Annotated in this window: 39 protein-coding genes, 1 tRNA gene and 1 pseudogene (2 of these 41 only partly in view); 26 read left to right on the top strand and 15 right to left on the bottom strand. The window is 72.1% G+C overall.

The genetic code is table 11. The features are described from left to right. The 10 genes from ACIREO_RS04060 to ACIREO_RS04015 all read left to right on the top strand — a co-directional run. Nucleotides 1-688, top strand: the 3' portion of a protein-coding gene (locus tag ACIREO_RS04060) for a glutamate ABC transporter substrate-binding protein (protein ID WP_404104697.1). 353 nt of this gene lie to the left of the window's left edge; 688 of the gene's 1,041 nt are visible here — the last part of the coding sequence; the start codon falls outside the window, past its left edge; the stop codon is at nt 686-688. A 47-nt stretch (nt 689-735) separates the two neighbouring features. Beyond that, nucleotides 736-2,076: a hypothetical protein gene (locus tag ACIREO_RS04055; protein WP_404104694.1), complete on the top strand. Its 1,341-nt coding sequence runs from the start codon at nt 736-738 to the stop codon at nt 2,074-2,076. Further along, nucleotides 2,073-4,811 (top strand): tetratricopeptide repeat protein, encoded by a 2,739-nt coding sequence (locus ACIREO_RS04050; RefSeq protein WP_404104691.1) that lies wholly within the window; start codon nt 2,073-2,075, stop codon nt 4,809-4,811. The genes ACIREO_RS04055 and ACIREO_RS04050 overlap by 4 nt, the downstream gene beginning before the upstream one ends. Before the next feature lie 2 nt (nt 4,812-4,813). Further along, entirely contained in the window at nt 4,814-6,163 is a 1,350-nt protein-coding gene (locus tag ACIREO_RS04045; protein WP_404105726.1) for a PP2C family serine/threonine-protein phosphatase, read from the top strand. Nucleotides 6,164-6,313: 150 nt separating this feature from the next. Continuing rightward, nucleotides 6,314-7,675, top strand: coding sequence for a VWA domain-containing protein (locus ACIREO_RS04040; protein ID WP_404104689.1), 1,362 nt, complete (start codon nt 6,314-6,316; stop codon nt 7,673-7,675). A gap of 112 nt (nt 7,676-7,787) precedes the next feature. Further along, entirely contained in the window at nt 7,788-9,296 is a 1,509-nt protein-coding gene (locus ACIREO_RS04035) for an FHA domain-containing protein (RefSeq protein ID WP_404104687.1), read from the top strand. 72 nt (nt 9,297-9,368) lie between these two features. Next, the gene (locus tag ACIREO_RS04030) at nt 9,369-9,773 is read left to right on the top strand and encodes a globin (RefSeq protein ID WP_404104684.1); all 405 of its coding nucleotides are present in this window, start codon (nt 9,369-9,371) and stop codon (nt 9,771-9,773) included. Nucleotides 9,774-9,922: 149 nt separating this feature from the next. Next, nucleotides 9,923-13,252 (top strand): FtsX-like permease family protein, encoded by a 3,330-nt coding sequence (locus ACIREO_RS04025; RefSeq protein ID WP_404104682.1) that lies wholly within the window; start codon nt 9,923-9,925, stop codon nt 13,250-13,252. A 1-nt stretch (nt 13,253) separates the two neighbouring features. After that, the gene (locus ACIREO_RS04020) at nt 13,254-16,025 is read left to right on the top strand and encodes an FtsX-like permease family protein (protein ID WP_404104680.1); all 2,772 of its coding nucleotides are present in this window, start codon (nt 13,254-13,256) and stop codon (nt 16,023-16,025) included. Beyond that, complete coding sequence (locus ACIREO_RS04015; protein ID WP_404104677.1) at nt 16,022-16,978, top strand: ATP-binding cassette domain-containing protein; 957 nt, start codon at nt 16,022-16,024, stop codon at nt 16,976-16,978. Before ACIREO_RS04020 ends, ACIREO_RS04015 begins: the two co-directional genes overlap by 4 nt. Before the next feature lie 16 nt (nt 16,979-16,994). Here the strand turns inward: ACIREO_RS04015 and ACIREO_RS04010 are convergent, their stop codons facing one another. The 7 genes from ACIREO_RS04010 to ACIREO_RS03980 all read right to left on the bottom strand — a co-directional run bounded on the left by ACIREO_RS04010 (nt 16,995) and on the right by ACIREO_RS03980 (nt 25,975). Beyond that, the gene (locus ACIREO_RS04010) at nt 16,995-17,708 is read right to left on the bottom strand and encodes a hypothetical protein (RefSeq protein WP_404104674.1); all 714 of its coding nucleotides are present in this window, start codon (nt 17,706-17,708) and stop codon (nt 16,995-16,997) included. Beyond that, nucleotides 17,705-18,127, bottom strand: coding sequence for an acyl-CoA thioesterase (locus ACIREO_RS04005; protein ID WP_404104671.1), 423 nt, complete (start codon nt 18,125-18,127; stop codon nt 17,705-17,707). Before ACIREO_RS04005 ends, ACIREO_RS04010 begins: the two co-directional genes overlap by 4 nt. A 5-nt stretch (nt 18,128-18,132) precedes the next feature. Further along, the gene (gene ettA / locus ACIREO_RS04000; protein WP_404104668.1) at nt 18,133-19,797 is read right to left on the bottom strand and encodes an energy-dependent translational throttle protein EttA; all 1,665 of its coding nucleotides are present in this window, start codon (nt 19,795-19,797) and stop codon (nt 18,133-18,135) included. A gap of 237 nt (nt 19,798-20,034) precedes the next feature. Further along, nucleotides 20,035-21,420, bottom strand: a complete 1,386-nt coding sequence (locus ACIREO_RS03995) for an LAETG motif-containing sortase-dependent surface protein (RefSeq protein ID WP_404104665.1) — start codon at nt 21,418-21,420, stop codon at nt 20,035-20,037. 332 nt (nt 21,421-21,752) lie between these two features. Beyond that, complete coding sequence (locus ACIREO_RS03990; protein WP_404104663.1) at nt 21,753-22,178, bottom strand: single-stranded DNA-binding protein; 426 nt, start codon at nt 22,176-22,178, stop codon at nt 21,753-21,755. Nucleotides 22,179-22,331: 153 nt separating this feature from the next. After that, nucleotides 22,332-24,338 carry a GTPase gene (locus tag ACIREO_RS03985; protein WP_404104661.1) on the bottom strand — a complete coding sequence of 669 codons (2,007 nt, stop codon included), beginning with the start codon at nt 24,336-24,338 and terminating at the stop codon, nt 22,332-22,334. After that, nucleotides 24,335-25,975, bottom strand: coding sequence for an ATP-binding protein (locus tag ACIREO_RS03980; protein ID WP_404104659.1), 1,641 nt, complete (start codon nt 25,973-25,975; stop codon nt 24,335-24,337). The genes ACIREO_RS03985 and ACIREO_RS03980 overlap by 4 nt, the downstream gene beginning before the upstream one ends. Before the next feature lie 340 nt (nt 25,976-26,315). Between ACIREO_RS03980 and ACIREO_RS03975 the strand changes: the two genes are divergently transcribed. Next, a tRNA-Arg gene (locus tag ACIREO_RS03975) sits at nt 26,316-26,388 on the top strand. Nucleotides 26,389-26,590: 202 nt separating this feature from the next. On the opposite strand, the gene ACIREO_RS03970 is transcribed toward ACIREO_RS03975, so the two are convergent. Further along, entirely contained in the window at nt 26,591-26,737 is a 147-nt protein-coding gene (locus tag ACIREO_RS03970; protein ID WP_404104656.1) for an integrase, read from the bottom strand. Between the two features lie 157 nt (nt 26,738-26,894). On the opposite strand from ACIREO_RS03970, the gene ACIREO_RS03965 reads away from it, so the two are divergent. The 3 genes from ACIREO_RS03965 (at nt 26,895) to ACIREO_RS03955 (ending at nt 28,887) form a co-directional block, all read left to right on the top strand. Beyond that, nucleotides 26,895-27,164, top strand: a complete 270-nt coding sequence (locus ACIREO_RS03965; protein ID WP_404104654.1) for a prevent-host-death protein — start codon at nt 26,895-26,897, stop codon at nt 27,162-27,164. Then, nucleotides 27,154-27,612 carry a type II toxin-antitoxin system VapC family toxin gene (locus ACIREO_RS03960; RefSeq protein WP_404104651.1) on the top strand — a complete coding sequence of 153 codons (459 nt, stop codon included), beginning with the start codon at nt 27,154-27,156 and terminating at the stop codon, nt 27,610-27,612. The genes ACIREO_RS03965 and ACIREO_RS03960 overlap by 11 nt, the downstream gene beginning before the upstream one ends. A gap of 441 nt (nt 27,613-28,053) precedes the next feature. After that, nucleotides 28,054-28,887 carry a PIG-L family deacetylase gene (locus ACIREO_RS03955; protein ID WP_404104648.1) on the top strand — a complete coding sequence of 278 codons (834 nt, stop codon included), beginning with the start codon at nt 28,054-28,056 and terminating at the stop codon, nt 28,885-28,887. A 60-nt stretch (nt 28,888-28,947) separates the two neighbouring features. Here ACIREO_RS03955 and ACIREO_RS03950 read toward each other — a convergent pair. Further along, nucleotides 28,948-29,199 (bottom strand): annotated as a pseudogene (locus ACIREO_RS03950) (NADPH-dependent oxidoreductase); the annotation flags it as partial. Nucleotides 29,200-29,299: 100 nt separating this feature from the next. On the opposite strand from ACIREO_RS03950, the gene ACIREO_RS03945 reads away from it, so the two are divergent. Continuing rightward, a complete protein-coding gene (locus tag ACIREO_RS03945; protein ID WP_404104646.1) occupies nt 29,300-30,574 on the top strand; it encodes a phosphoribosyltransferase family protein in 1,275 nt (424 codons plus the stop codon). Between the two features lie 18 nt (nt 30,575-30,592). Here ACIREO_RS03945 and ACIREO_RS03940 read toward each other — a convergent pair whose 3' ends face one another. Further along, nucleotides 30,593-33,679 carry a glycosyl hydrolase gene (locus tag ACIREO_RS03940; RefSeq protein ID WP_404104643.1) on the bottom strand — a complete coding sequence of 1,029 codons (3,087 nt, stop codon included), beginning with the start codon at nt 33,677-33,679 and terminating at the stop codon, nt 30,593-30,595. Nucleotides 33,680-34,060: 381 nt separating this feature from the next. Here ACIREO_RS03940 and ACIREO_RS03935 point away from each other — a divergent pair, with 381 nt between their 5' ends. The 9 genes from ACIREO_RS03935 (at nt 34,061) to ACIREO_RS03895 (ending at nt 49,403) form a co-directional block, all read left to right on the top strand. After that, complete coding sequence (locus ACIREO_RS03935; protein ID WP_404104640.1) at nt 34,061-36,670, top strand: beta-L-arabinofuranosidase domain-containing protein; 2,610 nt, start codon at nt 34,061-34,063, stop codon at nt 36,668-36,670. A 35-nt stretch (nt 36,671-36,705) separates the two neighbouring features. Further along, the gene (locus ACIREO_RS03930) at nt 36,706-40,110 is read left to right on the top strand and encodes a glycosyl hydrolase (protein WP_404104638.1); all 3,405 of its coding nucleotides are present in this window, start codon (nt 36,706-36,708) and stop codon (nt 40,108-40,110) included. Between the two features lie 32 nt (nt 40,111-40,142). Next, entirely contained in the window at nt 40,143-43,421 is a 3,279-nt protein-coding gene (locus ACIREO_RS03925; protein ID WP_404104636.1) for a family 78 glycoside hydrolase catalytic domain, read from the top strand. A 95-nt stretch (nt 43,422-43,516) separates the two neighbouring features. Continuing rightward, entirely contained in the window at nt 43,517-44,080 is a 564-nt protein-coding gene (locus ACIREO_RS03920) for a GNAT family N-acetyltransferase (protein ID WP_404104633.1), read from the top strand. A gap of 243 nt (nt 44,081-44,323) precedes the next feature. After that, nucleotides 44,324-45,847 (top strand): sugar ABC transporter ATP-binding protein, encoded by a 1,524-nt coding sequence (locus tag ACIREO_RS03915; protein WP_404104630.1) that lies wholly within the window; start codon nt 44,324-44,326, stop codon nt 45,845-45,847. Beyond that, the gene (locus ACIREO_RS03910) at nt 45,844-46,896 is read left to right on the top strand and encodes an ABC transporter permease (protein ID WP_404104627.1); all 1,053 of its coding nucleotides are present in this window, start codon (nt 45,844-45,846) and stop codon (nt 46,894-46,896) included. Before ACIREO_RS03915 ends, ACIREO_RS03910 begins: the two co-directional genes overlap by 4 nt. Then, the gene (locus ACIREO_RS03905; RefSeq protein ID WP_404104625.1) at nt 46,880-47,935 is read left to right on the top strand and encodes an ABC transporter permease; all 1,056 of its coding nucleotides are present in this window, start codon (nt 46,880-46,882) and stop codon (nt 47,933-47,935) included. The genes ACIREO_RS03910 and ACIREO_RS03905 overlap by 17 nt, the downstream gene beginning before the upstream one ends. A gap of 47 nt (nt 47,936-47,982) precedes the next feature. Further along, nucleotides 47,983-49,068 (top strand): rhamnose ABC transporter substrate-binding protein, encoded by a 1,086-nt coding sequence (gene rhaS / locus ACIREO_RS03900; protein ID WP_404104622.1) that lies wholly within the window; start codon nt 47,983-47,985, stop codon nt 49,066-49,068. A 20-nt stretch (nt 49,069-49,088) separates the two neighbouring features. Beyond that, nucleotides 49,089-49,403, top strand: coding sequence for an L-rhamnose mutarotase (locus ACIREO_RS03895; protein WP_404104619.1), 315 nt, complete (start codon nt 49,089-49,091; stop codon nt 49,401-49,403). Between the two features lie 63 nt (nt 49,404-49,466). Here the strand turns inward: ACIREO_RS03895 and ACIREO_RS03890 are convergent, their stop codons facing one another. The 5 genes from ACIREO_RS03890 to ACIREO_RS03870 all read right to left on the bottom strand — a co-directional run bounded on the left by ACIREO_RS03890 (nt 49,467) and on the right by ACIREO_RS03870 (nt 57,094). Further along, complete coding sequence (locus tag ACIREO_RS03890; protein WP_404104616.1) at nt 49,467-50,657, bottom strand: hypothetical protein; 1,191 nt, start codon at nt 50,655-50,657, stop codon at nt 49,467-49,469. A gap of 61 nt (nt 50,658-50,718) precedes the next feature. Next, on the bottom strand, nt 50,719-51,675 hold the full coding sequence (locus ACIREO_RS03885; protein ID WP_404104614.1) for an STM4015 family protein: 957 nt from the start codon (nt 51,673-51,675) through the stop codon (nt 50,719-50,721). Nucleotides 51,676-51,786: 111 nt separating this feature from the next. Beyond that, nucleotides 51,787-53,358 (bottom strand): von Willebrand factor type A domain-containing protein, encoded by a 1,572-nt coding sequence (locus ACIREO_RS03880; RefSeq protein WP_404105723.1) that lies wholly within the window; start codon nt 53,356-53,358, stop codon nt 51,787-51,789. Nucleotides 53,359-53,474: 116 nt separating this feature from the next. Then, on the bottom strand, nt 53,475-54,365 hold the full coding sequence (locus tag ACIREO_RS03875) for an ABC transporter permease (protein ID WP_404104611.1): 891 nt from the start codon (nt 54,363-54,365) through the stop codon (nt 53,475-53,477). Continuing rightward, complete coding sequence (locus tag ACIREO_RS03870) at nt 54,362-57,094, bottom strand: alpha/beta fold hydrolase (RefSeq protein ID WP_404104609.1); 2,733 nt, start codon at nt 57,092-57,094, stop codon at nt 54,362-54,364. The genes ACIREO_RS03875 and ACIREO_RS03870 overlap by 4 nt, the downstream gene beginning before the upstream one ends. A 132-nt stretch (nt 57,095-57,226) precedes the next feature. Between ACIREO_RS03870 and ACIREO_RS03865 the strand changes: the two genes are divergently transcribed. Next, entirely contained in the window at nt 57,227-57,427 is a 201-nt protein-coding gene (locus tag ACIREO_RS03865) for a hypothetical protein (RefSeq protein WP_404104606.1), read from the top strand. Nucleotides 57,428-57,516: 89 nt separating this feature from the next. After that, a protein-coding gene (locus ACIREO_RS03860) for a hypothetical protein (RefSeq protein ID WP_404104603.1) crosses the window boundary here: on the top strand, nt 57,517-57,671 show its 5' end (the start). 400 nt of this gene lie beyond the right edge of the window; only the first 155 of its 555 coding nucleotides appear in the window; its start codon is at nt 57,517-57,519; its stop codon lies off the right edge, out of view.

The raw sequence follows: 57,671 nt of genomic DNA, 5'->3' as shown, positions 1-57,671 counted from the left end.
CGACCTCGTGCGGGCCATCGCCGAGAACATCCTGGGCGACCGCGACGCGGTGATCTTCCGTGCCATTCCCACCAACCAGCGCATCGCCGCGCTGGAGAGCGACAAGGTCGACGTCGTCGTCCGCACGATGACGATCAACTGCAAGCGCGCCGAGCAGGTCGCGTTCTCCACGGCCTACTTCCAGGCCGGCCAGCAGGTCCTGGCGCCCAAGGAGTCCACGATCAGCGGTTACGACGAGTCGCTCAAGGGCAAGCGGGTCTGCACGGCGGAGGGTTCGACGGCGTACGACGCGCTGGACGAGAAGTCCTTCGGCGCGATCTTCAAGGACGAGCACGACGGCACCGAGCTGGACGAGGACCAGCTGACCGTCCCCAACCAGCTGGACTGCCTGGTGCGGCTACAGCTCGGCGAGGTCGACGCGGTGGTCACGGACAACGCCCTGGCGGCCGGGCAGGCGGCCCAGGACCCGGCGGTGGAGCTCAAGGGCGACGCGCCGTTCACCACCGAGTACTACGGCGTCGCCGCGAAGCTCGGCGCCGACGACCTGGTCGCCCGGGTCAACCAGGTGCTGGTCGAATACCGCCGGGGCGGTGCGCAGAGCCCCTGGATGAAGTCGTACCGCGCCTGGCTCGCGGAGGGGCTGCCCGGCATCGAGGGCCCCCCGGCACCCAAATACCGTAGCAACTGAACCTGTCCGGGCCTTCCGGCCCGGCGGCACGAACGGAGAGGTGATCGATGGGCGTGGCGGGATCCTTCTCCGGCTTCGCGGGGAGGCCCCCCGGCCCGGTCATGGACCGGGACGAGGCGGACCGTGCGCTGGCCCGGCTCGGTGCGGAGCACGAGGCCATCGAGACCTCGCTCCTCGCCCTGCAGGACCATGCCGGCCGCCGGCTCCTGGAGGGCGCCGACCTGACCGGCGTCACCAAGGAGCGCTGGGCCGCCGCCGAGCAGTCGATCACCCTGCTGTGGGGGTACTTCGACGCCTACGCGGGGACACTCGCCAGGGCCCGGGAGATCCGGGCCGTGCGCCGCTACCCCGGCAGGGACGACCTGACGGCCCTGACCGACATCCTGCGCGGCGACAGCGTGACCGTCGCGAACCCCGGAGCGGTCAGCCAGGGCGCGGCCACCGGCGGTCCGGCCAGACTCTCCGAGCGGTTCACGCTGGAGGAGCTGGTGTCCCGGATGAACGACCTGTACGCCCGTTCGCTGGACATGGTCGTCGCCGCGGACTCCGTGTGGTCGGCGCTGCCCGCCCGGATAGACCTGCTCGCCGCGGAGCTGCGCCGCACACGCTCGCTGGCGCACTCCGTCGGCGTACGCCCCGGGGAGCATCCCGCCGGGGACGACCTGGAGTCGATCACCCAGGAGCTGACCACGCTGCGGGTGCAGGTGATCTCCGACCCGCTGGCCTTCTGGCTGCCCGGGCCGGGCAGCGCCGCGCCCGGCGGCGGACGCCCCGACACCGCGCGCTACGACCGGGCGGCCCGCGCCCTGGAGGACGTACGGCGGGAGACCGAGGCGGTGCTCGCGGTCCGGCAGGACGCCGAACAGCGCCTGGTCCAGCTGCGTGACGTCCTGTCCCGCGCGGACCGTACGCTCTCGGAGGCCCGCTCCGCGCGTGGCGAGGTGCTGGCGAAGATCGCCGCATCGGAGGTGCCCGCCGTCAGCGGCCCGCCGACCGCTCTGCAGGAGCGGCTGGCCGTCGCCTCCGGCTACCGCAGGCACGCCCAGTGGAACCGGCTGTCGCCGCTGCTGGACTCGCTGGAGCGGGAGGCCGAGGACGAGCTGCTGCGCGCCAGGGAGTCGCTGACGTCCGTGACGGCACCGCTCGCGGTCCGTGCGGAGCTGCGCGGCAGGCTGGACGCCTACAAGGCGAAGGTGGCCCGGCACGGCCTGGCCGAGGACCCGCTCCTGATCGAGCGGTACGACGCGGCCCGCCGGATGCTGTGGAGCGCACCGTGCGATCTGCGTGTCGCCGAACAGGCGGTCCTGCGCTACCAGCGGGCCGCCACCGATCTGCTGACACCGCACCGTCCGGGCGAGTACGACGGACGGCAGGGGGAGACATCATGAGTGCGGAGTGCCAGCGCCCCACGTGCGAGGGCAGCTACGAGGACATGGGCAGCGGCGAGCTGTACTGCGACACCTGCGGCCTCGCGCCGGTCGTGTCGCCGACGGGCATGGTGAGTTCACCGCCCACCGGCATCGCGGGCGGCGGCAGGGCGGCCGGCGGCCGGGGAAGCAGCAGCACCTCGCAGCGGACGGGTTCGCAGGCGTCAGCTCGCGTCTCGTCCCACTCGTCGACATCCCGGCGTTCGGTGTCCGGGCGGCTCTCCCGCTCCTTGTCCGGAAGCTCCACGTCCCGCTCGGTGTCGGTGCGCTCCTCGGGCGTCTCGACGGGTTCCTCCTCAGGGCGCGGCAGGCTGGGCGCGGGCCTGGTGCTCGTCCCCGACGTGCCGCGGCCCGACCCGCGCACCGCGGTGATGGAGAACCCCGAGGTCCCCGAGCGGAAGCGGTTCTGCTCACGCTCCGACTGCGGTGCGCCGGTGGGCCGGTCCCGTGGGGAGCGGCCGGGCCGCACCGAAGGGTTCTGCACCAAGTGCGGTCACCCGTACTCCTTCGTGCCCAAGCTGAACAGCGGCGACATCGTGCACGGGCAGTACGAGGTGGCGGGCTGCCTGGCGCACGGCGGGCTCGGCTGGGTCTATCTCGCGGTGGACAGGGCGGTCTCCGACCGCTGGGTGGTCCTCAAGGGCCTGCTGGACACCGGCGACCAGGACGCCATGGCGGCGGCCATCTCCGAGCGGCGCTTCCTCGCGGAGATCGAGCACTCCAACATCGTCCGCATCTACAACTTCGTGGAACACCTGGATCAGCGCACCGGTTCGCTCGACGGCTACATCGTGATGGAGTACGTCGGCGGGAAGTCGCTCAAGGAGATCGCCAACGAGCGCCGCACACCGGTCGGGAAGCGGGATCCGCTGCCGGTGGAGCAGGCCTGCGCGTACGGGATCGAGGCGCTGGAGGCCCTCGGCCACCTGCACAGCCGCAACGTCCTGTACTGCGACTTCAAGGTCGACAACGCGATCCAGACCGAGGACCAGCTCAAGCTCATCGACATGGGCGCGGTGCGCAGGATGGACGACGACGAGTCGGCCATCTACGGCACCGTCGGCTACCAGGCGCCCGAGGTGGCCGAGACGGGCCCGTCCGTCGCCTCCGACCTCTACACGGTCGCGCGCACGCTCGCGGTGCTGACCTTCGACTTCCAGGGGTACACGAACGTCTTCGTGGACTCGCTCCCCGACCCGGACAACATCGAGGTGTTCCGGAGATACGAGTCGTTCTACCGGCTGCTCGTGCGGGCCACCGACCCGGATCCGGCCCGCCGGTTCTCCTCGGCCTCGGAGATGGCGGAGCAGCTGACGGGTGTGCTGCGGGAGGTGGTCGCCCTACAGACGGGGCGTCCGCGCCCGGCGCTCTCGACCCTGTTCGGTACGGAAATGCGTGTGACGGACACGGCGTTGTTCGCGGAGCTGACCGGCGACGTGTCGCGGCTCGGCGTCCGGACGGGCCCGTCCGGCGGCACGGGACGCTTCGGACGCCGGCGGGGGGCTCCGGCCACGCTCCCCTCGCCTCCGGCGTTCGCCCCCGCCGTCGCTCTCGCTCCGCAGGCCGCGCCGCCCGGCGCCGGACCGCTGCACGCCCCCGACACCCATGTCCGGGGCAGCACCGGCGGCGCGGGGGCGTACCCGCAGCCGCAGGCGCCCGTTCCGGCACCTCGCACGGCGGCCCAGGCCCCCGTGGCACCCCCGGCCGTGGCACCCCCGGCCGTGTACGCGGGCGGCGGGCCCCGGCTCGCCGCGTTCGACGCGCGGGCGACGTCACTGGCGCTGCCGGTGCCCCGGGTCGACCCGAACGACCCCAACGCCGGGTTCCTCGCAGGAGTGATGGCTTCGGCGCCCGCGGAGCTGATCTCGGCACTGCACTCGGTGCCCGCCGCCTCGCTGGAGACCCGGCTGCGGGAGCTGCGCGCCCGCCTGGAGATGGGTGAACTCAACTCCGCGGTGCGGGCGCTGACTGCGGTGGAGACCCAGCACCAGGACGACTGGCGGGTCGTCTGGTACCGCGGCATCACCTCGCTGGTGACCGGTGACAACGAGGACGCGGCGCTCTCCTTCGACGCGGTCTACGACGCGTTCCCGGGTGAGCCCGCGCCGAAGCTCGCGCTGGGTGTCTGCGCGGAGGTGCTGGGGCAACTGGACAACGCCGCGGAGTACTACCGCCTGGTGTGGGCGACGGACCCGAGCTTCGTCAGCTCGGCGTTCGGTCTGGCCCGGGTGCAGATCGCCGCAGGCGACCGGCCCGCGGCGGTGCGCACCCTGGAGTCCGTGCCCGAGTCGTCGATCCACTACACGGCGGCCCGGGTCGCAGCGGTGCGGGCCAGGCTCCGTGAGCGGGCCGCTCACGAGCCGCTGATCGACGATCTGTCCGCCGCCGCGGCCCAGGTGACCGCGCTGCGGGGCTACGGGCTGGACGCGGTGAGACGTGAACAGTTGTCGACCGAGGTACTGGGTACGGCACTTGACTGGGTACTCTCCGGTAGTCCCACGGCTCAGCCGGTGGCTCAGCCCTCTCCCGCAGCCGCGGGTCCGAGGACGGTGCTCGGCAGCGAGCTGGACGAGCGGGGCCTCAGGTTCGGCCTCGAACGCTCGTACCGCATGCTCGCCCGGCTCGCGCAGCGGGGCGACGAGAGGATCGAACTGGTGGAGCGGGCCAACCGTTTCCGCCCCCGGACCTGGGTGTGAAGATGTCAGAGAGCCACCAGCAGGCCTCCTTGCCGGGGTGCCCCAGCTGCGAGGAACCGCTGGAGCCGGGCGACCTGTTCTGCGGTGCGTGCGGGTACGACCTCTCGGCCGTACCCGCGCCGCCCGGCGACCGTCCGACGGTCGCCATCACGGTGCCCGGGCCCGCCGCCGACGGTCAGGTGGAATGGCCTCGGGCCCCGGAGACGGACAGTTCCGATCTGCCCGCGCCCACGCACCGCCCGGCCGACCTCCCGGGTGTCGACTCGGGCGGCAAGCCGCTGCCGGACGTGGACGGGGCGGCGGTCCGCTTCGACGAGCCGGACGCTTTGGAGGGCGCCCCCCGGGGTGATACGGGCACGGGCGACTTCGAGCTGGCCGCCCCGGACCCCCGTACCGCCGAGCACGCCGCCGCCGGTGGAGCGGTGGCCGGCGGCAAGGTCTGCGTGGCCTGCCGCTCGGGTCATGTGGACACCGACGGCTACTGCGAGAACTGCGGCCATGCCCAGCCCCGCGAGCGCGACCACATGGAGCAGGAGCTCGGCTCGGTGGCCGCGGTCAGCGACCGGGGTCTGCGCCACCACCGCAACGAGGACGCGTTCGCGGTGTCCTGCACCGCCCTGCCGGACGGCTCACCGGCGGTCGTCGCCATCGTGTGCGACGGCGTCTCGTCGGCGAGCCGCCCCGACGAGGCGTCGGCCGCGGCGGCGAGCGCCGCCAACGAGTCGCTGCTGGAGTCGCTGCCGCGCGGTACGCATGCGCAGCAGGCGATGCACGAGGCGATCCTGGCCGCGTCCGAGGCCGTCAACGCCCTGGCCCAGGAACCCGGTCAGGCGCTGGAGCACGATCAGCACCGTCATCAGAACGCTCCGGCCTGCACCCTGGTCGGCGCGATCATGGCGGGCGGTCTGCTGGTCGTCGGCTGGGTCGGCGACAGCCGTGTCTACTGGGTACCCGAGGACCGCTCCCACCCGCCGGCCCGGCTCACCGAGGACGACTCCTGGGCCGCGCAGATGGTGGCGACCGGCCTGATGAGCGAGGCGGAGGCGTACGCCGACGAGCGCGCCCACGCCATCACGGGCTGGCTCGGCGCGGACGCGTACGAACTGGAGCCGCACACCGCGTCGTTCAAGCCCGACCGGCCCGGCCTGGTGGTGGTGTGCACCGACGGTCTGTGGAACTACGCGGAGGCGGCGGCGGAGATGGCCTCGGCCATGCCGCCCGACGCGTACGAACGGCCGTTGCACGGAGCCCAGGTGCTGGTCGGTCACGCGCTCGACGGCGGGGGCCACGACAACGTAACAGTGGCGCTGCTGCCGTTCGCCGTGACGGCACCAGGGGCAGGATCGGCCTGAGCCGGGACCGGTCCGCCGGCGTCCGGCCGGCGTCCCACCCTGTCCTCGCGCCTTCCCGCCCCGCGCCCCCTGCCCGCGTCCTACGCCCCTGAACTCTGTCCGCACATCTGTCTTCGTCCGACATACGTGGAGCATCGAGGAGCCGATCAGATGGCCAACTTCTCCAAGTCCAGCGTGCCCCAGTTCTCCGTCGAGGTGTACCAGAACGAATACCTGCCCGAGGGCGGTCGCGACGTCAACGCGATCGTCACCGTCACGTCCACGGGAGGGGGAACCACCGGCGGCGTGCCGCTGACCGCCGGTGTCCCGGCATCCGCGCGCCTCCCCGGCCGGACGCCGGACGCCGCCGTCGTTCTCATGGTCGACTGCTCGGGATCGATGGACTACCCGCCGACGAAGATGCGCAACGCGCGTGACGCGACGGCGGCGGCTGTCGACACCCTTCGTGACGGCACACTGTTCGCCGTGATCGCGGGAACGCACGTGGCCAAGGACGTGTACCCGGGCAACGGGCAGCTGGCGACGGCCGACCCGGGGACCAAGGCCCAGGCGAAGGAGTCCCTGCGCCGGCTGAGCGCGGGCGGGGGCACCGCGATCGGGACCTGGCTGCAGCTGGCCGACCGGCTGCTGGGGGCCGCCGAGGTCGACATCCGGCACGGCATCCTCCTCACCGACGGACGCAACGAGCACGAGGCGCCGGAGGATCTGCGGGCCGCGCTGGAGTCCTGTGCGGGCCGGTTCACGTGTGACGCGAGGGGTGTCGGCACCGACTGGGAGGTGAAAGAGGTCACAGCGATCGCCTCCGCACTGCTCGGCACGGCGGACATCGTCGCCGATCCGGCAGGCCTCTCCGCGGACTTCACCCGGATGATGGAGAACACGATGGGCAAGGAGGTCGCGGACGTGGCGCTGCGCCTCTGGACACCCGTCGGAGTGGAGATCGTCTTCGTCAAGCAGGTGGCACCCACGGTCGCCGAACTGAGCGGCCGCCGCACCGAGGCGGGTCCCCGCGCCGGTGACTATCCGACCGGCTCCTGGGGCGACGAGTCCCGTGACTACCACGTGTGCGTCCGGGTTCCGGAGGCCGGGATCGGCCAGGAGATGCTGGCGGCCCGGGTCTCGCTGATCCTTCCGCCCCCGTCCGGCGGCGGTGCCCCGCAGACCCTTTCCCAGGGTCTCGTACGGGCCGTGTGGACGGACGACATGGTCGCGTCCACCTCGATCAACCCTCAGGTGGCGCACTACACAGGACAGGCGGAACTGGCACAAGTCATCCAACAGGGACTGGATGCGCGTAAATCGGGAGACTCCGACGGCGCGACGGCCAAGCTGGGCCGCGCGGTGCAGCTCGCTTCGGCCTCCGGAAACGCGGATACCGCGAAACTGCTTTCGAAGGTGGTCGACGTCGTCGACGCGGCGACCGGTACTGTGCGACTGAAAGCGAGGGTCGCGGAAGCGGACGAGATGACACTCGAAACGCGCTCGACCAAGACAGTTCGCGTCAAGAAATAGCGACGCGGACGACAGTCACTCAACCGTACGGAGAGCCGCCCCGGCCGACCGTACGGCGCACCGACAAGCATGGCGGCCTCCGGGCCGGACGAGGAGAGGGGGAAGCGCCGACATGCCGACATGCCCGAACGGACACCAGTCGGGTTCCGAGGACTGGTGCGAGGTCTGCGGACACCGCATGGCCGGGACGGGCGCGCCCACGGGCGCGGTCCCGCCGCCGCCTCCCCCGCCGCCCGCGCCCGGTTACGGCTACCCGCCGCAGGGTCTCGGCACCGGGGGGCCGACCGCACAGGCCGAGCTCTGCCCGCAGTGCCGCACCCCGCGTGAGGCGATGGCGCCGTACTGCGAGGAGTGCCGTTGGAACTTCCTCACGAACACGGCGACGTCGTACACCCCGCTGGCCCCGCAGGGCGGCGCGAGCGGTCCGGCGCCCGGTCTGAACCTGCCGCCCGGTTTCCAGGCACAGCAGGGCCCGCCGCAGCAGGGCCCGCCCCCGCAGCAGCGTGACTCCTTCGAGTACCAGGGCTCCCGGCCCTCGCAGATGAACCGGCCGGCCGAGCCGCTCTCGCCGGAGCAGGGTGGGATGCCGGGTCCGCCGCCGCCCCCGCCCTCCTTCCAGCAGGGGCCGCCGCCTCCGCCGTCGTTCCAGCAGCAGTCGCCGTCGCCGTTCGAGTCGCAGGGGCAGCAGAGCCCGGGCCCTCAGGGTCCCGGTCCACAGGGGGCTGGTTCACAGGGGCCTGGTTCACAGGGCCCCGGCCCGCACGGCGCCGGCCAGCAGGGACCCGGTCAGCAGGGTTCTCCTTCGCCGTTCGAGCCGCAGAGCCCGCCGTCGCCGTTCGAGCCGCAGGGCCGGCCGGGGCAGCAGGTCCCAGGCCAGCAGGGCCCCGGCCCCCAGGGCCAGAACCCGCAGGGTCCCGGCCAGCAGGGCGGCCCGCCGTCCCCGTTCGAGCCCCAGCGGCAGGGTCCGCCTCCCCCGCCGTCGTTCCAGCAGCAGTCCGCGCCGCCCGCGCCTCAGCGGCCGCAGGCGCCGGGCGGTGGGGACGACGACTGGATGCTGCCGCCGCCCTCGCGGCAGCAACAGCATCCGCAGACCTTCCAGCAGGGCCCGCAGACGCCCCATGCACCTCTGGCACCTCAGTCGCCGCAGGCGCCCCAGCCCCCGCAGCAGCAGTTCCCCGGCCAGGGCCCCGCACAGGGCGGCCGGGACCAGGGGCCGGTCAGCTGGACGGCCGTCATCGGCCCGGACCGGGACTACTTCCTGGCGATGATGCACCGTAGCGGCCCCGAGGCGACCGGGCTCAACCTGCCCGCGTACTCCCCGGAGCAGCACCTCCCGCTCACCGGCAGCCAGATCACCATCGGGCGGCGCCGGCACAGCACCGGCGAGTCCCCCGACATCGATCTCGCCGTGCCGCCGGAGGACCCGGGTGTCTCGCACCAGCACGCGGTGCTGGTGCAGCAGCCGGACGGCAACTGGGCCGTCGTCGACCAGAACTCCACCAACGGCACCACGCTGAACGGCGCCGAGGACCCGATCCAGCCCTATGTCCCCGTCCCGCTCCAGGACGGTGACCAGGTGCACGTGGGGGCCTGGACGACGATCACGGTCCGCCGCGACTGAACGACGAAGCCGGCCGAGGACAGGAGTCCTAGGACTCCTGTCCTCGGCCGGTGTGTCTGCGACGATGGACGGGTGACAGAGATTCCGCGCGACACGCTTCAGGAGCAGACCTTCTACGAGCAGGTCGGCGGCGAGGAGACCTTCCGGCGCCTGGTCCACCGCTTCTACCAGGGCGTCGCTGACGACCCGCTGCTGCGCCCGATGTACCCGGAGGCGGATCTGGGTCCCGCCGAGGAACGGTTCACGCTGTTCCTGATGCAGTACTGGGGCGGGCCGCGCACCTACAGCGACCAGCGGGGGCATCCCCGGCTGCGGATGCGGCACGCCCCGTTCCAGGTGGACAGGGCGGCTCACGACGCATGGCTCGGCCACATGCGGGTGGCGCTGGACGAGCTCGGTCTTCCCCCCGAGCAGGAGCGGCAGTTGTGGGACTACCTCACCTACGCCGCCGCCTCGATGGTCAACACCGAGGGCTGAACCATGTGCGGAATCCGGTACTCCACAGCCGCATAACGGTCACGATCCCATCAAGGTGCACCCGCAAGCGGTTTCCAGGAGCCCGTGCACTCTGAAAGCATCCGGTACACGCCGGGGGGCGTACGGCTGCTGAGGGTTCGGGGGATCAGGTGACGGGGTTCGTCCTTCTGCGGGTGCGCGCGCACCGGCTCCTGCTCGCCGCCGCCGTCCTCGCCGTGCTGCTCACCACCTGTGTGCTGGCCGCGCTCACCGCGTTCTCGGGTTCCATAGGTGACGCCGCCCTGCGGCACACGCTCACCCACCGGTCCGCCGCGCAGGCCTCCCTCTTCGTCTCCGCCGATGTGGACCGCGAGCAGCGGGACGAGGCCGACGCCGCGGTACGCCGGGCGGCCCGCGAGACCTTCGACGGACTGCCGGTGACCGTACGGAAGCTGGAGAGTTCCGGGTCGTACGCGCTGCCGCGCGGCCCCCAGGCGTCCGCGGCGCAGCGCGACGAGCCAGATCTGACGCATCTCGCCTCGCTCGACCGCAGCCGGATCCGTCTCACCGCGGGGCGCATGCCGGATGCCGGGGCGGGCGACGCGAAGGAACGAGTGCAGGTCGCGCTGCCCCGCGCCGCAGCCGAGGCGCTGAAGCTGAAGCCGGGCTCCCGTCTCACCCTCACCGACCGGCTGAAGGAGACGCCGCTGCCGGTCGAGATCACCGGCCTGTACGAGGCGTCCGAGCTGGACGACCCGTACTGGCAGCTGGACCCGCTCGGCGGGCGCGGTGCCCGCAAGGTCGTCTTCACGACGTACGGCCCTCTGCTGGCCGATCCCGCCGTGCTCGGCTCCGGCAGGGTCAGCGCCGGTCCGGTGTCCTGGCTGGCCGCCGCGGACTTCCGTGCGGTGACCACCGGCCGTACGGAGGCGCTGCACCGGGCGTCGACGGACGGGCCCAAGGCGCTGGCCGCCTCACCGGTCTTCGGGGACGGTGCCACCGTGCGGACCTCGCTGCCGACCGTCATCGGCCAGATCGAGCGGGCGCTGCTGGTGTCCCGCTCCACCATCATGATCGTCGCCGTGCAGCTGGTGCTGCTCGCCGGGTACGCCCTGCTGCTCGTGGCCAGGCTGCTGAGCAGCGAGCGTGGCGGCGAGACCGAACTGCTGCGGGCACGGGGCGGGTCCAGGGGGCGGATCGCTTCGCTGGCAGCGATGGAGGCGCTGCTGCTCGCGGTGCCCGCCGCCGTCGTCGCGCCGCTGCTCGCCGGTCCGCTGACCCGGCTGCTCGCGGACCGGAGCGAGCTCGGCCGGATCGGGCTGCGGCTCGACGGCGGTGCGGACGGCACGGTCTGGCTGGTGGCCGGCGGCGCCGCGCTGGCGTGTGCGCTCGCCGTGGTCGCGCCCGCACTCGCGGCGGGAGCGGGAGGGGGCCGTGGCGTCCGGGCCGCAGCGCTGCCCGGACCGGTGCGAGCGGGCGCCGACATCGGGCTGCTGCTGATCGCCGGGGTGGCGTACTGGCAGCTGGACCGGCAGACCGGGGCCGGCAACGGTGCGCTCAGCGGCGACCGGGAGGGCGACCTGGGCATCGATCCGCTGCTGGTCGCCGCGCCCGCGCTGGCCCTGCTCGCCGGCACCGTCCTGACCCTGCGTCTGCTGCCGCCCGCCGCACGGCTCGCGGAGCGCCGCGCGGCCGGCGGCCGGGGGCTCTCCGCGGCCCTGGCGGGCTGGCAGTTCAGCCGCCGGCCGCTGCGGGGCGCGGGCCCGGTGCTGCTGCTGGTCCTGTCGGTCGCGATGGGCATGCTGGCCATCGGCCAGAGCGCCTCCTGGGACCGTTCGCAGGGTGACCAGGCGGACTTCAGGTCGGGCGCGTCGGTGCGCATGGTGGGCACGCTGTCGGGCGACCCGGCGAAGGCCGCCCCGTACACGGATCTGCCGGGTGTGCGGGAGGCGGCTCCGGCCTTCCGTACGACAGCCGATCTCTCAGGCGGCAGGACGGCCGAGATCCTCGCCCTGGACACCGCGCACGCGGACGACGGGATGCTGATGCGGAAGGATCTCTCCGGGGCGTCCTCGCGCGAGCTGTTCGACGCGATCGCACCGCCGAGGACGGCACGGGCCGGGGTCGTCCTGCCGAAGGGCAGCGAACGGGCGCTGTTCGATGTGCGGATCCGTGACGCCTCGGCATCCGGCGGGAGGTCACCGTCCGGTTCGACGGTGCTGGTCAGCGTGTTGCTGGAGGACCGTTACGGCATCGGGTACCGGATCGGGGCGGGCACCGTGGCCGTCGACGGCCACGCACACGGTCTGTCGTTCCCCGTCTCCGGCGCCGGCGAGCTGGCGGTGACCGGCTTCGAGCTGGACGGTGATGTGCCCGCCGTCCGCTCCGAGAAGCGTCTGGTCTCCGTGACGGGGCTCCGGTCCCTCGCCGGCGACGGCAGCGAGCAGCGGGCACCGGCTGCCGACGGTGTCCGCTGGCAGGCCGCGGCGACACTGTCCGACGGGGGCGAGAGCCGCCCGGGTGGGAAGGTTCAGGAGGTGACCGGCTCGGGTGCCGCCCCGTCCTTCCGGTACGACAGCGGGGCCCTCCCACCGGACGATTCGTTCTGGGGCAGCGGCGCCTCGGTCGGCACCCTCCGGATCACCGCGGCCCGTCCCGCCGCCCCCGCGCTGAAGGCGGTGGCCACCGACGCGTACCTGACGTACGCGGGAGCGGAGCCCGGTCAGGAGATCGACCTGACGCTGGCGGGCAACACGGTCCGGGTGAAGCTGGTGAAGTCGGTGCGGCAGCTCCCGACCACCGGCCCGGGGGCGTCCGCCGGTGTGCCCGAGGGCGCCTCGGAGGAGTCGTCCACGAAGGCGGGCGGGGGCCTGCTGCTGGACCTGAGGGCGGTGTCGGAGGTCCTCGCCCACCGTGCGGGTGCCGCGCTCGCGCCCACCGAGTGGTGGCTGAGCACGGCACCCGGGGAAGGTCCGAAGGTGGCTGCGGAGCTGCGCGGGCTGCCCGGCACCGACCCTGCCCAGGTGCGGGTGCGTGACGAGGTGGCGCGGGAACTGGCGGACGACCCGCTGGGGGCGGGCCCGCAGTCCGCGCTGCTGGCGGTCGCCGTGGTGGCCGCCGCACTGGCGGCGGTCGGGTTCGCCGTCGGTCTGGTGGGCTCGCAGCGCGAACGGGCCGCCGAATTCGCCGTGTTGCGCGCGCTGGGCGCGCCCCGCCGCCGGCTTGCCCGGATGGCGGCCGCCGAACAGGGCGTCCTGATCACCCTGGCCCTGCTGATCGGGCTCGCCCTCGGGGCGGTGCTGACCAGGGCCGTCGTGCCGCTCGTCGTGCTGACCGGGCAGGCCGCCAGGCCCGTGCCCGACGTGCTGGTGCTGCTGCCGGCCGGACAGGTCGCGGTCCTGCTCGCCTCGGTCGCCGCGCTGCCGCTGCTGACGGTCGCCGCGATCACACTGCGCCGCGCCGATCCTGCGGTGTCGCTGCGCCACCAGGGGGACAACTGACATGAAGGCCACCAAGATCCCGGCTGCCTGCGCCCCTTGGGTGCGTACGCGGCTGCGCACCGCCCCCGGTGTCTCAGCCTCCCTCGCGGTGCTGGTGTTCCTGACCGCCTTTCTCGCCGCCGCGTTCCCGCGGTCCGTGGACGCGTACGAGACGAAGGCGCTGCGCCACGACGTCGCGACCGCGTCACCGGGGCAGAGCGTGCTCGAGGTGACCACGCCAGCGCCGTCGCTCGCCGTGCCGCGCCCGGCGCGTGAGCAGGTCCTGCGGGAGGAGGCGCGGGCCGACGTCGACCGGGCGCTGGTGAAGGCTCTTCCCGACCCCGTACGGGCCGATCTGCCGCTCTCCTCCTACGGGGTGCACACCACGAAGCCGATCGTCGCGGAGGAGCCCTGGCTGCCCCGCCCCAACGCCAGACCTCCCCAGCTGCACTACGCCGCCCCGTCGGCGCTCGGCGAGCACAGCAGGCTGGCCGAAGGCCGCTGGCCCGTCGCGCGCGGCGAGGTGACCGCCACCACCCCCGAGGTGGAGGCCGCCGTCACCGAGCAGACCGCGGCGGAGCTGAAGATGAAGCCGGGTTCCACGATCACGGTGCCCACCCAGGCCGGGAAGCCGCTGACCGTACGCATCACGGGCCTGGTGACCCCGTCGCATCCGGAGAGCGGCTACTGGTCGGTCGACCCCCTCTACCGCGCCCCGTCCCTGATGCAGGACCCGGGCTCCCGGCCGCCGGTCCTCTACTGGACGGCGACGCTGTTCCTGGCTCCCGACGCCGCGCCGGCGCTGCTCGACACGATGGGCGAGCCCGAGCTGTACTGGCGCCTCTCCCCGGACCCCTCCGGGCTCACCACGGCCGACGCCCCCCGGCTGCGGGACGCCGTCTCCTCGCTGGAGAACGGCCCGGGGGTGCCGAAGCTGCGTGCCCTGGTGGGGCCCAACACGACGCTCACCACGGACCTGGACGCGATCCTCGACTCCTATGCGGCGATGCGCACCGCCATCGGCCCCGTGGTCACCGTCGCCGCCGTGGGGATCGGCGCGGTGGCCGCCGTCGTCCTGCTGATGACGGGCGGGCTGATCGGCGCCCGCCGCCACCATGAGCTGGCCCTGCTGCGCTCCCGGGGCGCCTCGCTGCGGGGCATCGGCGGGCGGCTGCTCGCCGAGACCGCGGTGGCCGTGCTGCCCGCCGCGGCGCTCGGACTGCTGCTGGCCGTGCTCCTCGTCGGCGAGGCACGGTTCCTGCCCGCCGCGGTGGGTGCCTGCGCCGTCGCCGCGCTCGTCTGCGTGGTGCTGCCGCTCCGTACCGCCCTGCACCACCGCAGGCCGCTGCTGCACGGCGCCCGCGACGACATGGTGGACGCCAGGCCCAGCCGGCGCCGTACGGTGGCCGAACTGACCCTGCTCGTCCTGGCGGTCGGCGCGGTCGCGGCACTGCGCCGCCGTGGTACGTCGACGGGCTCGGGCGCCGATCTGCTGGTCAGTGCGGCGCCGGTACTGGTCGGGCTGATCGCCGCGCTCGTTCTCGTACGGCTGTACCCGCTGCCTCTGCGGCTGGCGGCCCGCCCGGTGGCGCGGCTGCGCGGGGCGGTCGGCTTCCTGTCGCTGGCCCGCGCGGGGCGGGCCTCGTCGAGCGGCACTCTGCCCCTGCTGGCCCTGCTGATCGCGCTGACCACCGCCGCGTTCGGCGGCTCGGTGCTCGCGGGGGTCGCGGACGCCCGCGACGAGGCGGCGCTGCGGGCCGTCGGAGCGGACGCCCGGATCAGCGCGGAGGGCGGTCTTTCGCCGCTCTCCGACGGTTTCGTCCGGAAGGTGCGCGGGGTGCACGGCGTCGAGGACGTCACGGCCGTACGCGTCGAGTACGCGACCCCACTGGCGGCCGGCCTGGACGTCAGGTCGGACACGAAGCGCGCGACCCTGATGGGCGTCGACCCCGAGTCGTACGCGCGCCTGGCGCGCGGCACCGGGCTGCCGGCCGTGCCCGTGGCCGCGCTGAGGAGCGGACCGGGGCAGGACAAGGCGCTTCCCGCGATCGTCTCCCCCGGGCTCGCGAAGCGGCTCGGGGAGCAGCCGCACACCATCAGGTCGCAGGCGGGGGACATCAGTGTGCGGGCCGCCGGGGTGCTCACGCGTACCTCCGCGGTGAACGACTCGGAGTTCCTGATCGTCGACGCGAAGGGGCTCGCCCAGCCTGACCCCACGACGCTGCTGGTCACCGGTGCCTCGCTCGACGGGCGGAAACTGCTGGCCGCCGCGCGCGCAGAGGGGCCGGAGTTCAGGACGCTGCTGCGGTCGGCCGAGCGCGAGCGGTTCGTGGACACCCCGATGCAGTCGGGTGCCGAAGGGATCTACGGGGCGGCTGTCGGGGCGGGCGCCGGATTCGCGCTGCTCGCCGTGGGCCTCTCCCTGCTACAGACCGCCCCGGAGCGCACCACGCTCCTGGCCCGGCTGCGCACCATGGGGCTCACGACGCGGCAGGGGAGGCGGCTGCTCGCGTTCGAGGCGATGCCGCAGGCGCTGCTGGCCGCGTTCGGCGGGCTCCTCGTCGGCTGGGCGACCATCGCCCTGCTGGCACCTGGCGTCGATCTGGGCGCGCTGGCACTGGCCGGCGGCGACCCCTCGACGCCGGACACCGCCTCGCTGCGGGCCGACCTCCGGTCGCTCGTGCTCCCGGCGGTCGGCGTGGTCGTCCTCGCCGCCACCGTGGCCGGCGTCCAGGCGTGGTGGGCGAGCCGTCGTGGATCGATCAAGGAACTCAGGGCAGGAGACACCCGGTGACATCGTCGACAGAGACCACCCTGGCGGAGCTGGAACGACGGGCCGCGGCGCGCCGTGACCGGCCTTCGTACGGGCACGACGCCCTGATCGCCTGCGACCGGCTGGTGCGCGTCTTCTCCACGGACGGTGTGGAGGTGCAGGCGCTCCAGGGGCTCGATCTGCTGGTCACCGGAGGCGAGTTGATGGCCCTGGTCGGGGCCTCGGGCAGCGGGAAGTCGACCCTGATGAACATCCTGGCGGGCCTGGACGTCCCCACGGCGGGATCGGCGAAGGTGGCGGGCTGCGATCTGCTGGCGATGGGGCAGAAGGAGCGGCTGCGCTACCGCCGCGACGTCGTCGGCTTCGTCTGGCAGCAGACCTCCCGCAATCTGCTGTCGTATCTGACCGCCGTACAGAACATCACGCTCCCCATGCAGCTGCGTGGCGGCGGCCGCAACCGCGAACGGGCCGCTCGCGCCGAGTCGTTGCTGGAGATGCTGGATGTCTCCGACTGCCGCGACCGCCGCCCCGCGCAGATGTCCGGCGGCCAGCAGCAGCGGGTGGCGATCGCGGTGGCCCTGGCCAACAACCCGTCGGTGCTGCTCGCCGACGAGCCGACGGGTGAGCTGGACTCCGCGACCGGCGAGCAGGTGTTCGCCGCGTTCCGGCGTGCCAACGAGGAGCTCGGCACGACGATCGTCATCGTCACCCATGACCAGGCGGTGGCGAGCGAGGTGCGCCGCACGGTCGCGATCCGCGACGGCCGTACGTCATCGGAGGTGCTGCGGCGCACCGAGGTGGACGCGGCGACGGGGCAGGAGTCCCAGGTGGCGCGGGAGTACGCGATGCTCGACCGGGCGGGCCGCCTCCAGCTGCCCGCCGACTACACGGAGGCGCTGGGCATGGAGCACCGGGTGATGCTGGAGCTGGAGCAGGACCACATCGGGGTGTGGCCGGACGCGCCGAAGGAGTAGGCCGGGGCGGAGAGGCTCAGGCCGTGCCGACCGTCACGGCGAGAGCGCCGAGGCCGCCACCGCCCGATCCACGCAGGGCGATCGAGCCGAACGGGGTGCGCAGCCGCAGCCAGGACCCTGCCGTGAGCAGCGCGACGGGGAAGTCGGGCGCCGGGCGCAGGAAGCCGAGCGACTGCGCGGCGTGCACGGCGCGCAGCGGAAGCTCCGTGTCCCCGACCGTCCGGGACCAGATGTCGCGGCCGATCAGGTCGCGTTCCGCCCGGGTGCGCCGGTCCTCGGGCAACGCCGCGTCGCGGGACCGGAATTCGGCCACGGCGTCGGTGAGCCGGGTGCGCAGGTCGACGGGGTCCGGCAGCCCGGGGCGTTCCTGCCAGCCGCCGCGCGGCGGCAGCATCCCGGCCCATGGCGGCCCGGTGACGGGTGCGGGCAGGGAGCAGACCGCTTCGCCGGCCCCTTCCGCGTCGAGCGCTTCGAGTTCCGTGTCGAGCGCTTCGAGGAGTTCACCGGCCGAGACCGTGACGTCGAAGTCGTGGTCCCCGGACAGCCCCGCGGTGCGGATCGCGAGGACGTCGAACGACGGCGGCCGGCCGAAGACGGCCAGCGCGCCGCCGCCCGCCTGGAGGCGGACGGCGGCGGCCCGGTCGTAGTGCAGCAGCCGGCCGAGGAAGGCGGCGAGATCCGCCGCCTCCCTCGCGTCGGCGAACCGCGGCGACCGTACAGGCAATGTCATGCGACGGCGGGCTCCTGGTCGAGGTACTCCTGAAGGAAGAGCTTCTCCTCGGCGGTGATCCGCCGGGGCCGCTCCTCGGCCAGGTCGTAGGGCACGACGACCGTCGACGCCCGTACGTACACCTGCTCGGGGTCCTTGACCTCGTAGGCGATCGTCAGGGACGCCGCGGTGATCTTCGTGACCCAGGACTCGATGGTCACCGGGGCGTGCCGGTGGACCAGCGGGCGCACGTAGTCGATCTCGTGCCGGGCCACGACGGACCCGCCGGCGAAGGACGGCGAGCCGTCCCCCGGCGCCAGCCGGAACATGAAGTCGATGCGCGCCTCCTCCAGGTAGCGGAGGAAGACCACGTTGTTCACGTGGCCGAAGGCATCCATGTCCGACCAGCGCAGCGGGCAGCTGTAGATATGACGGGCCAACTCGATCAGCCTCGCGTGAGCTTCTTGTACGTGGCGCGGTGCGGACGGGCCGCGTCCGCACCGAGTCGCTCGACCTTGTTCTTCTCGTACGACTCGAAGTTGCCCTCGAACCAGTACCACCTGGAGTCGCCCTCGTAAGCCAGGATGTGCGTGGCGACGCGGTCCAGGAACCAGCGGTCGTGGGAGATGACCACGGCCGCACCGGGGAACTCCAGCAGAGCGTTCTCGAGCGAGGACAGGGTCTCGACGTCGAGGTCGTTGGTGGGCTCGTCGAGGAGCAGCAGGTTGCCGCCCTCCTTGAGCGTCAGCGCCAGGTTCAGGCGGTTGCGCTCACCACCGGAGAGGACACCGGCCGGCTTCTGCTGGTCCGGGCCCTTGAAGCCGAACGCGGAGACGTACGCCCGCGAAGGCATCTCGACCTGGCCGACGTTGATGTAGTCCAGCTCGTCCGACACGACGGCCCAGAGGGTCTTCTTCGGGTCGATGTTGGCGCGGGACTGGTCGACGTAGGAGATCTTGACCGTGTCGCCGACCTTGATGGCGCCGGAGTCGGGGGTCTCCAGGCCCTGGATCATCTTGAACAGCGTGGTCTTGCCCGCGCCGTTCGGACCGATGACGCCGACGATGCCGTTGCGCGGCAGCGTGAACGACAGGTCGTCGATGAGGACCTTGTCGCCGAAGGCCTTGGAGAGGTTCTCGACCTCGACGACGATGGAACCGAGCCGCGGGCCCGGCGGGATCTGGATCTCCTCGAAGTCCAGCTTCCGCATCTTGTCCGCCTCGGCCGCCATCTCCTCGTAACGGGAGAGACGGGCCTTGGACTTGGTCTGACGGCCCTTGGCGTTGGAGCGGACCCACTCCAGCTCTTCCTTGAGGCGCTTCTGACGCTTCTCGTCCTTGCGGCCCTCGACCTTGAGACGGGTCTGCTTCTTCTCCAGGTACGTGGAGTAGTTGCCCTCGTAGGGGATGGCGCGGCCACGGTCGAGCTCGAGGATCCACTCGGCGACGTTGTTCAGGAAGTACCGGTCGTGAGTCACGGCGATGACGCAGCCCGCGTACTTCGAGAGGTGCTGCTCCAGCCAGTTCACCGACTCGGCGTCGAGGTGGTTGGTGGGCTCGTCGAGGAGGAGGAGGTCCGGGGCCTCGATCAGCAGCTTGCAGAGCGCGACGCGGCGCTTCTCACCGCCGGAGAGGGTGGTCACGGGCCAGTCGCCGGGCGGGCAGCCCAGGGCGTCCATGGCCTGCTCCAGCTGGGCGTCGAGGTCCCAGGCGTTGGCGTGGTCCAGGTCCTCCTGGAGCTTGCCCATCTCGTCCATGAGCGCGTCGGAGTAGTCGGTCGCCATGAGCTCGGCGACCTCGTTGAAGCGCTTGAGCTTGCCCATGATCTCGGCGGCGCCGTCCTGGACGTTCTCCAGGACGGTCTTCGACTCGTCGAGCTCCGGCTCCTGCATGAGGATGCCGACGCTGAAGCCGGGCGACAGGTACGCCTCGCCGTTGGACGGCTGCTCGAGGCCCGCCATGATCTTCAGCACCGTGGACTTACCGGCGCCGTTGGGCCCGACGACACCGATCTTCGCGCCCGGCTGGAAGTTCAGGGTGACGTCGTCGAGAATCACCTTGTCGCCGTGCGCCTTGCGCGTCTTGCGCATGGTGTAGATGAACTCAGCCAAGAGAAACCGTCCGGCAGCAATAGAGGTGTGGGCAGATACACCCATCTTGCCTGACGTCCGCACCCGGACGGAAACCCGTCCGGTCCCCGGAACGCTCCGCACGCGCCCGGCCGGACCCCCGGGAGCGGCCCCCGGAACGCGAAGAGCCCGGTACGGAGGTCCGTACCGGGCCGTTCACCGGCGCATTCGCGCTGCGCCTGCGCTCAGTGACTCACCGCTCGGTCACTCAGCGCTCGGTCACTCACCGCTGTCCTGCGGCTTCTTCCGCCGGAGGAAGAAGACCGCGCCGCCGCCGAGGACGACGAGGGCGATGGCGACACCCGCGATGACCGGGGTGGCGCTGGAGCCGCCGGTCTCGGCGAGGTCGCCCTCGGCGCCGGTGGAGCTGGTGCCGGTCTGGGCGGGCACGGGCTCGGAGCCGCTCTGGGTGGTGATGTCGTCACCCGGGACGGGGGCGCCCGCGGTCTCGCAGTCCAGGACGCCCTTGAAGTTCTTGCTGAAGCCGCCGGGGCCGGTGATCGTGAAGTCGTACGCCTGGTCCTCGGCGACCGGGATCGTCACCGTGCGGGTCTCGCCCGCCGCGATGGTGTGCTCGGTGCCGGCCAGCTCGAAGGTGAACGCCTCGTCGCCCTTGTTGCTCGCCGTGATGTCCACGCCGCCCTTGGCGCAGTTCTTCTGCGCGGTGAGCGCGGGGACCGCGCCCTTCTCGGCCCAGGTGGCGCTCGCCGTCGCGGTGACCGTGGACTCGCTGGAGCCGGCGAGGATCATGGTCTGGCTCTTGGTCAGCCCGGCGAAGACCCGGCCGACGGGCACCGACGTGGTGGCCTGGACGGTCAGCGAGGCGGAGCTGTCCGCGGCGTCCTCGGGGATGTCGAAGTAGAGGCCGGTGCCGTCGGCCGCCTCGGTGACCGGCTTGCCGTCCTTGTCGGTGACCTCGACCCCGCTCGCGGCGGCGTCGGCGGGCGGGGTCACCGAGACCTGGCCCGCGTCCGTGCGCACGGTGACCGGGCCGACCCGCTCACCGGCCTTGCCGGAGACCGCGGCGGGCTCCAGTGCCACGGAGGCCTTGGGCTCCTCGACGCTCTGCGCCGTCCGCTCGAGCCAGTCGGCCAGCTTCTCCGCGTGCCCGTCCTTGGCCTCGACATCGGCCTTGTCCGAGAAGCGCCAGATCGCGACCTGGGTGCCCGCGGCCGCCGTCTTCGCGGTGAGCGGCCCGGTGCCGGCCTCGTCGGCGAGCTCCGCGAGGTCGTCGACCTGCGGGTAGGAGTGCTGCAGGATCCAGCGGATCTTGCCCGCGTTCTCGTTGCCGCCGAGCGAGGTCTGGTCCCAGGGGGTCTCCAGGTACTTCGCCCGGTCCTGGGTGGGGTTGTGGATGTCGATGCAGTACGTCTTCAGCTGTCCGCCGCCGTCGACGCCCAGCTCGAACAGCCCGGCGGGAAGCTCCTGCGTCGTGCCCGCCTCGCCGGCCTCGCCGTCGGTGTGGAGCACGGCGCTGTCATACGTCTTCAGCCCGTCGAGCACTGCGGTCGCCCCGCCCTGGTGCTGACCCGTCTCGTCCGTCGTCGCCGTAGCCGCCGTGGCGCCGACGAGGGTTCCCGCAGCCACCAGCCCGGTGACCAGCATCGCGGCCGCCCCTCTGACGAGGCCGCGGCCCCGCCCCGCACCGGCAGGCCCCTGGCCGTGACGCCTGCTCCCGCTCCGGCTCCCTATGGAGCCCTCCGTCGCCGCCGACGACGACGAAGTGGATGCTGAAGACACAGAAAACACAGAATTCCCCTCCGGGCGGGACCTTCACGCTTGATGCGCGTGTGGGAGGTGTCCCGCCAGCAAACTCAAGTGCCGCATGAGTACTGGGGAATCGTAAGGAGCGAGCGAAGGGGATTCCCCCGTCATGCCGTCAGATAAGCATTCCGACTCATAATCGTTATAGCCCTGTTCGGCGCGCCCCCTCCCCTTCAGGACACCGATGCCATTTCCGTGGCCGGGTTCTGACGATGAGTAGGCGCCGTCAGTGCGGGGTCCGCTCTGGCCACCCGCCGGAACGCCGCCGTCCCCCTGGTCAGATCGTGTCCCACCGCCTGTGCCTCGATGTCCACGGAGGTCTTCCACACCCCGTCGCGCTCCTCCTCACGCACCTTCAGACGGCCGTGCACGACGAGCGGCTCCCCGACCGAGACCGACCCGGACAGATTGGCCGCCAGCGTCCGCCGCGCCCACACCGTGTAGAAACTGGTGCGGCCGTCCGTCCAGGCCTGCTGCTCCCGGTCCCACCGCCGGGGCGTCACCGCCAAACGGAATCGCGCCGTCGGCCCTGTGGCCGCCTCCCGGAAGTCCACCGCTGTCGCGGCGTTTCCCACCAGCGTCACCAACGTCTCGTTCATTTCCGCTCCCCCGATTCCTGCCGCATTCCGTCCGCTTTCCGTCCCGCTGTCCGCCCTGCACCGGTGCGGTGCGATGACGTGCGATCCGGTGCGTCTGTCCGACCGCTGCGAACCATGCTGGACCGAAAGCGGGAATCCCGCGGAGGCTGTGGATTACCCGCCGGTTGTGGACAACTCCGTCACCGCCACATACCGTTCCCGCACCTCGCGGTAGCGCGCCAGTTCCGCCGCCACCGGGTCGAGGACCCTGACCCTGCCGCATCCGGCCGCGGCCTCGCGGAGCCGCCTCTCCGCCTCCTGCCCGTACCGGCGCGCGGGCCCCCGTGCCGCGGCCGCGCACGACCACTCGACGAGCGGCCCGCCGACCACTCCGGCCAGCATGAGCAGGGCCGGGGTGAGCAGGCCGGGTTCGAGCACGCCCACGATCTGGCCGAGCAGCCACAGTCCGCCGAAGATCTGGAGCAGCGTCATCGAGGCCTGTGCGAGCACCGCCGCGGGCCACCACGCCGGGCGGGGCGGCCTGGCGCCACGGCCGCCCAGGGCCCCGGCGGCCGGCACGGCTCCCCTGTCCGCGGACCCGGACCCGGAAGCGGGAGCGGGAGCGGAACCGGAACCCGAACCGCGCTTCCCCCGACCCGCCGCCGTACCCGTTTCACCCGAACCCTGTACGCCCGAACCCACGGAAGCGGACCTCGCGTCCCCGTTGCCCCCACGGCCCCGCCCCCCGCCTCCCGCCGCCTGCGCGTTCCGCGACAGCTCGTCCAGCGCCTCCGGCAGCCCCTTCGCCCCGGTCACCGCCGTCTCGCGCACGGCCTGCGCCCACGGCGTGGGCAGCCCGTCCACCGCGTCGTCCGCCAGCTTCCGCACGGCCTGCTCCACCCGCTGCCGGGCGGTGAGCTCCTCCTCCGGCGGTGCGAGCACCTGCGCCATCAGCTCCAGGCCGCCGCCCAGCTGCCGGGTGGACTCGTACCAGCGCCACAGCCGCAGCCAGGGCGTCCCGCAGGCCCGCCCCGCGTTCCTCCGCCACTCCCGCTCCGCCGCCTGCCCGGCCGCCGCCGCGCCGACGGCTTCCGCGAGCCGGTCGGTGAACTCCTCGCGGGCCCGCTCGCCGAGACCGGGCCGTCCCTCGGCGACGTACACCGGCCGGAGCCGCGCGGCGGCCGCGTCCACGTCGGCGGAGAGCCTGCGTGCCGCCGCCGTACGGGCCTGGACGAACGTGCCGAGCAGCTCGCGCAGGTCCGCCACCCCTGCCCCGGTGAGCGCGGACAGGGGCATGACCGTGGCGCCCGGCTCACCGTGCTCCCCCACAGCCATGCCGTCCTCGTCGAGCAGCCGGCGCAGATCGTCGAGGACCAGGTCGGCGGCCTCGCCTGGGAGCCGGTCGATCTGGTTGAGCACGACGAAGGAGATCTCGGCGTGCCCGGCGAGAGGCCGCAGATAGCGTTCGTGCAGTGCGGCGTCGGCGTACTTCTCCGGGTCGACGACCCAGATCACCGCGTCTACCAGGGCCAGCACCCGGTCCACCTGGTCCCGGTGGCCGGTCGCCGCGGAGTCGTGGTCGGGCAGGTCCACCAGGACGAGCCCCTGCAGCGCCTCGTCGGTGGCCGTGCCGCCCTGCACAGGCCTGCGCCGGAGCCTGCCGGGGATGGCCAGCCGGTCGAGCAGTCCGGCGGCGCCGTCGGTCCAGCTACAGGCGATCGGGGCCGAGGTCGTGGGCCTGCGCAGCCCGGTGTCGGAGATCTGAACGCCCGCGAGCGCGTTGAAGAGGGTCGACTTCCCGCTGCCGGTGGCCCCCGCGACAGCGACGACCGTGTGCCGGGAGGAGAGCCGCTGCCGGGCCGACGCCTCGTCGAGCACCCGGCCCGCCTCGGCGAGGGTGTCCCCCTCGAGCCGGGCGCGGGAGAGTCCGACCAGTTCACGCAGCGCGTCCAGCCGGGGCCGCAGCGGGCCGCCGGGCAGTCCGTACGCCTCGACCTGGGGGTCCGGGTCGTCGTCCTGGGGTGTCGGCTCGGCCTCCGCGCTCTCCTTCGCCGCCTCGGCGGCCCGGCGCGCAATGAGGCCGTCGTCCCAGCGCCGGCCGTCGCCCCCGTCGGCGTCCTTCGCGTCCTCGTGCTCCGGACCCTGCCCGTGATCCCGGCCCTGGTCAGTGACGGCAGTCATCGCTGCCACCTCTCCTTCTGCAGTACGGACAGCGCGGCGATGAGTTCGGACTGCGGCTCGGGAGCGACGTCGAGCGCGTCCAGCGGGGCGAGCCGCCGGTCGCGCTCACCGTGCATGACCCGGTCCAGGCAGTCGGTGAGCAGCGCCCCGCCCTTGTCGCGGAGGCGCAGCGCCCCCTGGGCGCCGATCCGTTCGGCGAGCTGTTCCCCCGCCCCCCTGGCGCGGCGCCCGCCGAGGAGGGCCGCGGCGAGCAGTGCGGCCACCGTCTCGGCGTCGGGCGCGGCATTGCGTTCGAGCAGCCGCGCCTCCTCCTCGGCCAGTTCCTCCAGGACCCGCCGCCAGCGCCGTACGGCCATGCCGATCCGGCCCTGGATGTCCTCGGCCGGCCCCCACCCGCCGGCCTCCCGGCCGGCGTCCTCGAAGCGGAAGATCCCGGCGGCGGGCTCCCGCTGCCAGGTCGTACGGATCTGCTCGTCGGAGGCCGCCACGGCGCACTGGAGCAGGGCCACCAGGCTTTCCACGAGTGCGTCCAGCAGCTCCCCGGCGGTGCTGTAGAGCGGATATCCGCGCCACCGGGTGCGGGCGCCGCCGGCGAGCACCGCGCCGTCGCGGAGCCGCCGTCGCACCCGCGACAGCTCCTTCCCGTACGCCTCCTCGACGACGCCGGTCAGCCGCACGGCCGCGGCGTACTGCGCTGCGACGGCCCCGGCCAGCTCGGGCATCCTCACGTCGAGCGAGTCGATGACCCCGGACGCCGTACGCCCCACGGCCTGCTGACGGGCCGCCGGATCCTGCGCCCGGTGGGTGAGCCAGGCACGCAGGGGCGCGACGGCGGTGGTGGGCAGCAACCCGCTGCCGCCACCCGCTGACTCGGGAAGCTCCGGAATCGTGAAGCGGGGCACCTCGCCCAGGCCGGCCCGGGTGAGCAGCGCGGCGTACTGCCGGGACACCTCGGCGATCACCTGGTGCGGCACCCGGTCGAGGACCGTGACCAGGGAGGCGTCGTACTCCTTTGCGGTGCGCAGCAGATGCCACGGCACGGCGTCCGCGTACCGGGACGCGGTGGTCACCATGACCCACACGTCGGCAGCGCAGATGAGTTCGGCGGCCAGGACCCGGTTCCGTACGACGAGGGAGTCGATATCGGGGGCGTCCAGGAGCGCGAGTCCCCGGGGCAGGGTCGCAGCGGTCTCCACACGCAGCACGGTGTCGTCGCCACCCTCGGCCCCGAGGTGGTCGAGCCCGTCCGGGTCGGGGACCTGCCCCGGGGGCAGCCACACCCGGGTCAGCTGCGGGAGCACCCGCACCCCCGCGAACCAGTGGTGGTCGTCCGGGTGGCAGACGAGAACGGGGGTCCGCGTGGTCGGGCGCAGCACACCGGCCTCACTGACCCGGCAGCCCACCAGCGAGTTGACGAGTGTCGACTTGCCCGCTCCGGTGGATCCCCCGATCACCGCGAGCAGAGGTGCCTCGGGATCCTTGAGCCGGGGTACGAGGTAGTCGTCGAGCTGGGCGAGCAGTTCGGTCCGCGTCTGCCGGGCGCGTGGAGCCCCCGGCAGCGGAAGTGGAAGACGCACGGCAGCGACACGGTCGCGCAGGGCGGAAAGTGCGTCGATGAGCTGGGGCCGTACATCCATGGTTACCACATGTGAAGAATGCCCAATTTTGACGCCTTTTTGAAGCGTATAGGCCCCTCTGCGCGGCGAATCCACCCCAGGGGACAGCCGGGGGACAGCCGGGGGACAGAGGGGACGAGTGGGGCGCAGGCATAACGAGTGCACAACACCCGGGGCGCGAGGCGCGAAAAGCGATGCATGAATCGCACCTACCTGCGATTATCGGTTCGCTTCACTGAACCTCCACATCGTGCCACGCAGGTGAAGCAACGGGGACAGGGTGAACTGAGCCCTATCCTTGTCCCCGCAAGGTCACGGATGGCTTGAACCAGCGCCTTCCGGGACACCAGGCCGACACCCGGCCCCCGTAGCTCAGTGGATAGAGCAGGCGCCTTCTAAGCGCTTGGCCGCAGGTTCGAGTCCTGCCGGGGGCGCACAGCGCGCACCACTTTGAGGCCCTCCGACCCGGAGGGCCTTTTTGCTGGTCAGACGCACACTAGAGAGTGGCCCGTAGCGGGCGCGTAAGCGCCGGACCGGCCCCGGGTGGCTATGAGCGACGGTCCGGCGCTGTCCGGCTGTCACCGGGTTTCCACGGGTGGCCACGGAGAATGCACGGAGAAGTTTTCTGCGCCCCCATCAGCCCTGGTCGGGCAGTTCGGGGAGGCCTTCCCCGGCCTCCATCCGCTTCTTGAGTCCGGAGAGCTGACCGGACACGCAGCGGGCATGGACGGCAGGCAGGACCGGCACGCTGTTCCCCGCCCACTCCGTGAGGGGCTCTTTCATGTCCGGATGCACAACGCTCCAGGAGCAAGCGCCTTCACCTGGTCGCGGTCGTGGGCACAGACGGACCTCGCTCCCCGACTGCAACGGCCCCGTCGGCGAATCCATGCCCGAACACGATGCAGCACCAGGTAGCACACCTCCGACTATCGTGGACAGCATGACAGCGCAGCCGGAGATCACTCAGCGCGATCTGCGCATCCGTTCCAAAGAGATCATGGATGCCGTCCAGGGAGGACAGGCGTTCACCGTCACCCGCGACGGACACCGTCTCGGCGAGCTGATCCCGCTCCGCCGCCGTCGCCGGTTCGTTCCCCGTGCCGAGTTCGCAGCCATGTCACGCACCGCCGCTGACATCTCACCGGACGCCTACCGCGACGACCAGGACGCCGCCGTCGAGCAGGAGCTGGACGACCCCTATGCCCGTTGAGCACGAGCAGGGACTGCTCGATACCGACATCATGATCCTGCGCAAGTGGATCGACGCCGACGAGTTGCCTGCCGAGATGGCCATCAGCGCCATCACACTCGCGGAACTCTCCGCCGGCCCCCACCAGGTACGCGGCAGCGACGAGCAGAGCGACTACGACGAACACGCCGAGCGGGCCCGCCGCATGGACGTCCTGCAGCGCGCAGAGAACGAATTCGACCCGATCCCCTTTGATGTGGAGGCGGCCCGTATCTACGGCAGGATCTGCGCCGCTGTCGTCTCCGCAGGCCGCAAACCCCGTCGCCGTGTGGCCGACCTGATGATCGCCGCCACCGCAGCCGCCGAGGAGCTTCCCCTCTTCACCACCAACCCCGACGACTTCAAGGGCCTCGACGATTTGATCACCATCGTGCCCGTAACCCGGCCCGCGATCCTGCACGACCGGTAGCACCGCTCACGCGTGCCCCCTCGGCCCATGATGAGCCGGGCAGTTCCCAGCCAATGCGCGCATGAAGTGACAGCAAGCGCCCTGACGGCTTTCGTTCGCGAACGGCATGCAAGCAGGTCAAAGCACCGTGGCGAAGGCGGCGTAGCGAAGGCGTGAGCGCCGGACCGTCCCCAGGTCACGGCGGGGACAGTCCGCCGGCGTCCGGCTGCCACCGGGTTTCTCCGGGTGACCACGGTGGACAGGTCGTGGCGTTCCCCGGTCAACACGGCCGCGCCGGGAACAGCCGGTGCGGCCGGCACGGTTGCACCGACCGAGGGACCGGCACCGCACGAGCGGGAAACACGGAGACCACAGGTCGTCCGCCGCGCGGGGCCCGGCCCCAGGATCGCGGTGCGCCCGCCGCGCACCCCGTAAGACATATTTCCGTAGGAGGAATGCTTCATGACTGACCGGCCCTTGACGCTCATGGCAGTACACGCCCACCCCGACGACGAGGCCACCAGCACCGGAGGCGTCCTCGCGCGGTACGCGGCGGAAGGCATCCGCACGGTCCTCGTGACCTGTACCGACGGCGGTTGCGGCGACGGACCGGGCGGTGTCAAGCCCGGCGATCCGGGACACGATCCGGCAGCCGTCACCTTGATGCGCCGTCAGGAACTCGAGTCGAGCTGCGCCGTCCTGAAGGTCAGCGATCTGGAGATGCTGGACTACGCCGACTCCGGAATGATGGGCTGGCCGAGCAACGACGCCCCCGGATCCTTCTGGCAGACCCCTGTGGAGAAGGGCGCCGCCCGACTCGCGGAACTCATGCGGCACTACCGGCCCGACGTGGTCGTCACCTATGACGAGAACGGCTTCTACGGCCACCCCGACCACATCCAGGCCCACCGCATCACGATGGCGGCTCTTGAGCTGACCGAGCTGACGCCGAAGGTGTACTGGACGACGATGCCCCGCTCGGGGATGCGGCGGTTCGGCGAGATCATGCGCGAGTTCCACCCGGACATGCCGGAGCCGGATCCCGCCGAGGCCGCCGCGATGGCCGAGATCGGCCTCCCCGACGACGAGATCACCACATGGGTGGACACCACCGCGTTCAGCGGCCAGAAGTTCGACGCGCTGGCCGCGCACGCCAGTCAGGGCGACAACATCTTCTTCCTCAAGATGGGCCAGGAGAAGTTCGGCGAGCTGATGGGCATGGAGACCTTCGTACGGGTCAAGGACGCCTCCGGCGCGGCTGTGCCCGAGAACGACCTCTTCGCCGGACTGCGCTGATCCGCCCGTCCGGCCGGGGCCCGGAGAAGCTCACCGGCCGCACGGCGTGACCGAGCGGAGTCACGCCGGATAGGGATTCGCCTCGCGCGCCGACCGGAGGGCGCCCGCCCACCACGCCAGTTGCTCGAGCAGCGTCTTGGCGTACCCGGGGGCCCCGGGGTCGAGGGGGCGGCCGCCCTCCCATGCCGTGAAGCAGTTCGGGAAGGCGAGGCCGTCCCGGATCGTCACGGCGTGCAGTTCGGTCAGCACGTTCTCCAGGTGCAGCACCGCATGCCGGCCGCCCGCCGCCCCGCCGTGACTGACGAAGGCCATGTCACCGACCGCCCCCGACTTGCCCGACCGCCGCGAATGCGGTTCCTTCGAAGGTGGGGGCGCGTGTGTCCCGCTCTTCCCTCGGTTGGAGGTGACCCCCGTGCTGTTCACCGACCGTACGGATGCCGGGCGGCAGCTCGCCGCGGCACTGCGGCACCTGGAGCGGCGCGATCCCGTCGTCCTGGGGCTGCCGCGCGGCGGGGTCCCGGTGGCGTACGAGGTGGCGCAGGCTCTCGGCGCCCCGCTCGATGTGATCGTGGTCCGCAAACTCGGGGTGCCGTACCACCCGGAGCTGGGGTTCGGCGCCATCGGCGAGGGCGGGGTGAAAGTCATCAGCGACGAGATCGTCCGCCACGCCGGGGTCCGGGAGAAGGACCTCGAGGCCGTGGAGCACGCCGAGGAGGCGGAGCTCCTGCGTCGGGCGCACGCGTACCGGGAGGGCCGGCCCCGTCTGCCGCTGAAGGGGCGCGCGGTGGTCGTGGTGGACGACGGGGTCGCCACCGGGGCGACCGCGAGGGCGGCCTGCCGGGTGGTGCGGGCACAGGGTGCCGCCCATGTCGTACTGGCCGTGCCGGTCGCGTCACCGGATGTCGCCGCCAGGCTCCGCGAGGACGTCGACGAAATCGTCTGTCTCTCCACACCGGACCTCTTCTCAGCCGTGGGTGAGTGGTACCGGGACTTCTCCCAGACCTCCGACGAGGAGGTCGTCTCACTGCTGGCGCGCGCTTCGGGAGGTGTCGCCACGGCCGAGGAGGTCGAGATCGACGCGGGCGGGGTCACACTCCCCGGGGATCTCACGCTGCCCAGGGACGCGGGGGCGGTGGTGGTGTTCGCCCACGGTTCGGGCAGCAGCCGCCACAGCCCGCGCAACCGCGCCGTGGCCGGGGCGCTCAACCGTGCAGGCCTGGGCACCCTGCTCTTCGACCTGCTCACGCCCGGGGAGGAGACCGACCGGGCCAATGTCTTCGACATCGGGCTGCTGGCCGGTCGGCTGGCGGACACCACCGGCTGGCTGAGGCGCCGGGTCTCACTCCCGGTCGGCTCCTTCGGAGCGAGCACGGGCGCGGCAGCGGCGCTGCGGGCCGCCGCCGCGGCCGACTCGGGTGTCGGCGCCGTGGTCTCCCGTGGCGGGCGCCCCGATCTGGCCGGAGCCGGTCTGTCGACGGTACGCGCGCCCACCCTGCTCATCGTGGGCGGCGACGACACCACGGTGATCGGCCTCAACCAGCAGGCACAGGCGGCACTGCACTGCGAGAACCGGCTGGAGATCGTCCCGGGCGCCACGCACCTGTTCGAGGAGCCGGGCGCCCTGGACCGGGTCGCGGACCTGGCCCGGGACTGGTTCACCACGCATCTGGTGCGGCCGGCCGGCTGACGCCCCGGTCGCCCTGTATCAGGGGCGGACCACCGCCTTCCCGTACGGCACCAGCCGCACCGGCCCGACCAGGCCGTACTTCTGCCGCTGCGCCACACCGAAGACGGGGGCGTTCGACACCCGCAGCCGGTTGAGGAGGGTCGTGGCGACCTCCACCTCGATCGTGTTGGTGCCGGCGCGCAGATACGGACCTACGTCGACGGTGGTGGTCACCTGGTCCGCGGGCGGCAGATGGCGCCCGTTGACGGTGACCCGGTAGGTGTCGAAGACCTCGCCCAGCTCCAGCGTCGCGCCGTGGCCGCCGGTCCATGGCCGGCCGAGGCGGACGGTGGAGCGGTAGCGGCCGATGCCGGAGGAGTCGGCGAGCTCCGGGATCTCCGTCCAGGGGACGAGCCCGTCGATCTCGACCGTGCGGCGGGTCCTGCTGGTGGTGGAGGAGGTGGCGCCGGGCGTCCAGTCCTCGGCCGTCAGCGTCCAGCGGGTCAGCGGAACCGGTTCGGGTACGTCCCCGATGCGCGCCCGGAGCGTACGGCCGTCGCCGAGCGTCGTCGCGTACGTCCCCGGGCGGGTGTCCCGGATCTCGATCCCGCCGTTCCCGGCGCGGCGCACCTCGGCCGCTTCGGACCCGGTGGCGTGCCACTTCGGGGCCGGGCCGGTGGCCCAGCGGCCGGGGCGGGCGGTCGCGATGATCGTGGTCGCGCCGGGTTCGAGGGTGATGCGGAGCCGCAGTCGCCCGTCGGGGAGCCGGGTGTACAACGCGAGCGGCTCGATGGTGCCGGTCCACGCGTCGAGGCGGTAGGGGACGGCGTCGCGGTGGCGGGTGGTGAGGGTGACGTCGTGGCTGATGCGGGTGCCGGTCGAATTCTTCCTGCTGACGGCGTCGTTGGCGAAGAAGTAGTAGTCGGCGTCGGTGTCGGCCCGGTGGTTGTGGAGCAGCATCGAGGACTCGGCGTACTCGACGTCGCGGGTGAGTCCGAGGGCGGCGATGCCCTGCGGGACGTCGGGACGGTCGGGGACGTTGCTCACGGTGGGCAGCGCGAGGAGTTCGCGGATCAGGGCGATGAGCCTCTCGTTGTCGCCGGTGCGGGGCATGCCCGGCACGTGGCCGTCGCTCCAGTCGCCGATGACGATGACCGGCAGGCCCTTGCGGGCGTAGCCGATGAGCTTCTCGGCGACGTCGGCCTGGAGGGTGTGTTCGCGTCCGATCATGACGTCGCCGTCGACGAGCAGCGCCTTGTAGGCGGGCCCTTCGGGGGCGAGCCTGCCGTTCTTCACGACGGCGTTCGGGAGGTCGAGCAGGCGCGGGCTGAGGAAGAGGTGGGTCCAGCCCACGGGGATCCCGTCGGCGGTGAACCAGGACGCGCCGAGCCCGGAACCGGCGTAGCCCTTCTGCCGGAGGACGCCGACGTCGACCTTGTTGACTCCGGTCTGCAGCACGTGCTGGGTGCGGCTCAAGTACCCGGCGATGTCGGGGAAGTGGCCCCAGGTGGGCTGCCGCGGGCCCCAGGCCTCGCCGTAGCCCGTGCCGCCGTTGTACGGGGAGAAGGCGGCGAAGCCGGGCCAGGCGGCACCGGGTGCGGAGGCGTACGCGAAGCCGTGGAAGACGGCCTGGTTGACGCCGGCGGCGTACTGGGTGACGAGCTTCTTGAGTGTGGCGTCCCAGGTGGTGGCGTAGGCGCCGCCGGCGGTGCCGCCGGCCTCGTTGGAGAGGATGAGCTTGCCGCCCATGTCCCGGCCGCCGGCCAGGGTGCGGAAGTCGTCGAGGTTCTTGAAGCCGAGCGACTCGCCCTCGGAGATGTCGAGGAGGGCCGCCTTGTACATGGCGTCGGTCTGGAGTCCGTAGGGCTGGATGCGCAGTTGGAGCCCGAGGCTGTGGGCCCATTTCTGCACCGGCCGCAGGTGGTTCTCGACGTACAGCTCGGTGACGACCTCCATGAAGTCCCGCCGGATCGCCTTGTCGGTGACGGCGTCGAAGGCGAAGACGTACTTCTCCTTCGTCTGGAGGAGCGCGGGGAGATACGGGGAGAGGGCGTAGCCCATGCGGCGTTCGAACTCGGCCTCGATGCGCGGGGTCCAGAGCGTGGCGTCGGTCTCCATCTCGATGGAGTCCTCGAAGAGCGCGCCGCCGTTCTCCCGCAGCAGCGCGCGCATGCGGGAGGTGAGGATGTGCTCCTCCCAGTGGTCGATGACCGCGCGGGTGCCCGCCGCGCCGAAGTGGTCGACGACGTAGCTGAGCGGGTCGGTGTGCGCGGGGCCCTCGGGGCGCTGGCCGGAGCCTCGCTCCCAGCAGGCGATGACGAGCCAGGTGCCGTCGTCGGGGGCCGTCCACTCCAGGGTCCCGGCGGCCGGCACACGGGCCGTGAGATCGGTGACGGTGCCGAGGTCGAGCTGTACGGGGGTGGCGGTGGGCGAGGTGCCGGCGGTGACCCGGGCGGCCTGGACGCGGTGGAGCGCCCGGGCGGTGACACCGGAGCTCGGGGCAGTGACGGGCTCGGGCAGCGGCCCGGAGAGCGCGGTGCCGGCGGGGAGGACCGTGACGCCGTGGGCGAGTTCCTTGGCGGCGCCCGGGCTGTCGGGCGTGATCCCGGGGACGGCGGCGGGCCAGGCCGGACCGAGGGTGAGGTCGACGACGATGCCGCGCTTACGGGCCCGCCCGAGGGCGGTCTCGACGGCGTCGGTCCAGGCGCGGGTGCCCCAGCCGTGACGCACGGGATCGATGGGTTCGGAGAGGCTGTGGGTGACGGCGGCGATCTCGACCCCGCCGAATCCGGCTGCCGCGATCTGGTCGATCTCGCGCTCGATCTCGTCGGCGTCGACGAGGGCATCCGGCCACCACCAGCGGAACTTGGGGCGCACGGGGGCGGCGGGGGCGGCGAAGCGGCGGGCGAAGGCGCCCCTGACGGCGGGGCCGGCGGCGGGCGACGCGGGTGCGGCGACCGCCGCGCCTCCGGAGAGGGGCAGTGCGGCGAGCGCACCCGCCGCCGCGGCCATCCTGAGGACGGCCCGCCGACGGAGGCTGGTCCCCGGGCCTGTTCCGCCGTCCGCCCCGCCCTCCGCCGCCGGCTCGTTGCCGGCCGTTTCGCCGCGGCCCGGTCTCTGCTGCATCTCGCCACCCCGCCTGGTTCGCCCGTGCCCGCACGCATGTCACCCACGCAGGACACACCTACATGTTTTAACGATTCAATATCCTGAGCTGGAACATATGTGACCACTGCGGCTACCACAAGAGGTGTGCACGATGTCTCCCTCCGCCAGCACCCCCGGCGCAGACGCACGAGCACCCAACAGTGCGCGGATAGAGGGGCAAACCAGCGCCTGACGCCCGGCCGGCCACTTCCGGCGTGAAGTCTTGACGCTCGCCACAACAGCACCTAGCTTGCCACCGGACGCCGTAAAACGTTTCAACTCACCCTTGGGGCTGCTTCGTTCGCAGCCGACCGGCCCTCGGCTTCCGACGGCCGTTCCCCGCTGGAAGGAGCCCGGTCCTTGACTGCCTCGCCTCCCCCGCATCCGTACCGCCCGCCGATCCCTTCCCGCCGCCAGGTGCTGACCGCGACAGCGGCGACCACGGCGGCCCTTGCGCTGACCGGCGGCACCGCGACGGCCGCGTCCGGGGCGGCACCGCCCACGGCGGCGGCCGGCGCGGCGGCCGTCCCCCCGGCACTCGCCCCGCTGCCCCTGGGCGACGTCCGCCTGCTGGACAGCCCGTTCCGCGACAACATGCGGCGGACCTGCGCCTATCTGCTCTTCGTCGATCCGGACCGGCTGCTGCACACCTTCCGCCTCACCGTGGGGATCGCCTCGGACGCCGAGCCCTGCGGAGGCTGGGAGGCGCCCGACGTCCAGCTGCGCGGGCACACCACCGGCCATCTGCTGTCCGCCCTGGCCCAGGCCCATGCCCATACCGGCGAGGAGGCCTACGCCGTCAAGGCCCGTCACATCGTGGCCGCGCTCGCCGAGTGCCAGGCGGCGGCGCCCACCGCCGGATACCGGCCGGGGTACCTCTCCGCCTTCCCCGAGGAGACCTTCGACCAGCTCGAAGCGGGCGGGAAGCCGTGGGCCCCGTACTACACGCTGCACAAGGTGATGGCGGGGCTGCTCGACCAGTACCTCCTCTGCGGTGACACCCAGGCCCTGGACGTGGTGCGCGCCATGGCCCGCTGGATCGACGGCCGGACCGGGGCCCTCCCGTACGACCGGATGCAGACGGTCCTGAAGGTCGAGTTCGGCGGCATGAACGAGGTGCTGACCAACCTCTTCCTGGCGACCGGCGACCCGGCCCACCTGGTGACGGCCCGGCGCTTCGACCACGAGGAGCTGTACGGGCCGCTGGCCGCCGGCCGGGACGAGCTGGCGGGGCGGCACGCCAACACCGAGATCGCCAAGATCGTCGGGGCGGCCCGGAGTTACGAGGCGACCGGGGAGCGCCGCTACCGCGACATCGCCACCTACTTCTGGAAGACCGTCGTCGACGCCCACTCGTACGCCATCGGCGGCAACTCCAACCAGGAGCTCTTCGGGCCGCCGGGCGAGATCGTCAGCAGGCTGTCGGAGGACACCTGCGAGAACTGCAACAGCTACAACATGCTGAAGCTCGGGCGGCAGCTGTTCCTGCAGGACCCGGAGACGGCCGCCTACATGGACCACTACGAGTGGACGCTGGTCAACCAGCTCCTCGCCGAGCAGGACCCGGACTCCGCGCACGGCTTCGTCACGTACTACACGGGCCTGTGGGCGGGGTCGCGCAGACAGCCCAAGGGCGGACTCGGATCCGCACCCGGCAGTTACAGCGGGGACTACGACAACTTCTCCTGCGACCACGGCACGGGCCTGGAGACCCACACGAAGTTCGCCGACTCCGTCTACTTCCGGTCGGCAGAGGGCGGCGGCAGCGGTGACGAGCTGTACGTCAACCTCTACATCCCCTCCGAGGTCCACTGGCGCGAACAGGACGTGACGCTGCGCCAGTCCACACCCGATCCGGCCGGCGACCTCACCCGGCTCACCGTCACCGAGGGCGGCGGCAGATTCGCGCTGCGGCTGCGGATACCGGGCTGGCTGGCCGACGGAAAGGGCCGGACGGCCTCCGTGCGTGTCAACGGGCGCCCGGTGGGCGGGGATCCGGCCGAGCCGGGCACCTACTTCACGATCCGCCGCACCTGGAAGCGCGGAGACACGGTGGAGCTCCACCTGCCGCGCGAACCCGTCTGGCGTCCCGCCCCCGACAACCCGCAGGTCCAGTCGGTCTCCTACGGGCCCCATGTGCTGGCGGGTGCCCACGGTGACGCCGAGCCGGCGACCGTTCCGCTCGTACGGCCCGGCTCGCTGCGGCCGGCCACCGGGCCGGCCGGCCGGGCCGGGGAGTTCACCGCGCTCGCCGACGGGCAGCGGCTGCGTCTGCTGCCCTTCCACCGCGTCCATCACCAGAACTACTCGGTGTACTGGGCCGTCGCGCCCCGCCCGTCCCGTCCGCGCGAGGTGGTGCGTCACACCCTGGACGAGGGCGCGGGCACCACGTCCGCCGACCGGACCGGCTCCTTCCCGCCCGCGCGGCTCGCGGACGGGGCGTCCTGGACCGGCGGGGGCCCGGACGGCCGCCACGCCGTCGCGCTGGACGGCACCGGCGGCCATGTCGTCCTGCCAGGGTCCGTGCCGTCCGGACTCGACGCGCTCACCGTGAGCGTCCGCGTCCGTCTGGACAGCCTCGCCGACTCGGCCCGGGTCTTCGATCTCGGCTACCACAAGGCCACGTACCTCTTCCTCACCCCGCGCACCGGGGCGGGCAGGGCACGCGCCGCGCTGAAGATCTCCGGCATGGAGGGCGAGGACGTCGTCGACGCGGCGGGCCCCCTGCCCACCGGCCGCTGGATCCACGTCGCGCTGACCATCGGCGCAGGCACCGCGGTGCTGTACGTCGACGGGGCCGAGGCCGGCCGCAACGCGGCTATGACCCAGAGTCCGCTGCTCCTCGGCGCCTCCACCCGCAACTACCTGGGCCGTTCGCAGAACTCCACGCACCCGGCCCTGCACGGCGCGGTCGCCGACTTCCGGCTGCACAACCGGGCCCTGACGGCGGCGCAGGTCGCCGCCCTCTGAATCCCTGTTCCCCCGCACCTACCTGGAGCACCCGCATGCCTGAACTCCCGCTGTCCAGACGTACGTTCGTGGCCGCGGCCGGGGCGGCAGGCACAGCCCTGGCCGTCGGCACGCCCGGCACCGCGTCGGCCGCGCCGGGGCAGTCCCCCACGGCGGCCCCGGCCGCCTCCGGCTACTCCCCCGCGCGCTTCACCGACCCGCCGCGCGACAGCCGCCCCGCCGTCTACTGGTACTGGAACGGCACGGTCACCACCGAACTGGTCGACACCCAGCTCGCCGATCTCCGTTCCAAGGGGATGTTCGAGGTGATCGTCTTCCCCTTCGACAACGCCGAGATGCAGCCCGAGTTCTTCACCGAGGGCTGGTTCGACATCGTCGGGCACGTCCTGCGGGTCGCGGAACGCACCGGTATGCGGGTCTGGATCTTCAACGACGACCACTTCCCCAGCGGCCGGGCCGGCGAGTACATCGTCAAGGGCGGCACGGTCGGCTCACGCACCTACGAGCCCCGCCCCGACCTGCGGCTCAAGGCCCTGTGGCGCTCCACCACCGTCGTCGAGGGCCCTGTCCGCGCGGATCTCCTCAGCACCACCGGCGTCGGCACGGACACCGGCCACCTGGTGGCCGACGCGGACGTGCTCGGCGGTTCCGCCGTGCTGCGGGCCGGCGCCGGCTGGACCGACGTCACGGTCACCGCGAGCGTAAAGGGCGATCATTCCTCCTCCGCCGCCCTCGTCGTACGCGCGAACGCGGACGGTTCGGACGGTTACGTCGTCGAATTCGACCGGACCGGTGTGGTCACCGTGTCCCGGCTGACCGGCGGGGAGGCCACCGAACTCGCCAGGACCACACGCACCGACGGCTTCAACAGCACGAAGTTCCACACCCTCGTGGTGAAGGCGTCCGGGTCCGCGCTCTCCGTCACCCTCGACGGCAAGGACAAGGGCACCGTGACGGACTCCGCGTACGACACGGGCAGCGCCGGGGTCCGCGCCACCGGCACCCAGCGCTCGCTGTGGGACAGCCTCGCCGTCACCGACGCGTCGGGCGCCTCCCTGTACGAGCAGGACTTCACCGACCCCTCCTCGCCCGGCGACTTCCCGGTCCGCCCGTCCGTCGCGGGTGAGCCCGTCGCGGCGGTCGCCCGTCCGGTCGGCGCCACCGGCACCACCTCGCTGACCGAGCTGACGTCCGAGCTGCGTGCGGGCGACGGCTGGCAGGTCCCGGCGGGCCGCTGGCAGATCGACCTCTTCGGCGGGTCACCGCTCGTCGACGACAGCCAGGGCTACAGCCGCAGTTACGTCGATCTGCTCGCCGACGAGCCGGTCGAGCTGCTGCTGGACATCGTGCCGGGCGAGTACCACCGCCGCTTCGCCAGGTACTTCGGCACCGTCATTCCCGGCTTCTGGGACGACGAGCCGTTCTTCGCCTCCGCCGAGGCCCACTTCAGGCGGCTGCCGTGGTCGCCCGCGCTGGAGGACGCCCTGCGTGCCGTGGGCACCGAACCGGGTCTCGCGTACGCCTGTGCCTTCGACGACCTGGGCCGTAGCGGCCGGATCGAGCGCGGCCGCTTCTGGCAGGCGGTGTCCGACCGCTTCGCCGCCGCGTTCGAGAAGCAGGCCCGCTGGTACGAGAAGCGGAAGACCGTCCTGATCACCAATCCGCTGTACGACGAGACCTCGCCCTCCAAGCGCATCTGGTCGACCGGGGACCTGCACAAGGTCAACCAGTGGGCGCAGATCCCCGGCGGGGACGTCATCACCGCCGAGTACGAGGCCGGCGGTTCGACCATGACGCCCCGCAACCCGGCCTCCTCCGGCCATCAGATGGGCCGCGAGCGGGTCCTGATGGAGGCCTTCGGCAACATGGGCTGGGCCGTCGCCCCCGACTTCGTACGCGCCCTGCTGGGCGCGCACGCCACCCGGGGCATCAACCTCACCGCGCTGCACGCGCTGTGGACGGACGAGACCCGGGTGTTCTTCCCGCCGCCGTTCGGGCCGCGTTCGCCGTGGTGGTGGGCGATGGAGCCGATCTCCGACTGGATCGGCCGGGTGATGGAGCTCGCCCGGGGGACGTCGGCGGCCCGCACCGCGCTCGTGCAGCCGCAGCGGGCGGCCGAGCAGTTCACGGGCACCGAACGGCAGGGTGAGGTCGACGGGGCGTTCAACGCCGCCGCCGGGGCGTTGGAGCAGGCCCAGGTGGACTTCGACCTCGTGCACGAGGGGGCGCTCTCGGGTGACCGCGGGCTGCTGGCGCACGGGTCGGTGCGCGACGGCCGGCTGGTGGTCGGCGCGGCACACTACGACCTGGCCGTCCTCCCCGTGACCCCCGCCATCGACGCCGCGACCGTGCGGAAGCTCGCCGAGTTCGTCCGCGCCGGCGGCACCGTCGTCGCCGTGGGCGAGCTGCCTCTGGAGGACGCGAACGGCGAGGACCGCTCCCTGCAGCGGGCGTTCGGCGGTCTGTTCGGCGACAGCGTGCCGGGGCGTCGCAGCTCCGGGAAGGGCGAGGCCGTGCGCGTGGCGGACACCGAAGGGCTGCGGGCCGCCACACACGCCGCCGGGGTGGCCGCCGCCGTGCTGGAACCGGCCGCGCCCGCCCTGCGGGTCCTGCGCACCGTGCGCGGCAAGGACACCGCCTTCCTCATCAACAACGAGAGCGGCGAGACGGTCGAGACGGTGGCCGCGCTGCCTGCCGCCGGGGTGCCGGAGCTCTGGGACCCGGCCACCGGGACCGCCCGCCCGGCACCCGTGTACCGCGCGGACCGGCGGGGGAAGGCCGATGCCGGCGTACGGGTGCCCCTGCGCCTCGCGCCGTACGAGACCCAGGCCGTCGTACTGCGCCACGGCGCCCGGTCCGGCCCTCACCTCACCGATGCGGCGCTCCCCGTCGAGGCCGTCACCCGGCACGGCCGCGAGCTGCGGGTCACGGCGGTCGCCGACGCACCCGGCCGGTACGCGGTGGCGGGCACCGACGGTACGCACAGCTACCGCGGCACCGTCGTGGTCACCGATCCGCTCACCCCGGTCCCGCTGGACGGCGAGTGGACGCTGCTGCTGGCCCGTGAGGGCGCCGAGCCGGTGACACGGCCGCTCGGCAGCTGGACGGACCTGGAACCGCTGTTCTCCGGCAGCGGCACGTACTCCACCGCGTTCACCCTGGGCCGGGCTGCGCTGCGGGACCGGGGGTTCCGGCTCGCCCTCGGGGCCGTACGGGAGGTCGCCGCGGTCACGCTCAACGGCACCGAACTGCCGCCGCTGCTGTGGAGCCCCTACACCGCCGACGTCACCGAGCTGCTGCGGCCGGGGCGCAACACGCTCTCCGTGAAGGTCTCCAACACCCTGTCCAACGAGCGGAACAAGCCCATCCCGTCCGGGCTCCTCGGCCCGGTCGCGCTCCACCCGTACCGCCGTGCGACGGCCGCGCTCCGCCGCGTCTGATCCTCCTCTCCCCTTGTGCAAGGAGCACCCGCGTGCCCAGATCCAGACCTCTCCCCTCCCGCGCCCGGCGCCGCCCCGCGCTGCTGGCCGCCAGTGGGCTCACCGCCCTGGTGACCGTCCTGCCGACGGCAGTCACCGCCGACGCGGTCGCCCCGTCGGCCCTCTCGGCGACCGGGCTGCGCACCCAGCACCTCTCCCAGGCGCTCGGCATCGACGACACGACCCCGTCGCTGAGCTGGCGCACCACCGCCCGCGCACGGTCCACCGTCCAGTCCGGCTACCGGATCCAGGCGGCCACCTCGCTGGACAGGCTGCGGCGGGGGCGGGCCGACCTGTGGGACTCCGGCAAGGTCGCCTCCGCCGTGCCGGAGGCGACGTACGCCGGGAAGAAGCTCGGGTCGCGCACCCGTGTCCACTGGCGGGTGATGCTCTGGTCCGGCGGCTCCGGGCGCGACTCCGGCTGGAGCGAGGCGGCCGTCTTCGAGACGGGGCTGACACAGCAGCGGGACTGGGAGGGCGCCGACTGGATCACCCACCAGGACTGGGCGCTGAGCGGGCGCACCGTCGAGCCGGTGGTGGTGAAGGTCCCGCGCACCACCGCGCGTTACGTCCGGCTGGACGTGACGAAGCTCGGGCTGCCGCTCGCCGACACCTTCCCGGAGCAGGCGTGGCGCGTCCAGCTCGGCGAGATCGACGTACGGGACTCGGCGACGGGCGCCACCGGTCTTGCGGAGGGCTCGGCGGTCACGGCATCCGAGACGAACACCGTCCGCAAGACGTGGGAGCCGGCCCTCGCCGTGGACGGGCTGCCCAACAGCGCCCTCCAGACCGCCGCCGGGTACGCGAGCGCGGCGCACACCGGTCCCGATGTCTCCGGACAACCCGTCGTGCTCACCCTCGACATGAAGTCCGCGAAGACGTTCGACGAGGTGGCCCTGTACCCGCGCGCCGACGTCCTCACCGAGGACGGCAAGGTGCCGGGCTTCCCGGTCGACTACACCGTCTCCGCGTCGGACGCCCCCGACTCGGGCTTCTCCCGGATCGCCGAGGTGACCGGGCAGCGCCCGCCGGAGCCCTATCTCCCCGCCGGACTCCCGGTGTTCGCGAAGGACTTCGCGCTGGAGCAGAAGGCGCGCAGCGCCCGGCTGTACGTGTCCGGGCTCGGCGTCCACGAGACGACGCTCAACGGGAAGCCGGTCGGTGACGCCGTGCTCGAACCGGCGAACACCGACTACCGGGACCGGGTGCAGTACGCCACGTACGACGTGACGAAGCAGCTCGGCAAGGGCGCCAACACGCTCGCGGTGGCCCTCGGGAACGGCATGGCGAACGTGGTCTCCACCGCCGACCGCTATCGCAAGCTGTACGGGAACATCAGCGACCCGAAGCTGATCGCCCGGCTGGAGATCACCCTGGCCGACGGTTCGGTGCGCACGGTCCGCAGCGGCGACGACTGGCGCACCACGCTCGGCGCGACGACGTCGTCCAACTGGTACGGCGGCGAGGACTACGACGCCCGCCGCGAGATCCCGCACCGGGACGACCCACGCGGGTCGCGCGCGGGATGGGAGAGCGCCGCCGAGGTGGCGGCCCCCGGCACCCCGGAGCGGCCCGCCGTCCTCAGCGCGCGGGAGACCGAGCCGGTCCGGGTGGTCGAGACGCTGAAGGGCAAGGAGGTCGAGGGCGCGGCGGGGAGCCGGGTCTTCGACCTGGGCCGCAACATCGCCGGCTGGCCCGAGATCACGGTGCGGGCACCGAAGGGCACCACGGTGCGGATCTATCCCTCCGAGTCGCTGAAGGACGGCCACGCCTTCCAGTCGATCAGCAATGTGGGCGGCCCCCTGTGGGACAGCTACACGACGGGCGGCTCCACGTCGGAGACCTGGCACCCGTCCTTCAGCTACCACGGCTTCCGCTACCTGGAGTTGAGAGGTCTGCCCGAGGGAGCGACCGTCTCGGTGCGCGGCAAGGTCCTCCGTACGGACAACGCCTCGGCCGGGGACTTCACCAGCTCCGACGAGCTGATCAACGGCATCCACTCGCTCATCCGACGGGCGGTCGAAGGCAACATGATGAGCGTGCTCACCGACTGCCCCAGCCGGGAGAAGCTCGGCTGGATGGAGCAGGCCCAGCTGGTGTTCCCCGCCCTGGCCGGCAACTACGACATGCAGGCTCATCTGCGCAAGATCCTGCGGGACATGGGTGACGCGCAGACCGAGGACGGCCTGGTCCCGAGCACGGTCCCGGAGTACACGAGCCTTCCGGGCGGTTACCGCAACGACTCCAACTGGGGCGGCGCGGTCGTCCTCGTCCCGTGGCAGATGTACACGACGTACGGCGACAAGGACACGCTGTCCGACTACTACCCGCAGATGAAGGCCTACGCCACGTTCCTCGAAGGGCAGGTCGAGGACGGCATCCTCGACTACGGCCTCGGTGACTGGATCACCCCGGACCGCACGTTCCCGCGCGCGGTGGCAGGTACGTACGGCTACTGGCGGGTCGTCGACGCGCTCAGCGACATCTCCGGCGTCCTGGGCGACGAGGATGCGGCGGCGCGGTACCGGGCGAAGGCGGACGCCAGTGTGAAGGCGCTCTCCGACACGTACTACGACACGGAGTCCGGCACCTTCGGGGGCGGCGGACACGGGGCCGAGGCCCTGGCTCTGGACATGGGGGCCTATCCGGCGGGCGAGCGGGAGCGGCTGCTCGGCCATCTGGTGGGCAGCGTCGAGGCCGCGGACCACCATCTGGTCCTGGGTGAGATCTCGCTCCCCGCGGCCTTCCGGGTGCTGTCGGAATCCGGCCGTGACGACGTGGTGCACAGGATCGCCACGCAGACGACGAGCCCGAGCTACGGCTACCAGGTGCTCGCGGGCAACACCACGCTCGGTGAGACGTGGGACGGCGGCCCCGGGCAGTCGCAGAACCACTTCATGCTGGGCGCCATCGACTCCTGGTTCACCGGCCGGGTTGCCGGCATCCAGCAGGCGGAGGGCTCGGTGGGCTACCGCAGGCTGCTGGTGGATCCGGCGGTCGTGGGTGACCTGACGTCCGCCTCGGGGTCGTACACGACGCCGTACGGCAGGGCAGCGACGTCCTGGCAGCGTGACGGCGAGCGCTACCGGCTGCGGGTGACCGTGCCGGCGGGTTCGACGGCAGAGGTCCATGTCCCGTACAGCTCCGGACGCCCCGGCGCCACGGCCGGCGCACGGCTGCTGCGTACGGAGAACGGTGAGGCGGTGTACGAAGTCGGCTCGGGCGACTGGACGTTCACGTCGGCGTACACGGGTGCGGCCGCCGGGTCCTGACCGGCCATCCCTTCCCGGCGCGGGGACGCCCTCCGGAACACCGGGGGGCGTCCTATCCTTTCGGGAACGGTCCAGGGGCGGAGAGTGGTGCGGTCATGCGGGTCCAGCTGGTCGATGGCGGAGACCTTCCCGCGTACGCCGACGGGATCCGGCAGGTGTACGCGGAGGCGTTCTCGACGCCGCCGTGGAACGAGGACCCCTCGGCGGCCGGGCTGTACGTCGAGCGGCTCGCCGATGACGCCCTTCGGCCCGGGTTCACCGCCGCACTGGCCCTCGACGGGGACACCGTGGGCGGCTTCGCCACCGCGTGGGCCACGCCGGGCGTCTTCCCCGCCGACCGCAGCTACGGGCACGTCGCCGAGGCGCTCGGGCCCGAGCGCGTCACGGAGTGGCTGTGCGGGGCCCTGGAGGTCGACGAGCTGGCCGTCGCCCCCGGCGCACGCGGCGCCGGGCTCGGCGCCGCCCTGCTGTCCGCTGTCACCGAGGCCGCCCCGGACGGACGGTGCTGGCTGCTCACGTCCGTACACGCGGAGGCGACACTGCGCTTCTACCGGCGCGCGGGCTGGCACCAGGTCCCGGTGCCGGTCCCCGGCAGGGCTGGGCTCGTCGTCCTCCTCGGACCGGACCATCCGGCCGGAACACCTGGTGCGCATCTGTGAGTTGAGCGATGCGCGACCGTTATGTGAATCGATTCAAGGCCCCGGAAGATAGTGGCCCGCCCCGAAGACTGTCAAGGGCGTCCACCCATTCCCCCCATTCAGGTCGCACATCACCCCTCTTCCTGGAACTTCCAGCCATCAACCCATTGACTGCGCCCGCAATCCCCGTTTAGCTTCCGAGCAACCTCATTGAAACCTTTCACGGCGGGTGGAGCGGAACAGTCCCTCCGCTGAGGAGCTCCCATGAACCAGTCCGCCCCGGACCCGGCCCCGGTCCTGGCCCTGAAGGGCGTGAGCAAGTCCTTCGGTGCCGTACGGGCCCTGCAGGCCGTGTCCCTGCAGTTGTTCCCCGGCGAGGCACACGCACTCGCGGGTGAGAACGGCGCAGGCAAGTCGACCCTGATCAAGGCCCTCGCCGGAGTGCACCGCCCGGACAGCGGCGAGGTGCTCCTCGACGGGGAGCCCGTCGTCTTCCACGGCCCGGCGGACGCGCGTGACGCCGGCATCGCCGTCATCTACCAGGAGCCGACGCTCTTCCCCGACCTGTCCATCGCCGAGAACATCTTCATGGGCCGTCAGCCCCGGCGGTCCCTGGGCCGGATCGACCGCAGGGCCGTGAACGAGACCACCGCCGGGCTGATGCGGAGGCTCGGGGTCGATCTGGCACCGGACCGCCCCGCGCGCGGACTCTCGATCGCCGACCAGCAGATCGTCGAGATCGCCAAGGCGCTCTCCTTCGACGCGCGCGTCCTGATCATGGACGAACCGACGGCGGCCCTGACCGGCAGCGAGACCGCCAGGCTCTTCTCCGTCGTCCGTACGCTGCGCTCCGAGGGCGCGGCGGTGCTGTTCATCTCGCACCGCCTGAACGAGATCTTCGAACTGTGCCAGCGCGTCACGACCCTGCGCGACGGCCGGTGGATCTCCTCCGAGCCCCTGGAGGAACTCACCGAGGACGACCTGGTGCGCAGGATGGTCGGCCGTGACCTCGACGACCTCTACCCCAAGCAGGACGCCGAGGTCGGCGAAGTCGCCCTGTCGGTGCACCGGCTGACCCGCGAGGGTGTCTTCCGCGATGTGTCCTTCGACGTCCGCCGCGGCGAGATCGTCGCGCTCGCCGGACTCGTCGGCGCCGGGCGCACGGAGGTCGCCCAGGCCGTCTTCGGTGTCGACCGCGCCGACGCCGGCGAGGTGAGGGTGGCCGGCACGGTGCTGCGCCCCGGTTCACCGACCGCCGCGATGGACGCCGGGCTCGCGCTCGTCCCCGAGGACCGGCGCCAGCGCGGGCTGGTCATGGATATGTCCATCGAGCGCAACATCGGCCTCACCGGCCTGGACGAGGTCCGCAAGCGCGGGCTCGTCAGCCGGGCCCTGGAGCACGACCGTGCCGCCGACTGGGCGGTGCGTCTCCAGCTCAAGTACAACCGGCTGGCCGACACCGTGGGCGTGCTGTCCGGCGGCAACCAGCAGAAGGTCGTGCTGGCCAAGTGGCTGGCGACCGGCCCCGCCGTGCTGATCGTCGACGAGCCGACGCGCGGGATCGACGTAGGCACCAAGGCGGAGGTCCACCGGCTGCTCTCCTCCCTCGCGGCGGAGGGCCTCGCCGTCCTGATGATCTCCTCCGACCTTCCCGAGGTCATCGGCATGGCGGACCGGGTGCTCGTGATGCACGAGGGCCGGCTGGTCGCCGAGATCCCGCGCGAGAGCGCCACCGAGGAGTCGGTCATGGCCGCGGCCACCGGACGTAACGAGAGGGCAGCGGCATGACCACCACCATCGAGAGCCCCCCGGACACCGGGAAAGCGCCGGAGCGGAGTGCTTCCTCGCTCGTGGACGCGGTCTTCCGGGCGCGGGAGATCTCCATCGCGGGGGCGCTGGTCCTGCTGATCCTCGGCACCTATCTGGCCAACCCGCGCTTCCTGTCCGACCAGGGCATCAAGGACCTGCTGCTCAACGCGTCGATCCTGGTGCTGCTCGCCGTCGGCCAGTCGGCCGTCGTGATCACACGCAACATCGACCTGTCCGTCGGTTCCGTCGTCGGCCTGTCCGCCTTCGCCTGCGGCAAGTTCGTCGCGGGGAGCGACCACGGTGTGCTGACCGTGATGCTGCTCGGTGTCGCGATCGGCGTGGTCTGCGGCCTGGTCTCCGGCGCCCTCGTCAGCTTCGGCAGGGTCCCGGCGCTCGTCGTGACCCTGGGCATGCTCTACATCATCCAGGGCATCGACTACTGGTGGGCGCAGGGCGAGCAGATCAGTGCCTCCGATGTGCCGGAGGCCGTCCTGGGTCTCGGAAGCGGCAGCGTGCTGGGCGTCCCGTACCTGCCGCTGATCGCGCTCGTCCTGCTCGCGGCGACGGCGTACTTCCTGCGGAGCTACCGCTCGGGACGCGAGCTGTACGCCATCGGGTCGAGCCCCGAGGCCGCCCGTCTCGCCGGAATCCCGATCCGCCGCCGGGTGCTCGCCGCGTACGCCTTCTCCGGGGCCGTCGCCGGCTTCGCGGGCGCCCTGTGGCTGGCCCGCTTCGGCACCGTCGTCGCGGACAACGCGCACGGCTGGGAGCTGACCGTCGTCAGCGCGGTCGTCGTCGGCGGTGTCGCGATCACCGGCGGCACCGGCACCGTCTGGGGCGCCGCCCTCGGCGCCCTGCTGCTCACCACCATCGGCAGCGTCCTGATCGTGCTGAAGGTGGACTCGTTCTGGCAGGGCGCCATCACCGGTGCGCTCCTCCTGCTGGCCATCAGCGTCGACCGGATCGTGAACCTGCGGATGACCGCCGCACTGAGGAAGAGGAACGCCCGTCATGACCACGGCGCCTGACACAAAGCCGGCTCCCACGCCACGGGCCGGAACGAAGCCCTCCCTCGTGCGCAGCCTGGCGCTGCGCTGGGACACCGCGGTCGGTGTCCTGCTGGTGGCGGTCCTCGTCGTCGGGCTCGGGTCCACCGAGGGCTTCGGTTCAGCTGAGAACCTCGCGTTCGCGTTCAACGACATCGCCGAGGTCGCGATCATCGCCCTGCCGATGACCCTCCTGGTCGTCGCGGGTCAGGTCGACCTGTCGGTCGCCTCGATGCTGGGCCTGGGCAGCGCGCTGACCGGCGCGCTGTGGGAGGCGGGCTGGGCCTTCGAGACGATCGTGCCGGTGGTGCTGCTGGTGGGCGTCGCGGGAGGGCTGCTCAACGGCTGGCTGGTCACCAAGGTGGGACTGCCGTCCCTGGCCGTCACCATCGGCACCCTGGCGCTCTACCGGGGTCTGGCCTCGGTGGCGCTCGGCAGCGACGCGGTGACGGACTTCCCGCAGGTCTACGCGGACTGGGCGGTCGACACCACGACCGTCCCCGGCACCTTCCTCACCTATCCGGTGCTGCTCTTCGTCGCCTTGGCCGCGGTCACCGCGGTGGTACTGCACGCCACCGGGCTCGGCCGTTCGCTCTTCGCGATCGGCGCCCAGGAGGAGGCCGCGTACTTCGCCGGCATCCGGGTCAAGCGGATCAAGCTGCTGCTGTTCGTCGTGACCGGGCTGTTCTCCGCCTTCGCGGGCATCATCTTCACCCTGCGCTACGGAAGTGCCCGCGCGGACAACGGACTCGGCTTCGAGATGCTCGTCATCGCGTCCGTCCTGCTCGGCGGCATCGACTTCGACGGCGGGAAGGGCACGCTCTTCGGCGCGGTCGCCGGTGTCCTGCTGATCGGACTGCTGAAGAACCTGCTCACGCTCAACGACATCGCCAACGAGGTGCAGGTCATCGTGACCGGGCTGCTTCTCGTGGCGTCCGTCCTGACCCCACGGATCATCGCCACGGTCGTCGAACGCCGGCACCGGCGGGCCGCGAACGCCCCCGCACCCCAGTCGTCATAACGCCCGTACCCGTACCCGTCGTACCTCTCCGAAAGGCACACGCCGCCATGATGCTCCGCAATGCCGCTGGGCGCCGCGCCGTCGCGACCGCAGCCACCGCCGTCTCCCTCGCCCTCGCTCTCACCGCCTGTGGCGGCACCACGAAGGACAGCAAGGAGAGCGGCGGTGCGCAGGCCGCCGGCTCCGCGAAGGCCGATCCGGACGCCCCGCTGAAGAAGGGACTGAAGCTCGGCTTCCTGCCCAAGCAGATCAACAACCCGTACGAGAAGATCGTCGACGAGGCGGGCATCGCGGCGGCGAAGGAGTACGGCGGCACGGGCAAGGAGGTCGGCCCGTCCGACGCGAACGCGTCCTCGCAGGTCTCCTACATCAACACCCTGATCCAGCAGCGCCAGGACGCGATCCTCATCGCGGCGAACGACCCCAACGCGGTGTGCGGTCCGCTCAAGCAGGCGATGAAGAAGGACATCAAGGTCGTCGCCTACGACTCCGACACGGCGAAGGACTGCCGTCAGCTCTTCATCAACCAGGCCAGCTCGGAGGAGATCGGCCGCAGCCTGGTCCAGCACCTCGGCGAGCAGGTCGGCTACACGGGCAAGGTCGCGATCCTGTCGGCCACGCAGAACGCGACGAACCAGAACGCCTGGATCGAGTACATGAAGGAGGAGCTGAAGCTCCCCAAGTACAAGAACATGAAGCTGGTCAAGGTCGCGTACGGCGACGACGCCGACCAGAAGTCCTTCCAGCAGACGCAGGGCCTCATGCAGGCCTACCCCGACCTCAAGGGCATCATCTCCCCCACGACGGTCGGCATCGCCGCCGCGGCCCGCTACCTGAGCGACTCCTCGTACAAGGGCAAGGTCGTGCTCAACGGGCTCGGCACGCCGAACCAGATGCGCAAGTACGTCAAGGACGGCACCGTCGAACAGTTCTCGCTGTGGAACCCGGAGGAGCTGGGCTACCTCGGCTCGTACGCCGCCGCGGCGCTGGCGTCGGGGCAGATCACCGGTGCGGAGGGCGAGAAGTTCAAGGCGGGCAAGCTCGGCGAGTACACCGTCGGAAAGGACGGCGAGGTCATCCTCGGCAAGCCGACCGTCTTCGACTCCAAGAACATCGACCAGTTCGACTTCTGAGCCCGGGAGCAGGCTTCACCATGCAGCGTGTCTGCTTTCTGCTGAAGGTCCGCGAGGACCGCAGGGACGAGTACCGCGAGCGCCACGCCGCGGTGTGGCCCGACATGCTCGCCGCACTGTCGGAGGCGGGCTGGCACAACTACTCGCTGTTCCTCCGCGAGGACGGCCTGCTGGTCGGCTATCTGGAGACGGAGGACTTTGACGCGGCCCGCGAGGCGATGGCCGCGACGGAGGTCAACGCGCGGTGGCAGCGGGAGATGGCCCAGTTCTTCGAGCAGCCTGAGGCCGCCGACGATGCCATGGCCCCGCTGACCGAGGTGTTCCACCTCGCCTGAGGCGCCCGCGTCCTGAACAGACGTCCGCCCCGGCTGTCCCTGACAGCCGGGGCGGACGTCTGTTCAGGACGCGGCGAGGGAACCCCGTACGTCCGGGTACTCCACCTCGTCGGGGAGCGTGTGGCCGAGCGCGGTCAGCCGGGCCGCGACGTCCGCCGGGCTCCGGCCCGTCAGGCTCGCGCTGCGCAGGACCTTCTCCAGGTGGACCTCGTCCAGGTAGGAACGGTCCATGGTGTCCAGCAGCCGGATGTCCGCCTCGTCGGCGGCTTCCGGCAGCTTCGCGTTCCCGTGCAGCCAGTGGCCGAGCTCCGCCAGCCTGGCGGCGACCGACGCCGGGCTGCGCCCCGTGGCCAGGGACGCGCGCAGGATGTACTCCACCCGCAGCCCGACGACGGTGTTCTTCCGCAGCCAGGGCCGGCAACCGTCGAGGTTCTCGCTGAGGAGGACGAAGTCGTCCTCCTCCGGGGACTCGGGCACCGGTCCGTCCGGTCTGCCGGTCCCCAGCGCCTTCAGCCGGTCCACGATGTCCTGGGGGCTCCGCCCTGTCTCCCTGGCGACGGCGAGGACATGGCCCATGGGCGGCGACATGTACCGGCCGAGCCAGCGAGCACCGTAGGTGTCACCAACCGTGAGCAGCCTCTCGTCCTCGGCTTCCGGCGTGTACGGCAGCCGGAGGCCGAGCGAGGCCAGCCGCGTGGCGGCGGCGTGCGGGCTGCACGACAGACGCTCGGCCGCCTCCAGCACATGGGCGGCGGACACCTCGTCGCCCCAGCCGAGCCAACTCCCCTCGCCCCTGGGGTCGGTGCGGATCAGCATGACGTCACGGGGGTCCGGGGACTCGGGGAGCGGGCCACTGCCGCCGATCCGGTAGCCGAGAGCGGTCAGCCTGCGCGCGACATCGGCGGGGCCGCGCCCGGCGTGCTCCGCCGTTTCGACCAGCTGGCGCAGGGACACGGGCTCGGCCACGTCGATCCATCGCTGCATGGACCAGCGGTAGCCCTCCCTCCTGATCAGCGCGGCGTCGTCGAGGCCGACCGCGTCGGGAAACGGGACACCGGCATCCTGGATGTCGGCGTAGCCCAGTGCGGTCAGCCGGGAGACGACCTCCGCGGGACTCCGTCCCAGCAGGGCCGCCGCGTACAGCACGTGTCCGTACGGGACCTGCTTGCCCGGTTCCAGCGGTCGCCCGCCGTCGAGATCACGGCTGGCGATCAAGGCCTCTTCCGGGTCCTGGACCGCGGGGGCGTCGGTCATCGTGCGGGCCTTTCGTCTGCGGCGGGATGGGCAGGTGAGGGGCGGGGGCCGGCGACGGCGGTCATTCGGAGACCGCGATGTACCTGCCGGACTCCTCCTCGTCGGGATCGTCGTCGTCCTCCTCCGGCTGCCTGCCGGTGAGGTTCACGCGCACCCCGTGCGGCTCCAGCTCCGTCCAGAGCCGCAGCATCATGTCCTGGCTGAGGAAGTGGTGCGAGAGGTCCAGCTCCCGCAGGTGGGTCAGCGGCTGCCCTTGCAGCAGTGCCTCCGCCCCCTCGTCGCCGAGCGTGCCCATGGACAGGCTCAGCGAGGTGAGTCCGCCCACGACCGGAGCGGAGGCCAGGGCCGCGGCCAACTCGTCCTGGACCGGACTGTTCTGCAGCCCCAGGTGACGCAGCGCGGGTTTGCCCGCACCGGTGAGCAGCGGGGCCAGATCCTCGGCGGTGGTGCCGCCGCCGTAGTCCTCGTCGCCCAGCCACAGCTCAAGACGCTCCAGGGACGGCAGGTCGGCGGCGGCGATCTGGGCCGCCGCCTCGGGTGGCAGCCCGCCGGACTCGACGCGCAGCACCCGAAGCCCCGCGTGGCCCGTCACGGGGAACTCCAGGTCGTCACCGCCTCGCATGGCCAGCTCCCGCAGGCCCGGGAAAGCCTCCAGGAGCTCCACGACACCGCCCTGCCCGATCATGGAGATCATCCCCTCCTCGTCCTCCAGGTCACCGAGGAATATCGCTTCGAGCGCGGTGAACCGGGAACGCAGGCCGATCAGCGCGTCCGGGCTGCTGCCGCCGTCGTTGCCGTACCAGGGGCTGCCGAAGATCAGGGCCCGTATCCTCCCCAGGTCGACCGACTCCGTGAACCGCTTCCAGCAGGACCCGGAGTCCTCGTCGGTCGGATACGGACCGCAGTGGAGGCGCCAGGCCACGGCGTCCGCGTCGGGCATGTCACCGGGGTGCGCGTACGGCGGGAAGGTGAAGGCCGGCAGTCCGTGGAACTGCTCGACGTGGTGGACATGGGACAAGACAGGGCTCCTGACAGTCCGTTCGATGCCTGCTCCTCGTGTTCTATCAGCAGCCACCGACAACGGCTGGCCCGGCAGGGGCGATCCCCCGCCGGGCCCGGGCGGGCCATGTCAGCCGAGTTCGCCCTCGCCCTCGCCGCCCGGCGGCTCGTCACCGCCGCCGTTCCTGATCCGGTCGGCCTGCTCGATCGCCGTCGCGAGCTTCTCCACCGAGCTGTCCTCGGTGGACGAGGCCAGCTTCCGTGCACGGGTGGCGAGTTGACCGAGAGCGGGTGTCCCCGGCAGGTCGCCGCCGCGCAGCGTGTCCGCGAAGTACGCGGCCACCGCGGTCACCTGGAGCCGCTCACCGGAGCCGTCCCAGAGCTTTCCGCCGACCGCGCCGGTCTCGACCGACCCGGTCTCCTCGTGCGCCTTGCGTGTCTTCGGGTCCAGCCAGCGCACGGTCGCCGTCGCCACATGACCGGAGGCACCCTCGCGGAGCCGCACGGCGTAGAGAGCGGTGACGGTGTGGCCGGGGCCGACCTCGCCGCCGTCGACGCTGTCGTCACGGAAGTCCTCGTCGGCGACCTCGCGGTCCTCGTAGCCGATGAGCTTGAACTGCTGGACCGTCTTACGGTCGAACGCCACCTGGGCCTTCGCGTCGCGGGCCCGGAGTTCGACGTGGGCGGGCAGCTGGTCGACGAAGACCTTCCTGGCCTGTGTCTCGTCGGCGATGTAGGTGGTGTTGCCGTCGCCCTTGTTGGTGAGGCGTTCCATCATCTCGTCGCCGTAGTCGCTGCCGACCCCGACGCCGAACAGGGTGATGCCGTACTCCTTGCGCGCGTCCCCGATGCGTTCCAGGATCGCGTCGGCGTCCGTCTCACCGGTGTTGGCGAGCGCGTCGGAGAGCAGGACGACCCGGTTGTTGGCGCCCTTGCGGTGGCCCTCGACCGCCTCGTCGTAGCCCCGCTCGACGCCGGCCGCCACATTCGTGGAGTCGGCGGGTTCCATCTCCTCGATGGCGTCCCGGACCTTCGTGCGGTTGCCCTGGAGGCGGGTCATCGGGAGCCGGGTCTCGGCCTCGTCGCTGAAGGTGACCAGGGACACGGAGTCGTCGTCGCGCAGCTCGTCGGCGAGGATCCCCAGCGAGGTCTTCGCGAGGTCGAGCCGGCCCGGTTCGGACATCGATCCGGAGATGTCGACGACGAAGGTCAGTGCGGCGGGCGGGCGCTTGCCCGTCTCCGAAGCGGTCCTGGTGGCCAGCCCGACCCGCACGAGCGACCAGTCGGCGGCATCGGTCCTCGCGCCGTCGACGCTCACCGAGAAGCCGTTGCCCTCCGGCCGCTCGTAACCCTGCCGGAAGCTGTTGACGAACTCCTCCGGCCGCACCGTGCCGGCGTCCGGAAGCCGGCCGTCACCCAGGGTGCGGCGCGCGTATCCGTAGCTGGCGGTGTCCACGTCGAGAGCGAAGGTCGACAGGTAGTCGGGCGCCGCGCTCTCCCGTGCCGCGCCTTCCTCCGCCGCGCTCGCTCCGTCCTCCTGCGGCCCCGGTGCGGCGGACGGGGCGCGCCTGCCCGCGGCCGGACCGCCGCTGCCGCGGTCGGCCGTCGCCTCGGTGTCCGACCCGCTGCAGCCGGTGACCAGGATCCCGCCCGCCAGGAGAAGCGCGAGCGCTCCTCCGTACGTCCTTGCCCTGCGTTCCATCCGTACCCCCCACGTCGTGGACATCTGTGGATGTGACGTGTGAGGCGGCCGTGCGGAGTCGTCAGAAGCGTTGCGGAACAGTCTCGATGGCGCAACGACGGGCGGTGAGGACAAGGTCAGGACACGATGTCCTTACGACTGAACCCCCGGAAGGCGAGAGCGAACAGGATCAGGGCGTAGGCCACCGACACGGCCGCGCCCTTCACCATCCCGCCCCATTCGAGGTCGGGCTGGAGCGCGTCGGCCCAGGCGAACTGCCAGTGTGCGGGCAGGAATTCACGCCAGGTCCCGAGCGCGGTGACCGCGTCGAGGACGTTGCCCACGATGGTCAGTCCGACCGCGCCGCCCACCGCGCCGAGCGGTGCGTCCGTCTTCGTCGACAGCCAGAACGCCAGCCCGGCGGTGACGAGCTGGGAGACGAAGACGAAGGCCACGACGAGCGCGAGGCGCGGCACGGTGTCCGATGTGGCGAGCGCGCCCCCGGTGGGCAGCTTCAGCGGCCCCCAGCCGTACGCGGCGGCTCCCGCGCCCAGTGCGACGAGCGGCAGCAGCACCATCGCGGCGAGGCTGAAGCCGAGCGCCACGACGAGCTTGCTCCACAGCAGCCTGGCCCGGGGTACGGGCGCCGCGAGCAGGTAGCGCAGCGAGGACCAGCTGGCCTCGGAGGCCACGGTGTCCCCGCAGAACAGCGCGACCGGCACCACGAGCAGGAAGCCGGCGGAGACGAAGAGGCAGGTCGCGGCGAAGTTCGCGGCGGACTCCGTCGCCACGTCCATGAGGTTGATCCGGGAGCCGCCTCCGCCGCCGCCCCCTTCGCCGCCGCCGGGGGTGCCGCCGACCGCGAAGGCGATGATCAGGATGAACGGCAGCGCCGCCAGCACCCCGCCCATGAGCAGGGTGCGGCGCCTGCGCAGCTGCCTCATCGCCTCCACACGCAGCGGCAGGGTGCGGCGGGAACGGTAACCGGGGGCTTCGGCCAGGGCTTGGACCTCTGTTGCGGAGCTCATGCGGATCCTTGGGAGATGAGGGTGAGGAACGCGTCCTCCAGGCGGCGGTGCGGCCCGACACCCGTCACCGGCACGTCGAGACGCACCAGTTCGGCGACCAGCTGCGCGGCGGTGGCGCCGTCGAGCCGCACGAGCAGCCCGTGGCCGTCGTCCAGGCGGACGGCGGAGCCGATGCCCGGGAGGGCGGCCACCTTGTCCAGGAGCCCTTCGGCCACATCCGTGCCCGTGGTGACGAGCAGCATGTCGCCCGCGCCGGTGATCTCGGCGACCGGGCCGGCCTGGACGAGCCTGCCGCGGTCCATGACCACCAGATGCGTGCAGGACTGCTCGACCTCGGAGAGGAGGTGGCTTGAGACGATCACGGTCCGGCCGCCGGCCGCGTACCGGATCATCACGTCCCGCATCTCACGGATCTGGGGCGGGTCGAGCCCGTTGGTCGGTTCGTCGAGGATGAGGAGGTCGGGCATGCCGAGCATGGCCTGGGCGATGGCGAGACGCTGCCGCATGCCCTGGGAGTAGGTGCGTACGGCGCGGGCCAGGGCGTCGCCGAGTCCGGCGATCTCCAGGGCCTCCTCGATGTGGGCGTCCTCGGCGGGCCGTCCGGTGGCCTGCCAGTACAGCTCCAGGTTGGAGCGGCCCGACAGGTGCGGGAGGAAGCCGGCACCTTCGACGAAGGAACCCACGCGGGACAGCACGGGCGCCCCGGGGCGGATCGCGTGCCCGAAGACACGGATCTCACCGGCGTCGGGCGTGATGAGCCCCATCAGCATGCGCAGGGTGGTGGTCTTGCCGGCGCCGTTCGGTCCGAGGAGGCCGAGGACCTGCCCCTTCTCGACAGTGAAGCCGAGGTCGCGCACCGCGTACCGGTCGCTGGACCTGGCGTACTTCTTGGACAGTCCGGTGATCTGCAGCGGTACGCCGGTCAGCGCCGGGTCGGGGGCGGGGGTGGCGGTGCGCCGTCGCGAGGTGAGCAGGAGGGCGGCGGCGATGACGAGCGCGGCTGCCGGGAGCCCCCAGGTCCACCAGGGCATGGTGGCCGCGGCGGTCTTCACGGCGGGTGCCGTGGGGACGGTCAGAGGCCCGTCGAGGGAGACGGTGTACGTCGCGGGCTCGGCGGGTGAGGCGTAGGCGAGGTCGGTCGCGGACAGGACGACGCGGAGGCTGTGCCCGGCGTCGACCTCGTGGTCGACGGCGGGCAGCGTCAGCTCGACCGGCTTGCCCTGTTCCTCGGGGGTGAGGCGGTACGGCGAGACGAGCTGGGAGGGCAGCACCTGCTGCTTGCCGTCCGGCGAGACGTCGTAGACCTTGCCGAACAGCACTGCGTCGCCCTGGTCCGCCTTCACGTTCACGCGGACGGTGGGCGATCCCGTGACGTGTACGGCGCCGTCCAGCGGGGCGGAGTCGAAGCGGGCGTACTGCCCGGGGAAGTCGAGGGAGAGCCCGACGCCGAGCGAGGACAGCTGGGAGAGCCCGCCTCCGATGCCCGGGAGGGCGGAGACGGAGGGCGGGTTGGCCCCGGCGGGGTTGCGGAAGGTCTGCGTCAGGTTCTTGGCGGGGGCGCTCTGCCCACCGCCGGTCCCTGGCCGGTCCATCGCGCCGCCCGTCGCGGGCTGCTGCCCGGCGCCGGTGAGGGGGATCTTCCGCCCGCCGCTGTTCAGGCCCGGGTAGGAGGCACTGCTCGCGCCGCGCTTCAGGGCAGCGCCGTCGGTGGAGTCGACTCCACCGGTCCGGGTCACGCGGAACCCGGGCCCGGTGTCGGCGCCCTCGTCCTGCTTCAGATACCGGTCGAACCAGTCACCGACCCGGCCCTGGACACGGTCGCCCTCGTCGTCCCCTCCGTCGTGCCCGCCCGCGATCCAGTCGACGGAGACGGGCGCGCCGTTGGCCTTGATGGCCTTGGCCATGGAATCGGCCTGGCCGAGCGGGAACAGCGAGTCGCTCTGGCCCTGAAGGATGAGCGCGGGTACGTCGATCCGGTCGGCCACGGCCTCGGGGGAACGTTCCGCCAGGAGTTTCCGCGCGGCCGCGTCCGGCTTGCCGCTGACGGCGACCCGCTCGTACATCTCGCACAGCTGCTTCTGGAACTTCTGACAGCCACCGCCCGAGGAGACGAAGATCCCGGCCCAGAGTTTCTTGAACACCCCGTCCGGGAAGAGCGCGTCGGCGAGGTTCCAGTAGCTGATCACGGGTGCGATGGCGTCGACCCGGTCGTCGTACCCGGCGGCGAGCAGCGACACGGCACCGCCGTACGAGGCGCCGGTGACCCCGACGCGCGGGTCGCCCTTCGCGTCGAGCTCCACCTCGGGCCGGTCCGCCAGCCAGTCGATGAGCCCGGACACGTCCTTGACCTCGCCGTCGGGGGAGTTGAGCGTGATCTCCCCGGTCGTCCTCCCGAATCCTCGGGCGGACCACGTCATGACGGCGTAGCCGTCGGCGGCCAGCTTCTCGGCCTGGGCGCGCACATCGTTCTTACTGCCGCCGAAGCCGTGCCCGATGAGGACGGCCGGCCGGGGCCGTGTGCCCCCGGACGTGAAGTACGAGGTGTCGACCGACACCCCGTTCATCTTCATCATCCGGTCCTGCCGGTGCACGGTCGGGGCACTGTCGTCGGCGACGGCGGTCCAGGTACCGGCCCCCACGAGCACGGCGAGGGCGGCGACCACCGCGGCCCACCGGCCTGGGGTACGGGGCAGCAGCCGGTGCCGCCACCGGGAAGTCGGTTTCTCCATGCCTCGACCCTAAACGGAGCGCACGGTGCACCAGGATGCCGCCAGGGGGAACTCCCCGGCCTCCCTGAGAGGTACGGCACAGCCCGCCCGTACTCCGCATGCGGTACACCACAGTCACGAAAGGGCTCATACATGAACATCCGCCCCGCCACCACCATCGCGGAGCTTCTCGCCGCCGGACATCTCTACGACGGCCCGCCCCGCCCCGAGTGGGCGGCCCGCTTCCTCGCGGCGGACGGCCATCTGATGCTGATCGCGGGCCTGGACGACGCCACCATCGGCACGATCGCGCAGACCCTGCTGCCGCTGAAGTCGGACATCGTCACCGCCTGAGGGCGGGACGGGTGGCGGGGTCCGGGGATGTTCCCCGCAGGCCGGGAAAACAGTGGCGGCGCCACGCGGCCCGCTGTCAGGCTCCTGCCATGAACGCCAAGCGACCCGAAGTACTCCTCATCGGCGGCCGGGCCGGTGCCGGCAAGACTACGGTGGGCTGGGAGGTCTCGGACCGGCTGCGGGCGGCAGGCATCGCGCACGCGATCGTCGAGGGCGACTATCTCGGCCAGGTCCATCCCGCCCC

Origin of the sequence: Streptomyces sp. NPDC102441 (assembly GCF_044765585.1) — a bacterium.
Taxonomy (GTDB): Bacteria; Actinomycetota; Actinomycetes; order Streptomycetales; family Streptomycetaceae; genus Streptomyces.
Note: the sequence above shows the minus strand (reverse complement) of the source record. Positions and strands in the feature narration are given on the sequence as shown.

What these genes read in the sequence shown, in the direction of transcription:
- ACIREO_RS03905 (WP_404104625.1), top strand. Translation starts at nt 46,880, where the DNA reads ATGACCACGGCGCCTGACACAAAGCCGGCTCCCACGCCACGGGCCGGA.
- ACIREO_RS03940 (WP_404104643.1), bottom strand. Translation starts at nt 33,679, where the DNA reads ATGCAGCAGAGACCGGGCCGCGGCGAAACGGCCGGCAACGAGCCGGCG.
- ACIREO_RS03930 (WP_404104638.1), top strand. Translation starts at nt 36,706, where the DNA reads ATGCCTGAACTCCCGCTGTCCAGACGTACGTTCGTGGCCGCGGCCGGG.
- ACIREO_RS03915 (WP_404104630.1), top strand. Translation starts at nt 44,324, where the DNA reads ATGAACCAGTCCGCCCCGGACCCGGCCCCGGTCCTGGCCCTGAAGGGC.
- ACIREO_RS03920 (WP_404104633.1), top strand. Translation starts at nt 43,517, where the DNA reads ATGCGGGTCCAGCTGGTCGATGGCGGAGACCTTCCCGCGTACGCCGAC.
- ACIREO_RS03890 (WP_404104616.1), bottom strand. Translation starts at nt 50,657, where the DNA reads ATGACCGACGCCCCCGCGGTCCAGGACCCGGAAGAGGCCTTGATCGCC.
- ACIREO_RS03995 (WP_404104665.1), bottom strand. Translation starts at nt 21,420, where the DNA reads ATGCTGGTCACCGGGCTGGTGGCTGCGGGAACCCTCGTCGGCGCCACG.
- ACIREO_RS03990 (WP_404104663.1), bottom strand. Translation starts at nt 22,178, where the DNA reads ATGAACGAGACGTTGGTGACGCTGGTGGGAAACGCCGCGACAGCGGTG.
- ACIREO_RS04035 (WP_404104687.1), top strand. Translation starts at nt 7,788, where the DNA reads ATGCCGACATGCCCGAACGGACACCAGTCGGGTTCCGAGGACTGGTGC.
- ACIREO_RS03965 (WP_404104654.1), top strand. Translation starts at nt 26,895, where the DNA reads ATGACAGCGCAGCCGGAGATCACTCAGCGCGATCTGCGCATCCGTTCC.
- ACIREO_RS03875 (WP_404104611.1), bottom strand. Translation starts at nt 54,365, where the DNA reads ATGAGCTCCGCAACAGAGGTCCAAGCCCTGGCCGAAGCCCCCGGTTAC.
- ACIREO_RS03910 (WP_404104627.1), top strand. Translation starts at nt 45,844, where the DNA reads ATGACCACCACCATCGAGAGCCCCCCGGACACCGGGAAAGCGCCGGAG.
- ACIREO_RS03865 (WP_404104606.1), top strand. Translation starts at nt 57,227, where the DNA reads ATGAACATCCGCCCCGCCACCACCATCGCGGAGCTTCTCGCCGCCGGA.
- ACIREO_RS03955 (WP_404104648.1), top strand. Translation starts at nt 28,054, where the DNA reads ATGACTGACCGGCCCTTGACGCTCATGGCAGTACACGCCCACCCCGAC.
- ACIREO_RS03880 (WP_404105723.1), bottom strand. Translation starts at nt 53,358, where the DNA reads ATGGAACGCAGGGCAAGGACGTACGGAGGAGCGCTCGCGCTTCTCCTG.
- ACIREO_RS03895 (WP_404104619.1), top strand. Translation starts at nt 49,089, where the DNA reads ATGCAGCGTGTCTGCTTTCTGCTGAAGGTCCGCGAGGACCGCAGGGAC.
- ACIREO_RS04045 (WP_404105726.1), top strand. Translation starts at nt 4,814, where the DNA reads ATGTCAGAGAGCCACCAGCAGGCCTCCTTGCCGGGGTGCCCCAGCTGC.
- ACIREO_RS04055 (WP_404104694.1), top strand. Translation starts at nt 736, where the DNA reads ATGGGCGTGGCGGGATCCTTCTCCGGCTTCGCGGGGAGGCCCCCCGGC.
- ACIREO_RS04050 (WP_404104691.1), top strand. Translation starts at nt 2,073, where the DNA reads ATGAGTGCGGAGTGCCAGCGCCCCACGTGCGAGGGCAGCTACGAGGAC.
- ACIREO_RS04040 (WP_404104689.1), top strand. Translation starts at nt 6,314, where the DNA reads ATGGCCAACTTCTCCAAGTCCAGCGTGCCCCAGTTCTCCGTCGAGGTG.
- ACIREO_RS03870 (WP_404104609.1), bottom strand. Translation starts at nt 57,094, where the DNA reads ATGGAGAAACCGACTTCCCGGTGGCGGCACCGGCTGCTGCCCCGTACC.
- ACIREO_RS03980 (WP_404104659.1), bottom strand. Translation starts at nt 25,975, where the DNA reads ATGGATGTACGGCCCCAGCTCATCGACGCACTTTCCGCCCTGCGCGAC.
- rhaS (WP_404104622.1), top strand. Translation starts at nt 47,983, where the DNA reads ATGATGCTCCGCAATGCCGCTGGGCGCCGCGCCGTCGCGACCGCAGCC.
- ACIREO_RS04010 (WP_404104674.1), bottom strand. Translation starts at nt 17,708, where the DNA reads ATGACATTGCCTGTACGGTCGCCGCGGTTCGCCGACGCGAGGGAGGCG.
- ACIREO_RS04020 (WP_404104680.1), top strand. Translation starts at nt 13,254, where the DNA reads ATGAAGGCCACCAAGATCCCGGCTGCCTGCGCCCCTTGGGTGCGTACG.
- ACIREO_RS03970 (WP_404104656.1), bottom strand. Translation starts at nt 26,737, where the DNA reads ATGAAAGAGCCCCTCACGGAGTGGGCGGGGAACAGCGTGCCGGTCCTG.
- ACIREO_RS03960 (WP_404104651.1), top strand. Translation starts at nt 27,154, where the DNA reads ATGCCCGTTGAGCACGAGCAGGGACTGCTCGATACCGACATCATGATC.
- ACIREO_RS03985 (WP_404104661.1), bottom strand. Translation starts at nt 24,338, where the DNA reads ATGACTGCCGTCACTGACCAGGGCCGGGATCACGGGCAGGGTCCGGAG.